This window comes from Cellulophaga fucicola (assembly GCF_900119145.1).
Taxonomy (GTDB): Bacteria; Bacteroidota; Bacteroidia; order Flavobacteriales; family Flavobacteriaceae; genus Cellulophaga; species Cellulophaga fucicola.
In genome coordinates, this window is record NZ_FPIY01000002.1 from 399,876 (window position 1) to 441,303 (window position 41,428).

General features: G+C 32.7%; 33 protein-coding genes and 1 tRNA gene (1 of these 34 running past the window's edge). 13 read left to right on the top strand and 21 right to left on the bottom strand.

All coding sequences use genetic code 11. The features are described from left to right. The 3 genes from BT107_RS08090 to BT107_RS08100 form a co-directional block, all read right to left on the bottom strand. Positions 1-2,652: the 5' portion of an efflux RND transporter permease subunit gene (locus BT107_RS08090; protein WP_072303284.1), read on the bottom strand. It extends 1,143 nt beyond the left edge of the window; the window shows 2,652 of its 3,795 coding nt (coding positions 1-2,652); it begins with the start codon at positions 2,650-2,652; its stop codon lies beyond the left edge, outside the window. A gap of 126 nt (positions 2,653-2,778) precedes the next feature. Next, positions 2,779-3,192 carry an HYC_CC_PP family protein gene (locus BT107_RS08095; protein WP_072303285.1) on the bottom strand — a complete coding sequence of 138 codons (414 nt, stop codon included), beginning with the start codon at positions 3,190-3,192 and terminating at the stop codon, positions 2,779-2,781. Positions 3,193-3,311: 119 nt separating this feature from the next. After that, entirely contained in the window at positions 3,312-5,135 is a 1,824-nt protein-coding gene (locus BT107_RS08100; RefSeq protein ID WP_072303286.1) for a hypothetical protein, read from the bottom strand. 131 nt (positions 5,136-5,266) lie between these two features. On the opposite strand from BT107_RS08100, the gene BT107_RS08105 reads away from it, so the two are divergent. Beyond that, complete coding sequence (locus BT107_RS08105; protein WP_072303287.1) at positions 5,267-6,478, top strand: hypothetical protein; 1,212 nt, start codon at positions 5,267-5,269, stop codon at positions 6,476-6,478. A gap of 26 nt (positions 6,479-6,504) precedes the next feature. Here the strand turns inward: BT107_RS08105 and BT107_RS08110 are convergent, their stop codons facing one another. The 8 genes from BT107_RS08110 to ccoS are packed head-to-tail and all read right to left on the bottom strand — an operon-like array spanning position 6,505 to position 13,888. Further along, positions 6,505-7,773: an acetyl-CoA hydrolase/transferase family protein gene (locus tag BT107_RS08110; RefSeq protein ID WP_072303288.1), complete on the bottom strand. Its 1,269-nt coding sequence runs from the start codon at positions 7,771-7,773 to the stop codon at positions 6,505-6,507. Positions 7,774-7,791: 18 nt separating this feature from the next. After that, positions 7,792-8,493 (bottom strand): sulfite exporter TauE/SafE family protein, encoded by a 702-nt coding sequence (locus tag BT107_RS08115; RefSeq protein ID WP_072303289.1) that lies wholly within the window; start codon positions 8,491-8,493, stop codon positions 7,792-7,794. 2 nt (positions 8,494-8,495) lie between these two features. Beyond that, a complete protein-coding gene (locus BT107_RS08120) occupies positions 8,496-8,942 on the bottom strand; it encodes a FixH family protein (protein WP_072303290.1) in 447 nt (148 codons plus the stop codon). 11 nt (positions 8,943-8,953) lie between these two features. Beyond that, complete coding sequence (gene ccoG, locus BT107_RS08125) at positions 8,954-10,369, bottom strand: cytochrome c oxidase accessory protein CcoG (protein ID WP_072303291.1); 1,416 nt, start codon at positions 10,367-10,369, stop codon at positions 8,954-8,956. A 25-nt stretch (positions 10,370-10,394) separates the two neighbouring features. Next, entirely contained in the window at positions 10,395-11,282 is an 888-nt protein-coding gene (locus BT107_RS08130; RefSeq protein WP_072303292.1) for a cbb3-type cytochrome c oxidase N-terminal domain-containing protein, read from the bottom strand. 4 nt (positions 11,283-11,286) lie between these two features. Then, positions 11,287-11,481, bottom strand: coding sequence for a cytochrome C oxidase subunit IV (locus BT107_RS08135; RefSeq protein WP_072303293.1), 195 nt, complete (start codon positions 11,479-11,481; stop codon positions 11,287-11,289). A gap of 4 nt (positions 11,482-11,485) precedes the next feature. Further along, positions 11,486-13,684, bottom strand: coding sequence for a cytochrome-c oxidase, cbb3-type subunit I (ccoN, locus tag BT107_RS08140; protein ID WP_072303294.1), 2,199 nt, complete (start codon positions 13,682-13,684; stop codon positions 11,486-11,488). A 3-nt stretch (positions 13,685-13,687) separates the two neighbouring features. Further along, positions 13,688-13,888, bottom strand: coding sequence for a cbb3-type cytochrome oxidase assembly protein CcoS (gene ccoS / locus BT107_RS08145; protein ID WP_072303295.1), 201 nt, complete (start codon positions 13,886-13,888; stop codon positions 13,688-13,690). 246 nt (positions 13,889-14,134) lie between these two features. Here ccoS and BT107_RS17680 point away from each other — a divergent pair, with 246 nt between their 5' ends. Then, on the top strand, positions 14,135-14,200 hold the full coding sequence (locus tag BT107_RS17680; RefSeq protein WP_244543116.1) for a hypothetical protein: 66 nt from the start codon (positions 14,135-14,137) through the stop codon (positions 14,198-14,200). A 322-nt stretch (positions 14,201-14,522) separates the two neighbouring features. Here the strand turns inward: BT107_RS17680 and BT107_RS08160 are convergent, their stop codons facing one another. Further along, positions 14,523-16,898, bottom strand: a complete 2,376-nt coding sequence (locus tag BT107_RS08160; RefSeq protein WP_072303296.1) for a heavy metal translocating P-type ATPase — start codon at positions 16,896-16,898, stop codon at positions 14,523-14,525. A gap of 120 nt (positions 16,899-17,018) precedes the next feature. On the opposite strand from BT107_RS08160, the gene BT107_RS08165 reads away from it, so the two are divergent. Both BT107_RS08165 and BT107_RS08170 read left to right on the top strand, forming a co-directional pair. Beyond that, entirely contained in the window at positions 17,019-17,705 is a 687-nt protein-coding gene (locus BT107_RS08165; protein WP_072303297.1) for a Crp/Fnr family transcriptional regulator, read from the top strand. Between the two features lie 94 nt (positions 17,706-17,799). Beyond that, positions 17,800-18,636, top strand: coding sequence for a universal stress protein (locus tag BT107_RS08170; protein ID WP_072303298.1), 837 nt, complete (start codon positions 17,800-17,802; stop codon positions 18,634-18,636). A gap of 68 nt (positions 18,637-18,704) precedes the next feature. Here BT107_RS08170 and nagB read toward each other — a convergent pair whose 3' ends face one another. From nagB to BT107_RS08215, 9 genes are all read right to left on the bottom strand, one after another. Then, the gene (gene nagB / locus BT107_RS08175; protein WP_072303299.1) at positions 18,705-20,633 is read right to left on the bottom strand and encodes a glucosamine-6-phosphate deaminase; all 1,929 of its coding nucleotides are present in this window, start codon (positions 20,631-20,633) and stop codon (positions 18,705-18,707) included. Between the two features lie 393 nt (positions 20,634-21,026). After that, on the bottom strand, positions 21,027-21,890 hold the full coding sequence (locus tag BT107_RS08180) for an outer membrane beta-barrel protein (protein WP_072303300.1): 864 nt from the start codon (positions 21,888-21,890) through the stop codon (positions 21,027-21,029). 280 nt (positions 21,891-22,170) lie between these two features. Further along, positions 22,171-22,245: transfer RNA gene (locus BT107_RS08185), tRNA-Val, on the bottom strand. A gap of 89 nt (positions 22,246-22,334) precedes the next feature. Further along, on the bottom strand, positions 22,335-23,546 hold the full coding sequence (locus tag BT107_RS08190; protein WP_072303301.1) for a bifunctional folylpolyglutamate synthase/dihydrofolate synthase: 1,212 nt from the start codon (positions 23,544-23,546) through the stop codon (positions 22,335-22,337). A gap of 54 nt (positions 23,547-23,600) precedes the next feature. Then, positions 23,601-24,515 (bottom strand): energy transducer TonB, encoded by a 915-nt coding sequence (locus BT107_RS08195; protein WP_072303302.1) that lies wholly within the window; start codon positions 24,513-24,515, stop codon positions 23,601-23,603. Next, positions 24,515-24,901: an ExbD/TolR family protein gene (locus BT107_RS08200; protein ID WP_034642970.1), complete on the bottom strand. Its 387-nt coding sequence runs from the start codon at positions 24,899-24,901 to the stop codon at positions 24,515-24,517. The genes BT107_RS08195 and BT107_RS08200 overlap by 1 nt, the downstream gene beginning before the upstream one ends. Positions 24,902-24,911: 10 nt before the next feature. Then, on the bottom strand, positions 24,912-25,604 hold the full coding sequence (locus BT107_RS08205; RefSeq protein ID WP_072303303.1) for a MotA/TolQ/ExbB proton channel family protein: 693 nt from the start codon (positions 25,602-25,604) through the stop codon (positions 24,912-24,914). Positions 25,605-25,654: 50 nt separating this feature from the next. Then, positions 25,655-26,989: a sodium:proton antiporter NhaD gene (gene nhaD, locus BT107_RS08210; RefSeq protein WP_072303304.1), complete on the bottom strand. Its 1,335-nt coding sequence runs from the start codon at positions 26,987-26,989 to the stop codon at positions 25,655-25,657. Positions 26,990-27,010: 21 nt separating this feature from the next. Next, positions 27,011-28,234, bottom strand: coding sequence for a Glu/Leu/Phe/Val dehydrogenase dimerization domain-containing protein (locus BT107_RS08215; RefSeq protein WP_072303305.1), 1,224 nt, complete (start codon positions 28,232-28,234; stop codon positions 27,011-27,013). A 304-nt stretch (positions 28,235-28,538) separates the two neighbouring features. Here BT107_RS08215 and BT107_RS08220 point away from each other — a divergent pair, with 304 nt between their 5' ends. The 9 genes from BT107_RS08220 to BT107_RS08260 all read left to right on the top strand — a co-directional run bounded on the left by BT107_RS08220 (position 28,539) and on the right by BT107_RS08260 (position 41,250). Then, positions 28,539-29,681: an acyl-CoA dehydrogenase gene (locus BT107_RS08220; protein ID WP_072303306.1), complete on the top strand. Its 1,143-nt coding sequence runs from the start codon at positions 28,539-28,541 to the stop codon at positions 29,679-29,681. Between the two features lie 232 nt (positions 29,682-29,913). Then, the gene (gene gltB / locus BT107_RS08225) at positions 29,914-34,425 is read left to right on the top strand and encodes a glutamate synthase large subunit (protein ID WP_072303307.1); all 4,512 of its coding nucleotides are present in this window, start codon (positions 29,914-29,916) and stop codon (positions 34,423-34,425) included. Positions 34,426-34,434: 9 nt separating this feature from the next. After that, positions 34,435-35,901: a glutamate synthase subunit beta gene (locus BT107_RS08230; RefSeq protein ID WP_072303308.1), complete on the top strand. Its 1,467-nt coding sequence runs from the start codon at positions 34,435-34,437 to the stop codon at positions 35,899-35,901. 68 nt (positions 35,902-35,969) lie between these two features. Further along, complete coding sequence (locus tag BT107_RS08235) at positions 35,970-36,161, top strand: cold-shock protein (RefSeq protein ID WP_013621600.1); 192 nt, start codon at positions 35,970-35,972, stop codon at positions 36,159-36,161. Between the two features lie 172 nt (positions 36,162-36,333). After that, positions 36,334-36,993 (top strand): ribulose-phosphate 3-epimerase, encoded by a 660-nt coding sequence (rpe, locus tag BT107_RS08240; protein WP_072303309.1) that lies wholly within the window; start codon positions 36,334-36,336, stop codon positions 36,991-36,993. Continuing rightward, positions 36,993-37,958, top strand: a complete 966-nt coding sequence (locus BT107_RS08245) for a YpdA family putative bacillithiol disulfide reductase (protein ID WP_072303310.1) — start codon at positions 36,993-36,995, stop codon at positions 37,956-37,958. The genes rpe and BT107_RS08245 overlap by 1 nt, the downstream gene beginning before the upstream one ends. Before the next feature lie 172 nt (positions 37,959-38,130). Beyond that, complete coding sequence (locus BT107_RS08250; protein ID WP_072303311.1) at positions 38,131-40,119, top strand: tetratricopeptide repeat-containing sensor histidine kinase; 1,989 nt, start codon at positions 38,131-38,133, stop codon at positions 40,117-40,119. After that, positions 40,106-40,753, top strand: coding sequence for a response regulator (locus tag BT107_RS08255; RefSeq protein ID WP_072303312.1), 648 nt, complete (start codon positions 40,106-40,108; stop codon positions 40,751-40,753). The genes BT107_RS08250 and BT107_RS08255 overlap by 14 nt, the downstream gene beginning before the upstream one ends. A gap of 104 nt (positions 40,754-40,857) precedes the next feature. Further along, positions 40,858-41,250 carry a hypothetical protein gene (locus BT107_RS08260; RefSeq protein ID WP_072303313.1) on the top strand — a complete coding sequence of 131 codons (393 nt, stop codon included), beginning with the start codon at positions 40,858-40,860 and terminating at the stop codon, positions 41,248-41,250. Positions 41,251-41,428: the final 178 nt, after the last annotated feature.

The following is a 41,428-nucleotide window of genomic DNA, read 5'->3' on the forward strand; positions in this document are numbered from 1 at the left end:
CTCTTTTAAATCTTGACCTTTTACTTTTATGCCCATTGGTGCACGCATACCTGTTTGCAGCATTACTAGACGAGTTTCTATAGGTTGCAGCTTTGGTGCAGAGGTTACTCCTGGTAATTTAGTAACTCTAACAATCTCGTCCCAAATATCATCTGGACTCTTAATTTTTGGTCTCCAATTACGAAAAAGCTCTCCACTATTATCTGGAATTAATTGCTGTTTTAAGTTGATGGATTCCCAAATCTCACGTTCTTCTACACGTAATAACATTCCGTTTTTTAGAACAAAATCACCATCATCATTTACTTTGTAACGTTGCCGTTCTCCTTTTTCATTCAGCATATATTCTGGTTTATACTGAATTATATTCTCGTACATAGATAAAGGTGCAGGGTCTAAAGCAGATTCTGTTCTACCAGCTTTACCTACTACAGTTTTAATCTCTGGAATACCAGCCACAGCCATATCTAACTGCTGCAAAACACGTTTATTTTCTTCTACGCCAGAATGCGGCATAGATGTAGGCATTAATAAAAACGAACCTTCATTTAAAGACGGCATAAACTCTTTACCTGTATTTTTAAGAATGAAAAATCCAAAAACAACTAACGTTAAAGGAATTGATAAAAATAACAGTCTGTTTTGTAACGCCCATTGTAAAATTTGCTTGTAGTATTTTTGAAAAACACTAAATACACCTAACAAGCCAAAACAAATAATAGAAACAAATAGAAGGTTTAAAAATATACTATTACCAACACCTAATGGTCTCCAATGTTCTGCTAGTAAAAACACAATAGCAACACAAGACAATATTATATTTACCGTATTCTTATTAATTCTAAAATTGAAATTGAAATTGAAAAACGATATTCTATATTCTTTTTGATGTGAGAAAGCAAACAAAAAAGCAGTAAGACCAAAGCCTATAAGTAAAGCACCTATCCAATATCCATATATTAGTATTGCACTACCAACAACAATTAATAATGCATTTAAAACATTAAATACTGTTTTTTTAAGGTTGACTTTTTTAAATATTGATGCTGCAAATGGTGGAATTAAGAATAACGCTATAACCAATGCCGCAATAAGCGCAAATGTTTTGGTAAAAGCCAATGGTCTAAATAATTTACCCTCTGCTCCTAGCATTGTAAAAACAGGTAAAAAACTAATTATTGTGGTTAATACAGCGGTTACAATTGCTCCGGAAACCTCTGCCGTAGCATTGTATACAATTTGATTGATTGATAATTTTTCTTCATCAATATTTATAGGGATAACTTTTAACTTTTCATTTTTAACTCTAAGATCTTCCTCATCTATATGTCTTATAATATTTTCTGATAAAATAACACCTACATCTACCATTGTACCAATGGCAATTGCAATACCAGAAAGTGCTACAATATTAGCGTCTACATTAAAAAGTTTCATAGCTACAAAAACCATTAAAACCGCAACTGGCAGCAAACCTGAAATAAGAACAGATGCCCTAAGGTTAAACACCATTACAATAATTACTAAAATAGTAATTAGTATTTCTAGTGTTAAAGCTTCATTTAAGGTGCTTAGTGTTTCTTGTATAAGCTCACTTCTATCATAAAAAGGAACTATAGTTAATTGTGATGTTTTACCATCTTTTAGAACCTTAGATGGCAAACCTGCACTAAGTTCATTTATTTTTTCTTTTACATTGGTAATAACCTCCATTGGGTTAGCACCATAACGCGCAACTACAACTCCACCCGCAACCTCAGCTCCTTCTTTGTCTAAAATACCTCTACGTGCAGCAGGACCTAAAGCTACTTTAGCAATGTCTTTTATTTTTATAGCGGTGTAGTTAACAGAACTAACAACTGCATTCTCTATATCTTCTACAGACTTTACATATCCTAAACCACGAACTAAATACTCGACTTTATTAATTTCTAAAGTCTGCGCACCAATGTCCTTATTACTGTCTTTTACCGCTTTTACAACCTTATCTAAACCAATATTGTATTGACGCATTAATTCAGGATCAACATCTATCTGGTATTCTTGTACGTAACCACCAATAGAGGCTACCTCAGACACACCACTTGCAGAAGACAGCGCAAACTTTACGTAATAATCCTGTACACTTCTAAGCTCGTTTAAATCCCAACCGCCAGTAACATTACCGTCTTTATCTCTGCCTTCTAGTGTATACCAATATACTTGCCCCAAACCTGTTGCATCTGGCCCCAAAGAAGGGTTTACACCTTCTGGCAATAAATTACTTGGCAAAGAGTTTAGTTTCTCTAAAATTCTACTACGACTCCAGTAAAACTCTACATCCTCCTCAAAAATGATGTAAATATTAGAAAATCCAAACATAGATGAACTACGAATGGTTTTTACTCCAGGAATACCTAACAAAGAAGCAGTTAGCGGGTATGTAATTTGGTCTTCTATATCTTGTGGTGAACGACCATCCCATTTGGTATACACAATTTGCTGGTTCTCACCAATATCTGGTATAGCATCTACAGCTACCGGATTACTTGGCAAAAAACCTGTATTCCAATTAAATGGTGCATTTACTGTTCCCCAACCTATAAAAAGAACAAGTAACAAAACAGCTACAAGCTTATTTTCTATTAGAAATTTGATGCTTCTATTTAGCATTGATTTTAAAATTTTAGTAGTGAATACAAGGTATTAGATACCAAGAAGTGCTTTATAAAAAAGTTAACTTCTAAACATAAAGGCTTAGCACAAAAAGCTTTGCATTATAACCAACTACTAAAAAAATCAGATTAGATAAGTCTCGTCTAACTTAAAAATATCTTTGACGACGAGTGGAGGATTGTATTTTGTATATAAGGTTACATTCTCTTCTAAATTTTCAAATAAAGAAATGTAGGTGTATACAAACGAAGTAATAAATATGTGCTGTTCAAAAGAGATCGTGTCTAAAGACAATTGTAAATCATCTTGTCCGTCTATAACCAGTTGCTCATCTGTACAGCAACTTTTCTTTGTAATAGAACACTCTTTAGTTTGTGGATTTTGCATTTCCATACCACAACCTTCTACCTTTTGAAAAACAGCTGTTTCTACTAAAATATCGCCACAATAATGCATATCTATAGCAAAGGACATTGTAGAAAATAAAACTACAATAGCCAGCAAGCTAGACATTATTTTATGGAATACTTGTTTCATATTAGTCACAAAATTACTAAAAAAAAGAATGGTAACTGTTATTACTCTCTTAAAAACGCATATTCACATTTCTTATTTTGTATACACCTATATAATTATATCTCAACTATTTAATAAACCTACAGGCTCTTCACTTCCAATTCTAATACCTCTAGAACTTTTAAACTTTTATGTAAATCGTCTATAATTTTATCCTTATTCTCCTTAAACGCTTTACCAGATGTAGTAAACAATGTTTGGTAATACAATGCACCTTCCTTTAAGTTATTTAAAAACACGTTTAAATATTTACGTTGCTTATCGGTTGTATTTTTTTTACTTTCTTCTAATTTATCGTTTACATATTTTATATAAATACCAAGTTCTTTTATAAAAACATTTGGTCTATCTGTTCTGGCAATTACATTGGCCTTACCGTATATATGATCTATCATTTCAGACAGGTTCATTTCCTTAGAAAAATATGCCATATTAGGACCTGGACAAACAGAAACGCCGTCGCCCTCTGTCTTTGTATCTAATCCGTATGCTAACAAAGCAGAAGTACCTAAGCCAACGCAAGTACAAGATTTTTCTATAATTTTATTATACTTTAATTGATACTCCGGACTAGACAAACCTTCTTTATCTAAGTCTTTTATTTTTAAATATTGATATTCTCTAGATGCTGTACAAATACCTTTATCTGAAAAATCTTTATTAAGAGCCACAAACTTTTTTGGACAAGAGCTACCTGGCCTACCCTTATTAATTAATTGCTGTTTTTCTTGATCTTTAGTATTCCCTTTTAAACTATGAAAAGGAACTCCCAACGGAGACGTATTACTTAAATACAAGTCTTCTTCTTTGGCTTCTTTTAATCTATTTAAAGTTGCTTTATCTACCGTTGTTGCTTCTGGCACTAATAAAAAAGGAGATCCCCAACCAACAGAATCTACATTGTAATAATCTACTATAAACTGGTGTTCTTCTGCTGTACCAACACCGCCTTGTGCACTAATTTTTAGTTGTAAATAAGATGTAGGAACAGTCTTGTTTTTATCACTTAATGACTTTACTAGTATTTTATGCACTGTTTCTATTAGCTCGTTTCTATTTATTTTAAATTGCTCTAAAATAGGCCCCATTAAATACCCATCTGTAGCAAATGCATGTCCGCCACAATTTAAGCCAGATTCTATTCTATATTCTGACACCCAAAGACCTTTTTTAGCTAAAAATTTACCTTGAATTAAAGCAGAACGATAATCGCTTACTTTTAAAACAATTTTCTTTTTTATGTTTCCATTTGCATCTGGGTAAAAATCTTCAAAGTTTTCTAAATAGCTATACAACCTAGGATTCATCCCAGCAGAAAGAATAACAGAGGAACTTAATGTGCTATTAGCAAAACCACGAAGTGCAGCGTGTGCATCGTTATATTCTGTTGGTAGTTTTTCTTTTTTAATATAATTCTCTTTATCTACCTTGGTCATAATATTTACATCTATACTACCCATAACCATATGGTCTTTTACCCAGCTTTTTATAGCATCTAAATCTACAGTATCTTTATATTTTTTAAATTCTTGTTTTACAGAAGACATATCTGATAGCGTATCAAAAAAACTTTTAATACTGTTTGCTGTTTTTACTGTGGTGTTTTTAAACTCGTCAAACTTAGCATTAGAAATACTGTGCACCATATCTAAATAAGATGTTATTCTTTTTGCTCTAAAATCTTCTATTTTTTCAGATATTTCTATGTACTGCATATTAAATTTATCGCAGTACATTTTACGTAACTTCTCTAACAGAATATCATCTACCAAAGAAATAACAGAATCTATACCATACTTAGAGACCTTTAAAGGCGTATCTATGGTAAAACCAATACCCATAACCGGAATATGAAAAGAATGTGTTTTTAAGCTATTTGTTGCAATTGTATTGTAATTATCCATAAATGATCTATACTTTAGAAATTCTATTTATTCATTTCACAAAATAGAGAACATAAAAGATGTTATTATATGATTTTAGTCAGCCTTTGTCTATTTTTAAAAAAAGATATTTAGTCTAATAAACATATAAAATGAAGTATCTAAAAAATCATTCTAGACTAGCATTAGGTTATTTTTTAATAGCTGCTTTATTAGGGTTAATTTTACGTTCTTTCTATGTTTTAGAAATACCAATTACTTTTAAATTTGTAGTACACGCGCACTCGCATATAGCATTACTTGGTTGGGTATACATTGCATTAACCACCATTATTTATAAGTTGTATTTAGAGAAATTACAACTACAAAAAAAATACAATTACATATTCTGGTTTACACAGCTTACTTTAGTTGGTATGCTCTGTTCGTTTCCTTTTCAGGGATACGCATTATTTTCAATTGTATTTTCTACTCTGTTTTTAATAGCATCTTATTCGTTTTTTATATTCTTTAAAAAGCATATTTCATCAGAAAACAAAGAACAAAACTCTTATTACTGCATTAATACTGCGCTTTGGTATGTGGTAATTTCTAGTATAGGACCTTGGGCTTTAGGCGGAATTATGACTACACTTGGCGCTACATCTATTTGGTACAGACTGGCAATCTATTTCTATTTACATTTTCAGTACAACGGATGGATGATTTTAGCCTTAATAGGAATATTACTGTACATTTTAGAAGAACAAAATATACAAGTATCTAAAGCTGTTTTTAAACGTTTTTTTTACAGTATAAATATCGGAATAATAGCAACATTCTTTTTATCTACACTATTTACAAAACCACCTATTATTTTATATATACTTGGTGGCATTGGTGCTATTTTTCAGCTATATAGTTTGTTTCTAATAATTAACTCTTTAAAACAAAACAGCGAAAAAATTAGTGCTCTATTTTCTAGTTTTCAGTTCTCATTATTAAAAACTGTTTGTTTCTTTTTATTGCTAAAAATGATACTTCAACTACTAACTGCACTACCCTATTTTGCTAATTTAGCAGTGACTATTTTAGATTTTACTATTGGTTATTTACACTGGACATTTTTAGGCGTAGTAACTATTTGTTTATTCTTATTTCTAGATTATTTTAGAATGATAAAAATCCCGAAAAAAGCATATTATATATACCTCTCAGGATTTTTATTAACTGAAGCTCTTATATTTTATAAAGGCTTTATTATTTGGCAAAGTTTACCATTACTACATACATATTTTAAACTATTAGCCTTAGCCAGTTTATTAATTGTAATCGCAATTTTATATATTTTTGCAACATCATTCTTCATTAAAAATAAAAAATAACCAGAAGTTTTTATCGATCTATAAAATTAATTTTTAAAACGGTTGTATGCTTCTTTTTCTAATTCTTCTCTAAAATTAGGATGTGCAATAGAGATTAATGCTTTGGCTCTTTCTTGTAAATTTTTACCATATAAGTTAACTACTCCGTATTCTGTTGCTACATAATGTACGTGTGCACGTGTAGTTGTAACTCCGGCTCCTTGTTTTAAGAACGGAGTTATTTTAGAAATACCTTTTGCAGTAATAGATGGCATTGCAAAAATAGGTTTACCGCCTTTAGATAAAGATGCACCACGTATAAAATCCATTTGTCCGCCTACACCAGAATACTGTCTACTACCAATAGTATCTGCACAAATTTGACCTGTAAGATCTATTTCAATAGCACTATTAATAGCTGTAACTTTTGGATTTCTACGTATAATAGAAGTATCGTTAGTGTAGGCTGCTTCTTTAAAATGCACTAACGGATTATCGTCTACAAAGTCGTATAACTTTTGAGAACCAACAGCAAAACAAGTCACAATTTTTCCGTGTTTTACCACCTTATCTTCACCCGTAATTACGCCGCTTTCTATTAAAGGTAAAACACCATCAGAAAACATTTCTGTATGTATCCCCAAACGTTTGTGGTTACCTAAATTACTAAGTACAGCATTTGGTATGTTACCAATACCCATTTGCAAGGTTGCACCGTCTTCTATTAAACCAGCAACGTGTTTTCCTATTTCTTGTTCTATGCTAGATATTGGCATAATACCGTGCGTATGTATTGGCGTATTAACTTCTATAGCACAGTCTATATTACTTATATGTATAATACCATCTCCGTGTGTTCTTGGCACAAAAGGATTAATTTGCGCTATTACTTTTTTAGCTGTTTGTATCGCTGGTAATGTAATATCTACAGAAACCCCTAAAGAGCAATACCCGTGTTTATCTGGAGGTGAAACTTGCACAACAGCAACGTCTAACGGAAGAATACCATTTCTAAACAAGAGATTAATTTCACTTAAAAAAATTGGAATATAATCTCCTTGAGTGGTGTTTATTAGTTTTCTAACATTGCTACCAACAAAGCAACTATTCATTTTAAAACTATTGCTATAAGGTTCTTGTGCATACTTTGCTTCGCCCTCTGTGTGTATAGATACAATTTCTACGTTTTCTAGTTCACTGTATCGCTCACATAAGGCATCTATTAATACATTAGGCGTCATTGCTGCACCTTGTAAAAAAACTCTATTACCAGATTCTATAGATTTTGCGGCTTGCGCTGCAGAAACAATATTCATAAATTTAATTTTTAATAATTAGTGGCACTCCATATCTGTAGAAACCATTTCTACTACGGGCTTAGGAGACACATAAGGTATACCAAGGCCTAAGCCTCTAAGAATAAATAACACTCCAATTATGACCACAAAAACAGGAATTAATTGTTGTACTTTTTTACGAGCCACGCCTTTTAGCATTCCGCCAAAATAAACGGCCACAGTCATAAGTGGTATAGTACCCGCCCCAAAAAGAATCATATATAAAGATCCTTGTGCTGCATTACCCATTGCTATAGCACCAAACAATGCCATATATACCAACCCACAAGGTAAAAAACCATTTAAAAATCCAATGGTTAAAAAAGTATCTGGAGTCCTTTTTTTAAGTTCTTTCCCCAATCTAGATTTTACCTTAGAAATAAGCTTATATATAGGCTTAGATACATTGTATTTGTTTAATGTTTTAGATGGAATTAGAACGATAACAATCATTACAACACCAATAAATATGGATAATTTTTGCTGTAAACCAAAAACATACAAGCCTTTACCAAGTAAACCAAAAACAAGCCCTATTATTCCGTAAGCTAGTAATCTACCAAAATGATAAATAAATATTTGAATTGTTTTTTTAAACTTACTATGTCTATCTACTGGCAACATAAAAGCAATAGGGCCACACATACCAACGCAGTGCAGACTCCCCATTAACCCTAGTATAAAAGCAGATAGTAGCATAATTAATATGTAATACTTTGTTTATGTAAGTACTCTTCTTTATTGTATTGCCAAGTAATTTTAATGTCCCATCGACCATCTAACAAACGTTTGTCAGGTATGAGCAAATGTGTTTTGGATAAACTTATGGGTAAGTTAAAATCCAATTGTTTATTAGATGGTCTATATAGGGACACATTACCTGTTATTTTATTATAATCTTGATCTTTTGGAAATTCAATTAACAAGCCACCTTCTGTTTTTTCTACAACAAGTTTATTTGTTAATTTATAAGCATTAGTAGCATCATTCAACTCTTTTTGGTAGCCTAACTCTGCTTTGTAATATTCTTCAGTAACTAAATCGTGCTTTGCTCTGTTTTCAGAATTCATTCTAATAACAAAATATAGAATAAAGCTTATGAAAGCTAAAAATGCTAGTACAATACCTGTTCCCCAATTTATTTTCATAACTATTCGTTTTATTTATAACTTCTTGGCGCTAAAAAGCGTGCTGTAGTTGTTTCTACTAACTTTCCTTTACTATATACACCAATCTTAAGTTTGTCCTTGTCGCCATTTAAAGCTGCATTATTTATTTCTATAAACAATGTGCCTTCTGCTAACTCTTGAGCTGGAACTTTAAAATTTTGATGTGTAACTAACTTAATTGTTCCTTTATGAGACAATAATTTAAAGTTAACATCTTCTACATCTTTACTTGTTTTATTTACCAATTTAAAGGTGTACACATTACTAATAATATTACCTTCTTTATGTTCGTATAACTGACCTGGAAGCCTTAAAATGTTAGCTTCTATATCATTCCTTAAAAACAACATTCCTATTAGCAAACCTATTAAAATTACCAAAACAGCAGAATACCCTTTAAGTCTGGGTGTAAACTTAAATTTTGCTTTTTTCTCTATATTATCTTCACTTGCATATCTAATAAGACCTTTTGGCAAGTTTACTTTCTCCATAATGGTATCGCACTCATCTATACAAGCTGTACAGTTAACACACTCTAATTGCGTACCATTTCTAATATCTATACCAGTAGGACAAACATTTACACATTGAAAACAATCTATACAATCTCCGTTACCAAGTGCAGAACGATCTTCATTTTTTCTAAACTTTTTTCTTCCGTTTTCTCCTTCTCCTCTTTTATGATCGTATGCAACAACTATAGATTTATTATCTAAAAGCACACCTTGCATACGTCCATAAGGGCAAGCTATAATACATACTTGTTCTCTAAACCAAGCAAAAACAAAATAGAAAACTCCAGTAAAAATTAATAACGAAATCATTGTGCTTGTATGCAACATTGGTCCGTCTGTGATGTAACTAATTAACTTATCGCTCCCAATTAAATATGCTAAAAACACATTTGCTATAATAAATGAAATGATAAAAAAGATAATCCACTTGGTTACTCTCTTTCTTATTTTAACGGCATCCCACTTTTGTTTATCTAAACGCATTTGAGCTCCACGGTCACCTTCTATCCAATATTCTATTCTACGAAAAACCATTTCTAGAAATATAGTTTGTGGACACATCCATCCACAAAAAATACGACCAAATGCTACTGTAAATAGGGCAATAAAAACCACACCAATAATCATTGAGATTACAACCAAATGAAAATCTTGTGGCCAAAAAGGAAATCCGAATATATTAAAACGACGATCTATTACATTAAATAATATAAACTGATTGCCATTTATTTTTATAAACGGAGATACTAGTAAAAACAACAATAACGTATAACTAACCCATTTACGATATTTGTAAAATTTACCACTTGGTTTTTTGGGAAAAACCCAGGCTCTTTTACCATCGGTATCTATTGTACCAATAGAATCTCTAAACTTTTCGTCTGCAGCCATTTGTTATTTTTACTAGTACTATTATTTATTTACTCTCTTCTTCTGGTGTCCAAATTTCTCCTTGCGGTTCTTTTGGAGCAGCTGGTGTTGTACCCTGTAGGGTTAACACATAACTTGCTACTTGTGCACGTTCTAAAGGCTTAAGTATTTGTTTCCAAGCAACCATACCTTTACCGTCTCTACCACCTTCTGATATGGTGTTAAAAACATTTTTAATACCACCACCTAAAAGCCAATACTCATCTGTTAGGTTAGGACCAATACCTCCACCACCATCTGCAATATGGCAAGCCACACAACTAGTTGAATATATTTTTTTACCAGCTTTAATATCTGCTGCATCTGTTAAAACCTCAACAGTATTAACATCTACCAAACCTTTAGCTGTTTTTTTATACTCTTCTATCTCTATTTTAGCAGCTGCAACTTCTTGCTCGTACTCTAATATTTGGTCATAGTCATTAAACACATGGAACCTTGCCAAATAAACAACGGCAAAAATAATTCCTGCATAGAAAAGGTATACCCACCAAGGTGGTAAATTGTTATCCAATTCTTGTATACCATCATAATTATGATCTAAGATAATTTCGTGCTCTTCTTCTATAGATTTAGAACCTAATAATTTAGAATAAACTCTTTTACCCCATTTCCACTCAAACTTCTTAGAGTCATCTTCTAAATACTTTTGCTTTGCTTCTTCTGGTAGAGTCTGAAACATTACATTTTCAATAGACCTAACAATAAGCTCGGTAGCAATTAGTATTAGTAAAACAAGAACTAAGAAACCTGAAACTATTGGATAAGCAATAAATGCGGGTTTATCACCAGAGTCTACAAAGTACTCCATCAATCCAAAAACGATGAAGAAAACTACGGGGATCCTTATCCACCATGGTGTCATATTTTTCATAGTATTATTCTTTTGTTAGGTTGGTTGTATCATCATCTTCTAGAGGAATATGGCTTACCTCATTAATATGTTCTTTTGTTGCTGTAAGCACCCACCAAAAAAGTATGGCGAAGAACACAAAAAATATAAGTAGCGATATCATAGGGTAAGTTGCTATACCCTCCATGCTCTCCATATGGCCTTTTATAAACTTTAGCATATAATTAATTTTTAGTGGTTGTTTCTTCTACGTTTTTTATTTTAATATCTGTACCTAAACGTTGTAAGTAAGCTATTAGAGATACTATTTCTCTATCTCTCATTTCTACAAAAGGTTCTCCGTTTTCTTTGGCATATTGTTTATCTGCCTCGTAGTTTTTTGCAAAATCTGGATCTGTATATAAATTCTTCTCTATTTTGGTTGCTTGTACATCCATAGATTGTTCTGCATTAGCAATATCTTCTTCTGTATATGGCACCCCTAAAGTTACCATTGCTTCCATTTTAGCTTTAATATTACTTCTGTCATGTTCATCGCGAACTAGCCATTGGTATGCTGGCATAATAGAACCAGAAGACGTGCTTTGCGGATCGTACATATGGTTTAAATGCCAGTTGTCTGAGTATTTACCACCTACTCTTAGTAAATCTGGACCTGTACGCTTACTGCCCCATAAAAATGGATGATCGTACACAAATTCACCTGCTTTAGCATATTCGCCATAACGCTCTACCTCTCCTCTAAACGGACGTACCATTTGAGAGTGACAACCAACACAACCTTCTCTTATGTATAAATCTCTACCTTCTAATTCTAAAGGTGTATATGGTTTTACACTTGTAATAGTTGGTATATTAGATTTCACTAAAATAGTTGGTACAATCTGCACTATACCACCAATTAAAATAGCTACTGTGGCTAATATTGTTAATTGTACTGGCTTACGCTCTAACCAAGAGTGGTATGTTTCTCCTTTTGTTCTCTTTTTAGAAACTCTAGTAAGCGGAGCTGCTTCTGCCAATTCATCTTCAACTTTTTGTCCAGAACGTATAGTTCTAAAGACATTGTATAACATTATAAATGCACCAACAATGTACATACTACCACCTATTGCACGCATCCAGTACATTGGTATAATTTCTTTTACAGTTTCTAAAAAGTTACCATAAACTAATGTACCATCTGGGTTAAAATCTTCCCACATTAAAGCTTGTGTAAATCCTGCCACATACATTGGTAACGTATAAAGAATTATACCTAAAGTACCAATCCAAAAGTGAGCATTTGCCAAACCAATAGAGTGTAATTTTGTTTTAAACATTTTAGGCACCATCCAGTAGATCATACCAAAAGTTAAAAATCCGTTCCAGGCTAATGCACCAACGTGTACGTGAGCAATAATCCAGTCACTAAAGTGAGCTATGGCATTTACGTTTTTTAAAGAAAGTAAAGGACCTTCAAAAGTTGCCATACCGTAACCAGTAATAGCTACTACCATAAATTTAAGAGTAGGATCTGTACGTACTTTATCCCAAGCCCCACGCAAGGTTAAAAGTCCGTTTATCATACCACCCCATGAAGGAGCAAGTAACATAATGGAGAACGCTACTCCTAAATTTTGAGCCCAACCTGGTAAAGCAGTATACAACAAGTGGTGTGGTCCTGCCCAGATATATATAAAAATTAAAGACCAAAAGTGTACTATAGATAGTCTATAAGAGTATACTGGTCTATTTGCCGCTTTAGGCACAAAATAATACATTAAACCCAAAAATGGTGTAGTTAAGAAAAATGCAACTGCATTGTGCCCATACCACCACTGCACTAAGGCATCTTGTACACCCGCGTAAACAGAGTAACTTTTTAAACCGCTTACTGGTAATTCTAAGCTATTAAAAATATGTAATACAGCTACAGTTACAAATGTTGCTAGGTAAAACCAAATTGCCACGTATAAATGTCTTTGTCTTCTGCGTAACATTGTACCAATAAGATTCCAACCAAAGGCTACCCAAACTACAGCAATAGCAATATCTATTGGCCATTCTAGTTCTGCGTATTCTTTAGATGTACTGTACCCTAATGGTAGGGTAATTGCTGCCGCTACAATTATAGCTTGCCAGCCCCAAAAGTTAAATTTACTTAGTCCATCACTAAACATTCTTGCTTTTAACAAGCGTTGTGTAGAGTAATAAACACCCGCAAAAATTGCATTACCAACAAAGGCAAAAATTACTGCATTTGTGTGTAACGGTCTTAGCCTTCCAAAACTTAACCATGAAATACCATCGGTTATATTTGGAAAAAGAAACATAAAGGCTAAAAGTAGACCTACTGACATACCTACAATACCCCAAAATATTGTAGCATAGAGAAATTTCTTTACGATCTTGTTATCGTAATAAAACTGTTGTACTTCCATAATTTAATTCATCTTAGTTTGTTCGATTTTTTTACTTTCCTGAGTCTTAGAGCTCTCTGTTACTAGTTCATCTTCAAAAAGCATACGTACAGACGGTGTATAAGAATCGTCATACTGACCACTCCTTACCGAAACTATAAATGCTACAAAGAAAAACAGCGCCACTATAATACTTATAGACAGCAACACATAAATTACACTCATACCTACCTGAATTTATATTACAAAAATAATAATGTTCACTTTTACAATATATGATATATATCATACTTTAAACAATTTATCACGTTGATCTTTGCTTGCAATAACAACCCCTTCATTTAAAACAGTTTATTATAAAAATTCAAATCAAGAATTATTTACCAAATCTAAAAATCCTGTGTATTCTCTTTGCTTTCTTAATACTAGCAGCTAGTCATTAAGACTGCAGATATATTTAAAAAGCACGGCATAGATTTTTGCTGCGGTGGTGGCATTACACTAGAAAAACTTGTAAAAAAAGCAACACAAATTTAGACGAACTAAAAAAAGAACTTATTGCTATTAATAATATAGAACAAGACAACTATTTAGGAACAGAAATAGATCTTACATTAGGTTACAAGGCATCTAAAAGCATTACGTTTAACGCTGGTTACTCGCAAATGTTTGCTACCGATACTATGGAGGTTATAAAAAGCGGAGACGCATCTAAAGTCAACAATTGGGCTTGGGCAATGATAACTTTTAAACCTCATTTTTTTAGCTATACAAATAACTAACCTTTTTACATTTAGCTAAAAAAGAGCAACTCTAATTATAGAGTTGCTCTTTTTATTAATTTTAATAGCTGAAATTATTATACCAATTTCTTACCTACTAAATTTGTAGCTATTGTTGTAAATAACACAATACTTATAGAACTTAAAGGCATTAAAATAGCTGCAATAACTGGCATTAATTGTCCAGTTGTAGCAAAATACAGTCCTACTAAATTATACAGTAAAGAAAAACCAAAGCTTAGTTTTATAATCTTCATTGCACTTTTAGATGCTTTTATATATTGATGTAGTTGTTTAAATTTAGATGCATCTAAAATACCATCACAAGCAGGTGAAAACACATTTACATTTTCAGATATTGCAATACCAACATCACTCTGTGCTAAAGCTCCTGCATCATTTAAACCATCGCCAACCATAAGTACTTTTTTTCCCTGATGCTGTAAACTCTGTATAAAGCCTAATTTATCTTCTGGTTTCTGATTAAAATATAACGGAGTATTTTTAGGTAACAAAGCTTCTAAACGTTCTTTCTCTCCTTCATTATCACCAGAAAGAATTCCCAAATCCATTGTAGTTTGCATTTCTGAAAATAATTTAGAAACACCTTCTCTATATTCGTTAGAAAAAACAAATCTGCCTTTATAAGTGTCGTTACTACTAACATAAACAGCAGTGTTTTCTTGATTAATAATACTTGCATTACCAACAAAACTTGCAGATCCTACTTTAATATTATTATGATCTAAAACCCCAACAATTCCTTTTCCTAAATGCTCTTCATACTCATCTAATGTTAAAATATCTTGTTCTGCTAACAAACTATATAAAGTTCTACTTAAAGGGTGGTTAGAGGCTCGCAATGTATTTTTTAAAAGAGATTCTTCTTCCTTATTTAAAGTAAGACCTTCATAAGTAGCTGTGCTTTTTTGAGCCGTAGTTAAGGTCCCAGTTTTATCAAAAATAGCAGTAGTTAATTGTGCTAACTGCTCTATAGTTTGTGTATTTTTTAAATAGAATTTTTTACGTCCAAAAATGCGTAACATATTACCCAAAGTAAAAGGTGCTGCTAAAGCAATTGCACACGGACAAGCAATTATTAACACAGCCGTAAAGACATTCATAGCCTTACTACTATCTACAAACATCCAAATAAAAGTAGACACAAAAGCAATTGTTAAAACTGCTATAGTAAAACGTTGACTAATTTTATCTGTTATGGTTTGGAACTTGCTAGTCTTATCTATAGAAAAAACAGAATTACCCCAAAGTTGCGTTAAGTAACTCTGAGATACAGATTTTAATGCTTCCATTTCTATGGCTCCTTGTAACTGCTTTCCTCCTGCTAAAATTTTATCGCCAGAGACCTTTTCTACTGCTTCAGACTCACCCGTTACAAAACTATAATCTATTCTTGCTTTACCTTTTAAAACAATACCATCTACGGGTATTAACTCTTCATTTCTAATTAAAAGTCTGTCTCCTTGTTTTATATCGTAAACCTGTACTGTTTCTTCTTTTCCGCCTGCAATAATTCTTGTTACAGCAATTGGAAAGTATGATTTATAATCGCGCTCAAAAGATAAAAATGAATATGTTTTTTGTTGAAAAAATTTACCTAACAACAAAAAGAAAATCAAACCAGTAAGACTATCAAAAAAACCGGTTCCCCAATCAAAAACAATCTCTAAAGTACTACGTACAAAAAGAACCAAAACACCCAATGCTATTGGAACGTCAATATTTAAAATTTTAGAAGCAATACTTTTATATGCTGATATTAAATAATCTTGAGCCGAATAAAATACCACAGGCAAAGAGAAAGCAAACATTAACCATCTAAATATATTTTTATACTGATCTAACCAAAATTCCTGAACTTCAAAATACTCTGGAAAAGATAAAAACATAACATTACCAAAAGCAAAACCTGCAACTCCCAACTTATAAATAAGACCACGATCTACACTCTTTTTTCCTTTATCATAATCGTCTAAAGAAATATAAGGCTCGTACCCAATTTTAGCTAACAAAACAACCAATTGCTTTAGCGTTAACTTCTCTGGATTATACGCTATACGTACCATTTTCTTAGGAAAATCTACTTGCGAACTACTTACTGCTTTTTGTAATTTATTTAGGTTTTCTAAAACCCAAATACAAGAACTACAATGTATATGCGGAATATATAGATTAACTATTTGATGTTTTTTTTCATTAAACTCTATAAGTTTGTCTAAAATTTCTGGAGTATCTAAGAAATTATATTTGCCTTCTACCTCGTTTGGCGTAGCACCAGCAGCAGATTGCAAATCATAATAGTATGACAAATCATTGGACTCAAAAATCTCAAAGACTGTTTTGCATCCATTGCAACAAAAATGTTTATCTTTAAACACAATTGGTACTATATCACAGTCATCTCCGCAATGAAAACATTTTTCTTTATTCATTTATAAGCAAGTTAAGCTAAAAACAAAGGTCCGTGATAGAAGTATTTAAAAATATGACAATTGTCAGGTTTCGGTTATCGTAGAAGCTGTAAATTTGTTGTATCAGGTAAAAAAAACACTATGAGTAGATGTGAAAATTGTATTATTCGTCAATTTAACTCTTTGCGAGCTATGAGCAAGGAAGAGTTAAAAAAGGTCTCGGACACCAAGGTTTCTAAGACTTTTAAAAAGGGCGATGCAATTTTTGAAGAAGGAGATAGATTAGATGGTGTTTTTTGCGTTAGAGATGGTGTATCTAAACTATCCAAACTGAGTTCTAACGGAAAAGACCAAATAATAAAACTTGCTTCTAAAGGAGAAATATTAGGCCAACGCTCTGTTATTGCAGAAGAATCTGCAAACTTAAGTGCAATTGCTATTAAAGATATGGACGTTTGTTTTATCCCTAAAGAAAGTATTCTACACACTTTAAACACCAACCCTAATTTTGCTGTAGAGGTATTGCGCCATATGGCAAAAGACCTAAGAGATGCAGATGATGTTATTGTAAATATCTCTCAGAAAACAGTAAAACAACGTATTGCAGAAGCTTTTATTTACCTTAAAGATAACTTTGGAGAAGATGAGGTTGGTTTTTTAAACCTAAGTCTTAGTAGAGAAGATATGAGTAACGTTGTAGGCACAGCTACAGAATCTACAATTAGAATTATATCTGAATTTAAGAAAAAAGGAATAATAGAGACTTCTGGTAAAAAAGTACGTATTTTAAGTATTCCAAAATTAGAAACCGTTATTAGTGGTTTGTAGAAAACTTCCTTCTTTTTTATTAAATGATAAATGTCATAGTTTAAAGATACCACTACTGCTACTTTTACATTATTAGATATTAAATAATAGTGTAATGAAAAATATTCTTTTGCCTACTGATTTTTCAGAAAATGCATATAATGCAATTTCTTATGCACTTGAATTGTTTAAAAACGAAGCAACTACATTCTACATATTAAATACTTATACACCTGCCATACCACACAGCAGGTTTATGGCAACTACAACAGAAGTAGCAGAAAAATGCGCAGAGACCGACTCTAAAAAGGGACTTAAAAATACTTTAATTTATATTTCTCTTCATCATAAAAATCCTAAACACAGTTATAAAACTATTTCTTCCTTTGACTTATTAACACACGAAGTTGTTGATATTATTAAAACTGAAAAAATAGATTTTGTAGTTTCTGGTACAAAAGGAATAACAAACTTTGAGCGTGTTTTTATTGGCGCAAATACAATGCGTATTATAAACGCCATAAAAGAGTGCCCTGTGTTAGCAATACCAAATAACTATACATATTGCAAACCAAAACAAATTGTATTAGCAACAGACTTAAAAAGAAGTTTAGGACAAGAAGCTCTAGAAGCTTTACTATTTATAACAAAAATGTACAATTGCACTGTACATATTCTTCATTTAAAAGCAAATAATATATTAGATGATTTTCAGAAATCAAACTTAAAAATATTGCAAAACTATTTACAGCCAGTTACTATTAAGTTACACATACTACCATCTTACGCAAATAAGTCTGAAATACTAAGTAGGTTTACTAAAGATTATAGTATAGACACTTTAGCTTTGGTATATAATAACCGTAGTTATTTAGAAGATATAATACAGGAACCCGTTTTATTAGGCGCAGATCACCATACTAAAATACCGTTATTGGTTTTACCCAGCTAACCATTAGCTATAAAAAAAAAGCGAAAGATATATCTTTCGCTTTTTTTTATATAATTAGTATTTTTTAATTAAAAACGCCATCTAACAAATGCCTCCATAGCTGCATAACGAGCCATTCCTAATTCATCATAAATATCTGCAGTTTCTTTATTACGATCTTCTGCTCTTTGCCAAAATTCGCGGCTATCTGCTCCTTGAAAAACTACGCCGTCTTTTTGAGATTGATGTTTAAAAATACCACGCCTTTTTTCTAAGACTTGATCTGGTCCCATTGGTACTGCCATCTCAATTTCATCTATTCCCCATTCTTGCCAAGCACCTCTATACAACCAAACCCAACAGTTATCCATATAAGATTCAGATTTTAATCTTTTTACTGACTCAAAAATAGCATCTAAGCAAACCTTGTGTGTACCGTGTGGATCTGCCAAATCTCCGGCTGCATATATTTGATGTGGTTTTATTTGTCCTATTAAATCCATTGTAAGTTGTATATCTTCTTCACCATATGGATTCTTTTCTATAGTTCCTGTTTCATAGAAAGGAAGGTTCATGAAATGAATATGATGATCATCTAAACCTACAAAATGACTAGTAGCTCTTGCTTCACCTTTTCTTATTAAACCTTTTATGTAACGTACCTCTTCAATATCTACTTCGCTAGCTTTTTTATTAGCTAAAAACTTAGCTGCTTTGGCATATATATCTAATGCTTCATCACTCTTAATAGCGAACTTCTCGTTATAATCGCACACAAAACTAGCAAAACGTAAAGCCTCATCATCTGCAACAGCAATATTACCAGATGTTTGGTATGCAACGTGTACATCATGACCTTGCTCTACTAATCTTTTAAAAGTACCCCCCATACTAATAATATCATCATCTGGGTGCGGGCTAAAAATTAGAACACGTTTTTTCTCTGGCTCAGCGCGCTCTGGTCTATTGCTATCATCTGCATTAGGCTTACCACCAGGCCAACCTGTAATTGTACTTTGTAACTTATTAAATATTTTAATGTTTATATCGTAAGCCGGTCCAGAATCTGCCAATAGATCACTCATACCGTTTTCTATATAATCTGCATCTGTAAGCATTAAAACAGGTTTATTTAAGCGCAATGCTAAACCTAATACTGCTTTACGTATTAATTTATCTGTCCATTCTACTTTCTCTACCAACCAAGGTGTATCTATCCTAGTTAATTTAGAGGCAGCTTCCGTATCTAAAACAAAAACTACATTGTTATGTTCTTGTAAAAAAGATGCAGGTACTTTATTAGTAACCTCGCCTTCTACCGATTGTGATACAATATTAGATTTACCTTCTCCCCAAGCCATTAAAACAACTCGCTTGGCCTCCATTATTTTTTTTACCCCAAGTGTAATTGCTGTTCTTGGCGTGTTACTTAAACTACCAAAATCTTTACTAGCAGCAACTCTTGTGATATGATCTAAAGCAACTAATCTTGTTTTAGAGTTTTGTAGTGATCCGGATTCGTTAAAACCAATATGACCATTACCTCCAATACCTAAAATTTGTAAATCTAAACCACCTAAAGCTTCAATTTTAGCTTCATAGTCATTACAATACTTAGAAATTTGTGATTTTGTTAATGTACCATCTGGAATATGGTAATTTTCTGGAAGAATATCTACTTGGTCTAACAGTAATTCTTTCATAAACCTAACGTAACTATGAATAGAATCTGGCTCCATTGGGTAGTACTCATCTAAATTAAATGTAATTACATTTTTAAAACTTAGATTTTCTTCTTTATGCAATCTTACTAATTCTGCATACAAACCTTTTGGTGTAGAACCGGTAGCTAAACCTAAAATACAGGGTTTGTTTTCCTTTTGTTTTTCTCTAATTAAATCAGCAATCTCATTTGCAACGGCTTTAGATGCAGTATTTGAATTTTCAAAAACAACGGTATTTATGTTTTCAAATCGTTTTTCAAAACCTGTGGCTTTATCAATCTTACTTTTCAACATGCTCTTTCAATTTATATTGGGGTTATTTAAATCAAAGATTAAAAGTCTTTTTGTATAATTTGATAATTTTTAGACTAACACCCATTTAAGTGTTCTAGACGTAAAACAAAATCAAACTAAAGACTTAATTTTAATATTATCAATAAAAACAAATGAGCCTTATTACTACTAAGAACCCAAACACTGTTCTGAAGACAATAAGCTTACTAAGGTATAATTAACTAACTACTAAGCAAACAATAACTAATAAATTGACAAAAATTTAACACTAATTCAAAATTATTTACAACTATAATACCATTAAAATAATTATAGAAAATAAAAAAGCCTACTAAAATGTTTTTCGCATTTTTAGTAGGCTTTACTTTTTAGGATATTTAATTCCTATAAATATTATTGCTTTTTAGCAGCCTTTTTAAACTTATATGTTACACCTACATTAATACCAAAAGAAGAATATGGTACTTTTTGTGATAATTTTTTAGATGTATCTGTATTGTCATTTCTTAACTCATCTACATAGTTGGTTTTTTTAACAAAACCTGGAGGCAAGTTATCTAAAGTATAAACACTTTCTGCAACCATATTACCATCTGGGGTAAATAAGTTAGTATTAAACTCTTGTAATTCAGAATCTTTACGTTTTAAACTAATACCGTAATATTCTGCTTCTACGTAAATACTAAAGTTATTATCTATAGGAAACTTATACCCTAAGGCACCAACAAAACCTAATGGAAACTTACCGTGATAATCTTCAATATAATTCGTTTCTGAATAAGAACCTTCAGGAAGACCATATGGGGCTCTCTCGTCTTCAGATAATAATGTACTACTAGACACTACTGCTTCTGTTTTACCTGCAATTTTTAACAATGCACCTGCACGACCATAAAAGTTATCTGTAAACTTATAAGCTACAGCTACAGTTGCACCAAAAGCTCTACCTCTAGCAATTGCATCTACATCTACTCCAGGTACAGTTGTTTTGTTTATTGTATGATCTGCACCATTTAAGTAACCAACACCTAAGTCTAAACCAACTTTTTCATTAAAAAAATAAGTTCCTCTAAGCTGAAAGTTAACACCCTCACCATAACTACCATATGTGTTTTCTACACTTGTTGTTGTAGTTTCTGTTCCTAATTTCATCTCAGCGCTTCCAATAGCATATCCAGTACCTGCCGAAATTTCAAATTGAGCATAAGACATAGTACCAATTAAAATACCGACTAATAATATTACTCTTTGTTTCAAAATATTTAGTTTTAAGTTAATATAACGTAAAGGTAGAAAAAAGGAAAATGAAGAACAGCTCAATTATAGTAATTTCGCACGTTTAACGGTAATTTTATTAAATTAATAAATTTTAACTTAAAATACAAAACATAGTAAAAACAATAGCTCATAAGCTAATTTATTTTTAAATTCTTTAAGAAACCGAAGTGTTGTTTAAAAATACAGCTTACTGTATTTTACTTACAAAATAGTAGAAAACAAAAAAGCTCCCGATAAAATCGGAAGCTTTTCGTTACTGTGGGCCCTACTGGATTCGAACCAGTGACCCCCTGCTTGTAAGGCAGGTGCTCTGAACCAACTGAGCTAAGAGCCCTCATTTACAATTTAGAAATTTGTTTTCCGTATTGCGAGTGCAAATATATAACTGTTTTTCGTTTCTCGCAAATATAAAATGAAAAAAAATCAAATTATTTCAGCAACAACAAAAGTACTGCCACCAACGTAAATTAAGTCTTCTTTTTGCGCTAAAGATTTTGATTTTTCAAGTGCTTCTTTTACAGATAAATAGACATCTCCCTTTAATGAAAACTTACTTGCACGTTGCTGTAACAAGGCTGCATCTAACCCTCTTTCTATTTTTGGAGAACAGAAAAAATAATTTGCATTTTTCGGAAAAAGAGGTAAAATGGCATCCAAATTCTTATCCTTAACAACTCCTAACACAATAAAAAGCGACTTGTATTTTTGTACATTTAACTGTTTCATAGTTAAACTTAAGCCTTCTTTATTATGCGCAGTGTCACAAATTACCCTAGGTTGCTCTTGTAAAAGCTGCCACCTACCCATTAATCCGGTATTTTCTACCACATTTAATAACCCATTTACTATAGCATTATCTTCTACAACAAAACCTTTAAGCTGCTGCAAAGCACTAACAGCACCTTTTATGTTTTTTTGCTGATAATTTCCTAGCAACGATGTTTTATATTCTTTTATAAAAACTGAATCTGCAAAAACAATACTAGCGTTCTTTTCTTTTGCTATTGCTTTAAATATAGAAGTTGTTTCTTCTTGAGACTCACTAACAACAACAGGAATGGCTTCTTTTATAACACCAGCTTTTTCTACAGCAATTTTGGCTATAGTATCTCCTAATAAATCTGTGTGATCTAGACCTATATTTGTAATTAAAGATACTTCTGGAGTAATAATGTTAGTTGAATCTAATCTTCCGCCTAAACCTACTTCTATAATAGCAATATCTACTTGTTCAATGGCAAAGTGTTCAAAAGCCATTGCTACAGTCATCTCAAAAAAAGACAATTTATGATCATTAAAGAACTGCTTATTATCCTCTATAAAGCTAACAACATCTTTCTTAGATATCATCTCTCCATTAATTCTAATACGTTCCCTAAAATCTTTTAAATGAGGAGATGTGTATAAGCCAACTTTATAGCCTGCCTCTTGTAAAATAGAAGCTAACATATGACTACTAGAGCCTTTGCCATTGGTGCCAGCTACATGTATACTTTTAAACTTTTCTTCTGGAGATCCTAAAGCTTTAGAAAATAACTTTATGTTATCTAATTTACCATTAAACGCAGATTTTCCTTTGTTTTGGTATATTGGAAGTTGAGCAAACATCCAATCTAACGTTTGGCTATATGTCATTAAATATTATTAAATTGAATATAAAAGAGGTAAAATTAAAGTAATTTTAGATAATTACTCTCCTAATTTGAAGTTTACAACAACAAAACCTACTTGCTTACTAGGTGCGTTAGCATCTAAATTCCATTTATGCAAACGGGCTGTAGCCTCTGCAGGTTTTAATAAACAAGGATGGTTATTGGTAGTACCTTTTACACCTGGCGTAGCAGAAAGCACCTTACCATTACGATCTACAACAATCTTAACAACAACCCTACCCTCTTCATTACATTCTTGCTTTACCTTACCTTTGGCAAGTAGTTTTCTTCCAGAAAGTCCGTAACCAGAACCACCACTTCCAGATCCAGGAGAACCGTAATAACTAGTAGCATAAGGATCTCCTTGAGGATTACCTTTATCCCCTGCTTTATTATCATCTCCTTCTCCACCTTTCGCAGTACCGTCAGATTTTGCTAGACCACCAAAAAGATTATCTACCTTATCTCTTTTGGCCTGTTCTGCTTTTCTTTTACGTTCCGCTTCTGCTTTTTCTGCAGCTACACGTTGTTGCTCTTTACGCTCTGCATCTGCTTTAGCCTTTTTAGCTGCGGCATCTGCTTTACGTTTTGCTTCTTGTTTTTGTTTTATTAGAATAGATTCCTCATTCTCTTGAGTAACCAGTTTTTCTGCTGCTGCTGCTTTTTCTTCTGCAGATACATTAACTTCTGGTTCTGTAACAGGTTTTACTTCTTCTTGCTGTTCTTCTACAACTTCTTTTACGGTCTTTATAGGCTCAGATTTTATTTTTTCTTTTGGCTGAACATCTCCTTTACCAAAATCCATCTGCCCAAAATTAACTGCAATACCTTTTTCTTCTACAGGATCCATGTAAGTAAGACCTATATAAAAAAGCAATAACAAGAGTGCACTAAACAACAATGTTGTTAATGTAAAAGATTTCTTCTTGTGTTTTGTATTTAAGAACGACATTATTTAGCTCGCACAGCTAGTATAACCTTGTAATTATTTTTATTGGCAATATCCATAACATTTACTGCTTCCTTAACAGGTACTGTCTCCTCTGCTCTTAAAATAATTGTTGGCTTTTCTTGACCTTCTAGTGCTTTCTTTAATTCAATTTCTATGTACTTCCCGTTAATTTTTTCATTGTTCACAAAATACTCTAAGTTTTTATTAATACTTACAGATACATTTTGTGTATTGGTCGATTTCCCTTTTGCCTTTGGCAGTAACAAATCTAGCGCATTTGGTGCATTTGATGTTAGCATAAAAAATACCAACAGTAAAAACACAATGTCTGTCATTGATGACATACTAAAGTCTGGACTTACTTTATTTCTCCCTTTTAATTTCATCTATAGAAATTTAAAGTGGTTCGTTTAATAAATCCAAAAAGTCAACCGCATTAGCTTCCATTGCGTGTACAACTTTACCTGTTCTATTTACAAGGTGGTTGTAACCAATATAAGCAATAATACCTACTACTAAACCAGCTACTGTAGTTGTCATTGCAGTATAAATACCAGATGCTAAAGAACCCATTTCTGCTTGTCCGCCTGCGGATGCCATTTCATGGAATGCCAAAATCATACCAATTACGGTTCCTAAGAAACCAATCATTGGCGCAGCACCTGCAACCGTAGCTAAAACACTTACATTTTTTTCTAACTTGTAGACTTCTAATGTACCAGCATTTTCTATAGCTGTATTAATATCGTCTAGAGGTTTGCCAATTCTAGAGATACCTTTTTCTGTTAATCTTGCTACTGGAGAATCTGTTTGCGCACACAACATACGAGCAGCATCTAGCTTTCCATTTGTTATATGGTCTTTAATCTGATTCATAAAATTTTTATCAATCTTAGAAGCTGCCTTAATTGCAAAGACTCTTTCAAAATAAATATATAGAGCAACAAATAATAGAATTCCTAAAATTCCTATGATAATAATGCTTCCTGCACCACCATCTACAATTAAATCTATTACAGATAGTGTTTTTTCTTCGGATACACTTTCTCCCATTACTACCTCATTAGCAGCATCTTGAAACAATAACATATATTTTCCAGTATTTAAGTTGCTCTTATAACGTTATTTTGCAAATAAAATTATGCGTTTAGTATAAAATCTCTAATTAAAATAAAAGACCCTGCACCCGCTAAAAATCCTATTAATGCTAACCAACTAATTTTTTTAAGATACCAGAAAAAGTCAATTTTTTCCATACCCATTGCAACAACACCTGCCGCAGAACCAATTATTAACATACTACCGCCTGTACCAGCAGAATATGCAATAAAATGCCATAAAGGATCATCCATACCTTGAGGGAACATACCTATACTTGCTGCTACCAACGGAACGTTATCTATTACTGCAGAACCAGCACCTAATAACATAACTACGATATCAGAATTTGGTATAGCAGAATTAAGACCTTCTGCAAAATGGAATAACATACCTAAAGATTCTAATGCTGCAACAGCCAATAATATCCCTAAAAAGAACAAAATACTTGGTAATTCAATTTTAGACAATGAGTGGTGTACTGGACTGTGATGCGATGCTGCTTCACTTTCACCATCTACATTAGAGATACTAAATTTAGAGTTACTGTATATTTCTGCAAAAGCAGCTACTACTGCTAAAGACAACATCATACCTACGTAAGGAGGTAAATGTGTAATTGTTTTAAAGAAAGGAACAAAAACAATAGCTCCTAAACCTAAGTACAACATTGTTGATCCAAACTTAGATTTCTTTTCTTCTTCTGCCTCTTCAATATCCTCTATATTACCTTTAAACGCTTTAAACTTACTTGCAATAAATGTTGGTATAACCATACATAATACTGAAGGTATAAATACGTGCTCTACTAATTGTGCAGCAGATACTTTATGTGCAATCCAAAGCATTGTTGTTGTAACATCACCAATAGGAGACCAAGCACCACCAGCGTTTGCTGCAATAATAACCATACCAGCAAACCACAAACGTGTTTCTCTGTCTCTAATTACTTTTTGTAAAATTGTTATTAATACAATCGTAGCTGTTAAGTTATCTATAATTGCTGATAAGATGAAAGCAAGAATGGAGAACAACCATAAAAGTTTACTCTTCTTCTTTGTTTTAATAAATCCTTTAATTGTTGCAAACCCATTAAAGTAATCTATGATTTCTACAATGGTCATTGCCCCTAATAAAAAGACCAATATTTCTGCCGTTTTACCTAGATGATGTAGTAAAATTTCATCTACGTGTGAAGGTGCTAATTCTCGCAAAGCAGCATCTACTTCAAAAACAGGCATATGAGCTAACGCTATTACCGCCCATAGCAATGCCATCATTGCAAGCGCAGGTATTAACTTATCTATTTTTAGATTATGCTCTAAGGTTATTGCCAAATAACCAACAAAAAAAATAATAATTATAATGGTCTCCATTCTTCTTCCTCTTAGTTTAGTTTATATTAATTGTTTTAATGCTATCTCAAAAGCAGTTTTGCTTAATTCTTTTTTAGATGCGTTGTTTTTAAACACATTTTGCATTGCCTTTTTTATAGTTTCTGATGTATCTTGAAAAACCAACTCGTCATTCATTTCTACTCTTCTTTCCATAAAGTATGCAAATACTCTTGCCATACCACAGTTAGATATAAAATCTGGAATTAAACTTACTCGTTCATCTGTATACTCCATTATTGGACCAAAGAAAATTTCTTTATCTGCAAATGGTACATTAGCGCCACAAGTAATAACTTCTAAACCTGTATCTATTAACCGTGTTATTTGTTCTTTGGTAATTAATCTAGAAGCTGCACAAGGTGCGAATATTTCTGCTTCTAATCCCCAAATTTGATCATTTATTTCTGCAAACGGAATCATATTCTCTGCAACAAGCGTATTTCCGTTTTTATTAAGGTAAAATTCTTTTATTTCATCAAAAGAAAAACCCTCTTTATTTATTACACCACCATCACGATCTATAATACCAACTATTTTTACTCCCATTTGACTTAAGTAATATGCTGCTGCTGCACCAACATTACCAAATCCTTGTACAATTGCACGTTTACCTTCTATAGTACCACCGTAAATATCATAAAAATGTTTAGCTGCTTCTGCAACACCAAAACCAGTGATCATATCTGCAACTGTATACTTCCGCTCTACAGATGGCGAGTACTTACTTTCTATTACTTTGATAACCCCTAAGCGCAACTGACCAATACGGTTAATCTTATCTGCCTCTGTAGGTTTAAAGTGCCCGTTAAAAACACCTTCTTGCGGATGCCAAACTCCTGCGTCTTCAGTGATAGGAATTACTTCATGTATTTCATCAACATTTAAATCTCCACCAGTACCATAGTAACTCTTTAATAATGGAGCAACTGCATTATACCAACGTTTTAAAACTCCTTTTTTTCTAGGATCGTTTGGATCAAAATTTATTCCAGATTTTGCACCACCAATTGCTGGTCCAGAAACTGTAAACTTAACTTCCATTGTTTTTGCAAGAGAAAGAACCTCGTTCATATCTAAACCTTTACGCATTCTTGTACCACCACCGGCAGCACCACCACGTAAAGAATTTATAACTGTCCACCCTTCGGCCTCAGTTTCAGAATCTTTCCAGTTAAAAATTATTTCAGGTTGCTTATCTTCGTATTTTTGTAGTAAATCTTTCATTTTAAATTGATTATAAATTATGTAACATTATTTTCGCATCGCTATTGTTGTTAAAAATATCCCTCCCAAACGGGAGTTACTGCTGTCTCATAATTTTAATATTAAATCAATTAATAAAAATTCAATTCAACAAATATAAAAATATTGCGGCATTTTTAAACTTTTAACAGTCATAGAATGATTAATTTTTCATTAATTTTACGTTGAACGGTTGTAAATGATAGAGAAAGAGAACCATATGCTGTTGAATATATCACAATATAAACCTATATTTGCATACATAAATTAACATTATCGCAACAAGATGGACTTTAAGTTAACAGAAGAACAATTAATGATTCAGCAAGCAGCAAGAGATTTTGCTCAAAATGAATTATTGCCAGAAGTAATTGAAAGAGACGATGCCCAGAGGTTTCCTAAAGAAGAAGTTAAAAAAATGGGCGAATTAGGGTTTTTAGGAATGATGGTAGACCCTAAATATGGCGGAAGTGGCCTAGACACACTTTCTTATGTTCTAGTTATGGAAGAGCTTTCTAAAGTAGATGCCTCTTGTTCTGTAATTGTTTCCGTAAACAATTCTCTTGTTTGTTGGGGATTAGAAACTTTTGGTAACGAAGAACAAAAACTAAAATACTTAACACGTTTAACAACAGGTGAAAGCATTGGTGCTTTTTGTTTGTCTGAACCTGAAGCTGGTAGTGATGCAACATCACAAAAAACAACAGCTATAGATAAAGGAGATCACTATATCTTAAACGGTACAAAAAACTGGATTACTAATGGTAGTTCTGCAGATTATTACCTTGTAATTGCACAAACAGACGTAGAAAAAGGTCACAAAGGAATTAATGCTCTTATTGTAGAAAAAGGCGCAGAAGGTTTTGAAATTGGCCCTAAAGAAAATAAATTAGGAATTAGAGGTAGTGATACACATTCTTTAATTTTTAATGATGTAAAAGTACCTAAAGAAAATAGAATTGGCGAAGACGGTTTTGGTTTTAAATTTGCTATGAAAACACTTTCTGGCGGAAGAATTGGTATTGCTGCACAAGCATTAGGTATTGCTGCTGGAGCTTACGAATTAGCTTTAAAATACTCTAAACAAAGAAAAGCTTTTGGCACAGAGATCGCAAACCACCAAGCTATTGCTTTTAAATTAGCAGATATGCACACTTCTATAGAGGCTGCAAGAATGTTAGTTTACAAAGCTGCAATGGATAAAGATAATCACGAAAATTATGATTTATCTGGTGCTATGGCAAAATTATACGCCTCTAAAGTTGCCATGGATGTTTCTGTAGAAGCAGTACAAGTACACGGTGGTAACGGTTTTGTAAAAGACTATCACGTAGAGCGTTTAATGAGAGATGCTAAAATTACTCAGATTTATGAAGGTACTTCTGAAATTCAGAAAATTGTAATCTCTAGAAGTATTTTAAGAGATTAATTATTATAATTTATAGTTACTATTAAAGCTGTATACTTTTTGTATGCAGCTTTTTTTTATGCATTAATCTAAAAAATGCAATTATGAATATCACAATTTAGCTAGGCTTAAAAATGAAAAATTTCACTTAATTTATCATTATCATGAAAATGATGAATTTATTTCTTAGTTATTACTAATTCTTTAAGCATAATTTAACATTTGTAATACATTTGAGTAAATGTGATAATTTATGAAGCTGAAAAAACAAGGGTTATACCTACCGGATTTTGAACATGATAATTGTGGAGCTGGGTTTATCTGTAGCTTAAAAGGAAAAAAGTCTAATGACATTATACACAAAGCTTTAGAGATACTAGACAAATTAGAACACCGTGGTGCTGTTAGTTCTGATGGAAAAACAGGAGATGGCGCAGGTATTTTAATAGATATACCACACGACTACTTTACTGCTGTTTGTGATTTTGATTTACCAGAACCAGGAGAATATGCAGTTGCAAACATATTTTTACCTCAGAAAGAGAACCAGAGAAACTTTTGTATTTCTGCTTTTGAAGAAAACATAAAAAAACAAGGCTTAAACTTATTAGGTTGGAGAGATGCTCCTGTAAACAAAAATGTTCCAGGACGTATAGCTATGGAAACAGAGCCTTTTGTAAAGCAAATTTTTATTGCTAAAGAAAATGCATCTCAAGATTACGCAGCGTTTAACTTAAAACTATACATAGCTCGTAAAGTTACAGAACATACCATTTTAAGCTCTAAACTATCTGAAAGTGGTTTTTTCTACGTACCAAGTTTATCAACCAAAATAATTATTTTCAAAGGCCTTTTAATGCCGCAAGACATTAAATTTTACTTTAAAGATTTAATGGATCCTAGGGTAGTAACTAGACTTGCATTGGTACACCAACGTTTTTCTACAAACACCTTTCCTACTTGGGATTTAGCGCAACCGTTTAGATATATGTGTCATAACGGAGAAATAAATACGCTACGTGGTAATGTTTCTAGAATGCGTTCTAGAGAAGAACTTTTAAAAAGTGATTTATTCGGAGACGAAATAAAAAATATATTACCTATAATATTACCAGGGAAATCAGATTCTGCCACTATGGATATGGTTGTAGAATTATTATTAATGACTGGTCGTTCTTTACCAGAAGTTATGATGATTATGGTTCCTGAAGCTTGGGAAAAAAACCCAGATATGTCGCCTGCAAAAAGAGCCTTTTACGAGTATAATTCTTGTATGATGGAACCTTGGGACGGACCAGCGTCTGTACCTTTTACAGATGGCAACTACATTGGAGCCGTATTAGACCGTAACGGTTTAAGACCTTCTAGATATTCTGTTACTAAAGATGGTTACGTAATTATGTCTTCTGAAACTGGTGTTGTAGACATAGAACCTAGCAACATACAATTTCACGGTCGTTTAGAACCAGGAAAAATGTTTTTAGTAAATATGGAAGAAGGCCGTATTATTAACGATGAAGAAATAAAAGAGAAAATTGCACAACTAAAACCATATCAAAAATGGCTAGATAAAAACTTAGTGCACTTAAAAGACATACCTTATAATGATTGTCCTTTATTTTTAGGTGAAGAAACCTTAGAGAAAAGAAAGTCACTTTTTGGATATACATTAGAAGACATAAATACCATTATTTTACCAATGGGTAAAACTGCCAAGGAACCTCTTGGCTCTATGGGGTCTGATACACCAATAGCGGTTTTATCAGACAAACCTCAACTTATATACAATTACTTTAAGCAATTATTTGCACAGGTAACAAACCCGCCTTTAGATGGTATTAGAGAAGAATTAATTACAGATATTAGTCTTACTCTGGGTAGTGATCATAATATTTTTGACTTTTCAGAATTACACTGTCGTAAACTAAAGATTCAGAATCCTGTAATATCTAAAGAAGATTTAGATAAAATAAAGAATTACGATGTTAGCCCAGACTACAAAGTAACCTCTATTTCTATTTTATACAAGATAGCACGTGGACACAACGCTTTAGAAGAAGCGTTAGACTCCATTCTTGATCAGGCTTCAAAAGCCATAGATAACGGTACAAATATTATTATTTTATCAGATAGAAATGTAAATAAAGACGATGCCCCTATTCCTGCATTACTTGCATTATCATTTGTAAATAGTGGTCTTCAAAAACTAGGAAAAAGATCTAAACTTAGTGTAATTATAGAGTCGGCAGAACCTAGAGAAGTACATCATTTTGCATTATTATTTGGTTATGGTGCCAGTGCAGTAAACCCATATTTAGTAAACGAAATTATTGCAGAGCAAATACAAGAGAACGACATTACAGACATTACTTTTGATGAAGCTATTAAAAACTACAACAAAGGTATTGGTAAAGGAGTTTTAAAGGTGATGAACAAAATAGGGATCTCTACTTTAAATTCTTACAGAGGTTCGCAGTTGTTTGAATGTATTGGGATAAACACAAAAGTGGTAGACAAGTATTTTCCTAACACACCAACAAGAATACAAGGTATTGGCTTATATCAAATTGAAAAAGAAATTGCAAAAAGACACTTAAAAGCTTTTAACAGCAAAGAAGTTGCTGCTAATTTAGAATTAGAAATGGGTGGTGCTTACAGATGGCGCAGAGACGGAGAAAAACATCTTTTTAACCCAGAGACTATTGCTAAACTTCAAAAAGCTGTTCGTAATAACGAACCAAACACATATAAAGAATACTCTAGTTTAATAAACGAACAATCTAAGCATTTAATGACTATTAGAGGTTTGTTCGAGTTTTCTAATTACGATCCTATTCCTATTGATGAAGTAGAACCTTGGACAGATATTGTTAAGCGTTTTAAAACTGGCGCAATGTCTTACGGCTCTATTAGTAAAGAAGCACACGAAAACTTAGCTATAGCTATGAACCGTATTGGCGGTAAAAGTAACTCTGGTGAAGGCGGTGAAGATGCAGAACGTTTTTATAAGAACGAAACTGGAGACTGGAGAAATAGTGCCATAAAACAAGTTGCTTCAGGTAGGTTTGGTGTTACATCTAACTATCTAGCAAGCGCAAAAGAGATACAAATTAAAATGGCACAAGGCGCTAAACCTGGTGAAGGCGGACAATTGCCTGGACCAAAAGTTAATCCGTCTATAGCAAAAACAAGAAACTCTACTCCTTACGTAGGGTTAATTTCGCCACCTCCACACCATGATATTTATTCTATTGAAGATTTATCTCAATTAATATACGATTTAAAATCTGCTAATAGAGAGGCAAGAATAAACGTAAAATTAGTGTCAGAAGTTGGTGTTGGTACTGTTGCAGCAGGTGTTGCAAAAGCAAAAGCAGATGTTGTATTAATTTCTGGACACGATGGTGGCACAGGAGCATCTCCACTTACCTCTTTAAAACACGCTGGTTTACCTTGGGAACTTGGTATTGCAGAGGCACAACAAACTTTGGTTATGAACGACCTTAGAAATAGAGTTGTTGTAGAGTGCGACGGACAGTTAAAAACTGGTCGTGATGTAGCTATTGCCTGTTTACTTGGTGCCGAAGAATTTGGCTTTGCCACTGCACCATTAGTAGCTTCTGGTTGTATTATGATGCGTGTTTGCCATTTAAATACCTGTCCGGTTGGTATAGCTACTCAGAATCCTGAGTTACGTAAAAAATTTAAAGGAAAACCAGAACACGTTGTGAACTACATGTACTTTATAGCTCAAGAACTAAGAGAAATAATGGCACAGTTAGGTTTTAGAACAGTAAACGAAATGGTTGGTCAAGTACAAAAATTAGATCGTAATAAAGCAATACAACATTACAAAGCAGAAGGCATAGATCTTACACCTATTTTACACCAAGTAGATGTTCCTGCAGGCACAAAACTATACAATACTCAAAAACAAGAGCACGACATTTATAAGTCAATCGAATTTAAAATTATAGAAAAAGCAAACCCTTCTTTATTTAGAAAAGAAAAACTGACTTTAGATTACCCTATAAAAAATACAGATAGAGCGGTAGGTGCCATCATTAGCAACGAAATATCTAAGACTTACGGAGCAAAAGGATTACCAATAAACACTTTACGATTAAACTTTACTGGTTCTGCTGGTCAAAGTTTTGGTGCCTTTGCAACAAGAGGCTTAACTATGACTGTTAGTGGTAACACTAATGATTATTTAGGCAAAGGTTTATCTGGAGCTAAGCTTGTTATAAAAGTCCCAGAAGGCGCTACTATAATACCAGAAGACAATGTTATTACAGGTAACGTTACTCTATACGGCGCTACAGCTGGTAGAGCATATATAAATGGTAAAGCTGGTGAGCGTTTCTGTGTCCGTAATTCAGGAGCAAAAACAGTTGTAGAAGGCATTGGTGATCACGGTTGCGAATATATGACTGGTGGCGTTGCTGTAATTCTAGGTGAAGTTGGACGAAACTTTGGCGCAGGAATGAGTGGTGGTATTGCATATGCTTACGACCCTAATAAAACGTTTGAAAAAAACTGCAACAAAGAAGCTCTTAATTTACTTCCTGTAGAAGAAGCTAAAGACATCGCAGAACTTAAAGACTTAATAGAATGTCATTACAACTGCACAATGAGTCCATTAGCACAGCGATTATTAGAAAACTGGGAAGAAAGTCTACCTAAATTTATAAAAGTATTCCCTGAAGAATACAGACAAGCACTTAAAAGGCTTGAAGAAGAAAAAAAAGCTAGCATAATATAAATCGATACTATGGGAAAGATAACTGGATTTTTAGAATTCGATAGAAAAATAGAAGACTACGCTCCTGTAGAAGAGCGCATAAAAAATTATAAAGAATTTACATTACCCCTAAAAGAAGATGAATTAAAAAATCAAGGGGCTCGCTGTATGGATTGCGGCGTACCTTTTTGCCACAGTGGTTGTCCGCTTGGTAATTTAATTCCAGATTTTAATGATGCTGTATACAAAGGAAAATGGGAAAAGGCAGCAACAATTCTGCACTCTACCAACAACTTTCCAGAATTTACAGGTAGGTTATGCCCTGCTCCTTGCGAGGAAGCTTGTGTTCTAGGAATTAATGAAGACCCTGTATCCATAGAAAATATAGAAAAAAATATTGTAGAAACTGCTTTTTCTAAAGGATGGATTACTGCACAGCCACCAAAAACAAGAACCGGTAAAAAAGTAGCCGTAGTTGGCTCTGGACCTGCAGGTTTAGCAACAGCACAGCAATTAAACAGAGCCGGACATTTAGTTACTGTTTTTGAGCGTGATGCAAAAATTGGCGGATTATTACGTTATGGAATTCCGGATTTTAAAATGGAAAAAAATGTAATAGATCGTAGGTTAGAAGTACTAAAAGAAGAAGGTATTGTGTTTAAAACCAATACACATATTGGTGTAGATATAGATGCCAATACACTAAAAGCCGATTTTGATGCTGTTGTCCTTTCTGGAGGCGCTACCGTTCGCAGAAACCTACCAATAAAAGGGGCAGATTTAAAAGGTGTTGTACAGGCTTTGGATTTTTTAAAGCAAAACAATAAACGAGTAGATGGTATTACAGATTTAGGCGAAGAGATTAAAGCTACTGGCAAAGACGTTATTGTTATTGGCGGTGGTGATACTGGGTCTGATTGTATTGGAACATCTATACGTCACGGTGCAACTTCTGTTTCTAACTTTGAAATTATGAGTAAATCTACTCCAGAGAGACCAGAAGACCAACCTTGGCCATTTTGGCCAATGCGCTTACGCACAAGCTCTTCTCACAAAGAAGGAGCAGAACGTTTCTTTAGTATTTCTACAAAAGAATTTGTTGGTGACAAGGACGGTAACTTAAAAGCCCTAATTACCTCAGAAGTAGAATGGATTAAAACTCCTGGACAAAGACCAAGCTTAAAAGAAGTTCCTGGAACAGAAAAAGAATGGAAATGTGACTTAGTTTTATTAGCTATGGGCTTTACTGGATCAGAAATGACTGTTGCTCAGCAATTAGGCTTAGAAGCAGATTCTAGGACAAATATTAAAGCTACTGCAAAAAATTATATGACTAATGTTCCTGGTGTTTTTGTAGCTGGTGACCAACGTAGAGGACAATCTTTAATTGTATGGGCAATCTCCGAAGGCAGGCAGGCAGCGCATCACGTAGATATTTATCTTACAGGAAGTTCTACTCTACCACTAAAAGGAGAAGGAGATTTACCAAGATTATAGAAGAATAAAAAAAAACCCATTTGTATTGATATTATACTATCTTTGCACTTTAAATTAAAAATAAAATTATGAGTAACGGTACAGTAAAATTTTTTAACGACTCTAAAGGATTTGGTTTTATCACTCCAGATGATGGTGGTAAAGACGTTTTTGTTCACATCAGTGGATTAACACACGAAATAGCTGAAGGAGACAAAGTTAGTTATGACGTTGAAGAAGGAAAAAAAGGACCTAATGCAGTAAACGTTGAAGTCCTTTAATATATAAAGAATTTAACTTATTACATTACAAAGCCTGTTGTTTTAACAACAGGCTTTTTTGTTTTCTATAATCAACAAGTTTTATAAAATCTTTAACTAAGGTATTAATATACTTCACTCTTTCAGTTTATTGCAAATGCTTACTTTTGCATAAATATCAATCTAAAACAAAATGAGCAAGAATAAAATTGCACCTTCTTTATTAGCAGCAGACTTTGGAAACCTACAAAGAGATGTAGAAATGGTAAACAATAGTGAGGCAGATTGGCATCACATAGATATCATGGACGGCGTTTTTGTTCCAAACATATCTTACGGTATGCCTGTGCTAAAAAGTATTGCACAACACGCTACAAAGACGTTAGACGTACACTTAATGATTGTAGATCCAGATAGATACATAAAAACATTTGCAGATCTAGGTGCTAACGTATTATCTGTACACTATGAAGCTTGTACACATTTACACAGAACACTACAAGCTATTAAAGCTGAAGGTATGTTAGCTGGTGTTGCTTTAAACCCGCATACTAGCATACATCTTTTAGAAGATATTATTAATGATATTGATGTTGTTTGTTTAATGAGTGTTAACCCTGGCTTTGGCGGACAATCTTTTATAGAGAACACTTACGATAAGGTAAAAGCATTAAAAGAGTTAATTACTAGAAAAAATGCAAGTACTCTTATAGAAATAGATGGTGGTGTTACTTCTAAAAATGCAAAAGCATTGGTAGATGCTGGTGCAGATGTATTAGTTGCTGGTAGCTTTGTATTTAAGAGCGACAACCCAACTGAAACTATTAAAAACTTAAAAGAACTTATAGGCTAGTGAATTTATTTGATGTTATAATTATTGGTGGCGGACCTATTGGTATTGCCTGTGGATTAGAAGCCAAAAAAAATGGACTTTCATATCTTATTTTAGAAAAGGGATGTATTGTAAATTCACTGTACAATTACCCTGCTAAAATGCAATTTTTTTCATCATCAGAAAAATTAGAAATAGACAACATTCCTTTTATTAGTAATGAAGCGAAACCTAAAAAAGAAGAAGCTTTAGAATACTACAGAAGAATTGTAAGTAGCAATGATTTAGATATTAATTTATTTGAAAAAGTAATTAATATCACTAAAAACACTACAAATTATACCATAAAAACCAGTAAAGCAACCTACACGGCAAATAGTGTAATAATTGCAACTGGTTTTTATGATATACCTAACAAACTAAATGTTCCTGGAGAAGATTTACCAAAAGTTACACATTACTACAACAACCCGCATTACTTCTCTAAACAAAAAGTCGCTGTTGTTGGCGCAAGTAACTCATCTATAGATGCAGCATTAGAATGTTGGCGCAAAGGCGCAGAGGTTACCTTAATTATTCGTGGTAAAGAAGTTGGTAAACGTGTTAAATATTGGGTACGTCCAGACATAATTAACCGCATAGAAGAAGGTAGTATAAAAGCTATCTACAGTGCTAATATCACAGAAATTAACGAAAAGGAAATTACTGTAAAAACGGAAGAAGAAAATATAGTTCTTAAAAACGATTACGTGTTAGCTTTAACAGGTTACAGACCTAATTTCGATTTCCTTACTAAAATGGGTGTTACACTATCTAACGACGAGAAAAAAATACCAACTCATAACACAAATACTATGGAAACCAACCTAAAAAATGTTTATTTAGCTGGAGTAATTTGTGGTGGTATGGAAACTCATAAATGGTTTATAGAAAACTCTAGAATACACGCTAAAAAAATTATACTTGCTATTTTAAAGAAGAAATAATAATTATATTACACCCTGTTTTCAGGGATACAAATTTCACTAACTTGCGGGCAAATAAAGTTGTATATAATAACCAACTTTGTAAATAGCATTTAAACAAGTATCTCTAAAATGGTAAATGTGCTTAAAAAAGAGCCCCATATTAGTGTAATTAATTAAACCATTATTATTTTTGACCTTAACCAAATCCACATACAACTTAAATTTTTTTAAGCTAAATACAATTCTAATTATATTTTTAATTAGTGCTTTTCATCTAGCTAACGCACAAGAAACAGACAGTACAAAAACAGAAAAAGATCCTGCATTTTTCTCATTCTCTTGGTCTAAAATTCAAAAAGACAAAACTTTACAGCCTTTATATGACGCCTTAACAAAAGCTGAATTTGGAGCACAGCGTTTTTCAATTTTCGACCAACTTATAGAAGAACATGCAAAAAAGGCAAATACAGATTCTGTATTACACTATGGTAACCTTTACGTAAAAGAACTTGCTAATTGGGATAAAACTGAAAAAGAGAAAAAATACTTATACTCTAAAGCTCATTACTATATGTCTATGGGAAGTTCTTTAAATGGACTAATAGACAAATCTATAGAATGGAATATAAAAGGACTACAAGAAGCCGAAGCCATAAACAATAAAGAATACGAATATCTACACAAAATAAGTTTAGCAAAAAACTACATAGCACAGTCTAACCCAGATAAAGCAATTAAATTACTAGAAGAGTCAATTGACACCTACAGTAAAGAATTTTCTAAATCTACCAATAAAGCACTAGTTACTCTAGGTAGTGCTTACACATTTAAAAAAGATTACGTTAAGGCCAATATACATTATAACGAATCTTTAGAATTAGCTAAAAAATATGAAGACTTAGAGGTTGAACTAGAAGTAAAACTACAACAAGCCAAACTTTTAGAAATAAACGAAGACTACAATACAGCGCTGCAATTATACGCTGACATAAGCAACCAAGCAAAAGCAAATAATTATAATGCTATATATTACGAAGGCGCATTGCTTATTGCCAGGTTATACTATAAACTAGAAGAATATAATGTTGCTAACATTGGTTTAACTATGGCATATATTAATGCTGTAGACCATGAGAACCTACAATTCCAAAGAGAGGCCCTAATAATACAAGCTAGAAGTTTTTACAAACAAGAAGCTTATAAAAATGCATACGCAACGATGACTCAACTTTTTGGAGTGCTTAACGAAATAAAAGCAAAGCAGCAAAGAGAAATAATAAAGGAGTTAGAAATACAATATGAAACTATAAAAAAAGAACAAGCAATATCAGATCTAAAAGAAGATCAGATTAAACAGGAAGCAGAGTTAGATCGTCAAAAAACAATTAAATCTGCATTTTTAATTGGGTTCTTAGTAATACTTATACCCATAATTGCATTACTATACACTTACTACCAAAAAATACAAGCACAAAGTGAGCTTAGTAAAAAGAACGAAGAAATAAACAACCAAAAAGTAACTACGCTTAAACAAGAGCAAGAATTAAAACTTATTAAAGCTTCTATTGAAGGTCAGGACGAAGAACGCAAACGTATAGCACAAGAATTACACGATAGTATTGGTGGTAATTTAGCCGGAATAAAATTACAATTGGCAAGCGTTAAAGAAAAAACAGACACATTAAATACTATTTCTGGACAGCTAGATGAAACCTATCAATTAGTAAGAGACATATCTCACACTTTAATACCAAAAAAGTTTAGACAAGACGATTTTACTCAACTTATAAAAGAATACACAAAATCTATTACCAACACTGGTGAGATAAAAGTAGAGTTTCATCCTTATCCTGAAGAAAAAATAAACACCATTAACGAGATTGTTAAAATGGAATTATTTAAAGTGATACAGGAACTTATGACCAACACACTTAAACACGCAAAGGCATCTAATACAGATATACATTTAAATTATTTTGAAGACAGTATAACCTTGCTTTTTGAAGATAATGGTAAAGGATTTAATACAGAAGAAAACGGAGATGGTATTGGCTTTACAAACATTAAAAGTAGAATAGAAAAACTTAACGGTACACTGCATATAGATTCTGCCCTAAATAGAGGCACCGTAATATCTATAGAAATACCTATAAAAAACACCACTAATGAAAACATATAACCTAATTATTGCCGACGACCATAAAATGTTTATAGACGGGCTAATGAGCATTTTACAAGATGCTCCTGAGTTTAACGTTACAACTACCGCTAAAAACGGAGCACAAGTAGTAAAATATTTAGATATTAACGGCGCAGAGAACATACATTTACTTGTAACAGATTTAACTATGCCAGAAATGGACGGCATAGAGCTTAATAGCATTGTAAAAGAACGTTTTCCTGGCTTAAAAACTCTTGTTGTTAGTATGCATATAGATGGCACTATGATAGACACTCTAATTAGAGCTAATGTTGATGGATATGTACCTAAAAATGCTGAAAAAGAAGAACTACTTGAGGCAATTAGAACTATAATTGGAGGTGAAAAATATTTCTCTACAGAAATAAAAAAAGCATATACCGATGCGATGTTCGCAAACAAAAAAGAAAAAGAAATTTCTTTAACCAATAGAGAAAAAGAAGTTCTAAAACTTATTGCAGAAGAATATACAACACAAGAAATAGCAGATGAGTTATTTTTAAGCAAGCATACTATAGAGAGTTATCGTAAAAATTTAATTTCTAAACTTAACGTAAAAAACCTAGCAGGTTTAACCAAACACGCAATAAAAATGGGTCTTTTAGACGACTAAAATTTTAGCACCCCTGTTTTCAGGGTGTGCATTTTCACTAATTCAAGTGTATTCTTAGGCCTGTAATAGCTTCATCTTTGTAGTGTATTTAAAAGCACTCAATTATGAAAACTAAATTATTTGTATCAGTATTAGCAACAGCAGCATTATTTTTATCTTGTAGTAACGATAAAAAATCTGTAGAACAAGCACAAACGAATGCACATATTAAGTCGGACATTATTATAGAAAACACAAAGATTAGAACAGGAATATCTGCAGAAGACGAAGAACGTTCTTTTATTATGGTAACAGGTAAATCTTTATTAGAAGGCACTGCAGTTGTAAAAACAACAAATATTAAAGGTGAGGAAATACACTGCGAAACTTTTCCTGCAAAAAAATTAATTGAACAAGAATACAAAACAGCAAACTCTACCTTAAAAGAGTCTCATATTATGGAGAATGTACAAAATTACTTTGAAATACATAACAGTAGAGATTTAGCAAAATCTTAAAACATACTAGACACCTACCAGAAAACCACGCAAATTGCGTGGTTTTTTTATTTGAATAAATTTAACCAATCCCTCTTCCTAACCTTCAAAGCACTCTTTAAAAAGACAAGTAACAATAGACCAATTCACCGATAGGATGAACTGCGCTTCGCTTGTTGATCCCTAAAAGCTCCGCTTT

Excerpts from the sequence above, each read along its gene's own strand:
- BT107_RS08095 (WP_072303285.1), bottom strand. The coding sequence starts at position 3,192 with ATGAAACAAGTATTCCATAAAATAATGTCTAGCTTGCTGGCTATTGTA.
- BT107_RS08100 (WP_072303286.1), bottom strand. The coding sequence starts at position 5,135 with ATGGATAATTACAATACAATTGCAACAAATAGCTTAAAAACACATTCT.
- BT107_RS08105 (WP_072303287.1), top strand. The coding sequence starts at position 5,267 with ATGAAGTATCTAAAAAATCATTCTAGACTAGCATTAGGTTATTTTTTA.
- BT107_RS08110 (WP_072303288.1), bottom strand. The coding sequence starts at position 7,773 with ATGAATATTGTTTCTGCAGCGCAAGCCGCAAAATCTATAGAATCTGGT.
- BT107_RS08115 (WP_072303289.1), bottom strand. The coding sequence starts at position 8,493 with ATGCTACTATCTGCTTTTATACTAGGGTTAATGGGGAGTCTGCACTGC.
- BT107_RS08120 (WP_072303290.1), bottom strand. The coding sequence starts at position 8,942 with ATGAAAATAAATTGGGGAACAGGTATTGTACTAGCATTTTTAGCTTTC.
- ccoG (WP_072303291.1), bottom strand. The coding sequence starts at position 10,369 with ATGGCTGCAGACGAAAAGTTTAGAGATTCTATTGGTACAATAGATACC.
- BT107_RS08130 (WP_072303292.1), bottom strand. The coding sequence starts at position 11,282 with ATGAAAAATATGACACCATGGTGGATAAGGATCCCCGTAGTTTTCTTC.
- BT107_RS08135 (WP_072303293.1), bottom strand. The coding sequence starts at position 11,481 with ATGCTAAAGTTTATAAAAGGCCATATGGAGAGCATGGAGGGTATAGCA.
- ccoN (WP_072303294.1), bottom strand. The coding sequence starts at position 13,684 with ATGGAAGTACAACAGTTTTATTACGATAACAAGATCGTAAAGAAATTT.
- ccoS (WP_072303295.1), bottom strand. The coding sequence starts at position 13,888 with ATGAGTGTAATTTATGTGTTGCTGTCTATAAGTATTATAGTGGCGCTG.
- BT107_RS08160 (WP_072303296.1), bottom strand. The coding sequence starts at position 16,898 with ATGAATAAAGAAAAATGTTTTCATTGCGGAGATGACTGTGATATAGTA.
- BT107_RS08165 (WP_072303297.1), top strand. The coding sequence starts at position 17,019 with ATGAGTAGATGTGAAAATTGTATTATTCGTCAATTTAACTCTTTGCGA.
- BT107_RS08170 (WP_072303298.1), top strand. The coding sequence starts at position 17,800 with ATGAAAAATATTCTTTTGCCTACTGATTTTTCAGAAAATGCATATAAT.
- nagB (WP_072303299.1), bottom strand. The coding sequence starts at position 20,633 with ATGTTGAAAAGTAAGATTGATAAAGCCACAGGTTTTGAAAAACGATTT.
- BT107_RS08190 (WP_072303301.1), bottom strand. The coding sequence starts at position 23,546 with ATGACATATAGCCAAACGTTAGATTGGATGTTTGCTCAACTTCCAATA.
- BT107_RS08195 (WP_072303302.1), bottom strand. The coding sequence starts at position 24,515 with ATGTCGTTCTTAAATACAAAACACAAGAAGAAATCTTTTACATTAACA.
- BT107_RS08200 (WP_034642970.1), bottom strand. The coding sequence starts at position 24,901 with ATGAAATTAAAAGGGAGAAATAAAGTAAGTCCAGACTTTAGTATGTCA.
- BT107_RS08205 (WP_072303303.1), bottom strand. The coding sequence starts at position 25,604 with ATGTTATTGTTTCAAGATGCTGCTAATGAGGTAGTAATGGGAGAAAGT.
- nhaD (WP_072303304.1), bottom strand. The coding sequence starts at position 26,989 with ATGGAGACCATTATAATTATTATTTTTTTTGTTGGTTATTTGGCAATA.
- BT107_RS08215 (WP_072303305.1), bottom strand. The coding sequence starts at position 28,234 with ATGAAAGATTTACTACAAAAATACGAAGATAAGCAACCTGAAATAATT.
- BT107_RS08220 (WP_072303306.1), top strand. The coding sequence starts at position 28,539 with ATGGACTTTAAGTTAACAGAAGAACAATTAATGATTCAGCAAGCAGCA.
- gltB (WP_072303307.1), top strand. The coding sequence starts at position 29,914 with ATGAAGCTGAAAAAACAAGGGTTATACCTACCGGATTTTGAACATGAT.
- BT107_RS08230 (WP_072303308.1), top strand. The coding sequence starts at position 34,435 with ATGGGAAAGATAACTGGATTTTTAGAATTCGATAGAAAAATAGAAGAC.
- BT107_RS08235 (WP_013621600.1), top strand. The coding sequence starts at position 35,970 with ATGAGTAACGGTACAGTAAAATTTTTTAACGACTCTAAAGGATTTGGT.
- rpe (WP_072303309.1), top strand. The coding sequence starts at position 36,334 with ATGAGCAAGAATAAAATTGCACCTTCTTTATTAGCAGCAGACTTTGGA.
- BT107_RS08255 (WP_072303312.1), top strand. The coding sequence starts at position 40,106 with ATGAAAACATATAACCTAATTATTGCCGACGACCATAAAATGTTTATA.
- BT107_RS08260 (WP_072303313.1), top strand. The coding sequence starts at position 40,858 with ATGAAAACTAAATTATTTGTATCAGTATTAGCAACAGCAGCATTATTT.